Source organism: Streptomyces sp. NPDC048270, assembly GCF_040652335.1.
Classification (GTDB): Bacteria; Actinomycetota; Actinomycetes; order Streptomycetales; family Streptomycetaceae; genus Streptomyces.
In genome coordinates, this window is the sequence record NZ_JBEZLV010000020.1 from 1 (window position 1) to 55,567 (window position 55,567).

The 55,567-nt window shown below is 72.8% G+C and carries 58 protein-coding genes (1 of these 58 cut by a window edge); 20 read left to right on the top strand and 38 right to left on the bottom strand.

What is annotated here, in order from left to right; genetic code table 11:
- Positions 1–466: 466 nt before the first annotated feature.
- Complete coding sequence (locus AB0D66_RS19125; RefSeq protein WP_362304393.1) at positions 467–2,062, top strand: alpha/beta hydrolase; 1,596 nt, start codon at positions 467–469, stop codon at positions 2,060–2,062.
- Between the two features lie 68 nt (positions 2,063–2,130).
- Here AB0D66_RS19125 and moeZ read toward each other — a convergent pair whose 3' ends face one another.
- The 7 genes from moeZ to AB0D66_RS19160 form a co-directional block, all read right to left on the bottom strand.
- Complete coding sequence (gene moeZ, locus AB0D66_RS19130; RefSeq protein WP_069921834.1) at positions 2,131–3,309, bottom strand: adenylyltransferase/sulfurtransferase MoeZ; 1,179 nt, start codon at positions 3,307–3,309, stop codon at positions 2,131–2,133.
- A 64-nt stretch (positions 3,310–3,373) separates the two neighbouring features.
- The gene (locus AB0D66_RS19135) at positions 3,374–4,135 is read right to left on the bottom strand and encodes a spherulation-specific family 4 protein (RefSeq protein WP_362304396.1); all 762 of its coding nucleotides are present in this window, start codon (positions 4,133–4,135) and stop codon (positions 3,374–3,376) included.
- Positions 4,123–5,133, bottom strand: coding sequence for an NAD-dependent epimerase/dehydratase (locus tag AB0D66_RS19140; protein ID WP_362304399.1), 1,011 nt, complete (start codon positions 5,131–5,133; stop codon positions 4,123–4,125). The genes AB0D66_RS19135 and AB0D66_RS19140 overlap by 13 nt, the downstream gene beginning before the upstream one ends.
- A complete protein-coding gene (locus AB0D66_RS19145) occupies positions 5,130–5,975 on the bottom strand; it encodes a hypothetical protein (protein ID WP_362304401.1) in 846 nt (281 codons plus the stop codon). Before AB0D66_RS19145 ends, AB0D66_RS19140 begins: the two co-directional genes overlap by 4 nt.
- 266 nt (positions 5,976–6,241) lie before the next feature.
- Positions 6,242–7,834, bottom strand: a complete 1,593-nt coding sequence (gene pelF / locus AB0D66_RS19150; protein WP_362304404.1) for a GT4 family glycosyltransferase PelF — start codon at positions 7,832–7,834, stop codon at positions 6,242–6,244.
- Positions 7,835–8,028: 194 nt separating this feature from the next.
- On the bottom strand, positions 8,029–9,465 hold the full coding sequence (locus tag AB0D66_RS19155) for a DUF3152 domain-containing protein (RefSeq protein ID WP_362304407.1): 1,437 nt from the start codon (positions 9,463–9,465) through the stop codon (positions 8,029–8,031).
- 5 nt (positions 9,466–9,470) lie between these two features.
- The gene (locus AB0D66_RS19160; RefSeq protein ID WP_362304410.1) at positions 9,471–10,439 is read right to left on the bottom strand and encodes an alpha/beta hydrolase; all 969 of its coding nucleotides are present in this window, start codon (positions 10,437–10,439) and stop codon (positions 9,471–9,473) included.
- Positions 10,440–10,569: 130 nt separating this feature from the next.
- Here AB0D66_RS19160 and AB0D66_RS19165 point away from each other — a divergent pair, with 130 nt between their 5' ends.
- From AB0D66_RS19165 to AB0D66_RS19180, 4 genes are all read left to right on the top strand, one after another.
- Positions 10,570–10,788, top strand: coding sequence for a hypothetical protein (locus tag AB0D66_RS19165; RefSeq protein WP_362304413.1), 219 nt, complete (start codon positions 10,570–10,572; stop codon positions 10,786–10,788).
- A 126-nt stretch (positions 10,789–10,914) separates the two neighbouring features.
- Positions 10,915–11,577, top strand: a complete 663-nt coding sequence (locus AB0D66_RS19170; protein ID WP_362304416.1) for a TetR/AcrR family transcriptional regulator — start codon at positions 10,915–10,917, stop codon at positions 11,575–11,577.
- Between the two features lie 149 nt (positions 11,578–11,726).
- Positions 11,727–11,954, top strand: a complete 228-nt coding sequence (locus tag AB0D66_RS19175; RefSeq protein ID WP_069921827.1) for a DUF3107 domain-containing protein — start codon at positions 11,727–11,729, stop codon at positions 11,952–11,954.
- Between the two features lie 135 nt (positions 11,955–12,089).
- A complete protein-coding gene (locus AB0D66_RS19180; RefSeq protein ID WP_215149760.1) occupies positions 12,090–12,389 on the top strand; it encodes a hypothetical protein in 300 nt (99 codons plus the stop codon).
- Positions 12,390–12,458: 69 nt separating this feature from the next.
- Here the strand turns inward: AB0D66_RS19180 and AB0D66_RS19185 are convergent, their stop codons facing one another.
- Positions 12,459–13,217 carry a ferritin-like fold-containing protein gene (locus AB0D66_RS19185; protein ID WP_069921826.1) on the bottom strand — a complete coding sequence of 253 codons (759 nt, stop codon included), beginning with the start codon at positions 13,215–13,217 and terminating at the stop codon, positions 12,459–12,461.
- A gap of 451 nt (positions 13,218–13,668) precedes the next feature.
- On the opposite strand from AB0D66_RS19185, the gene AB0D66_RS19190 reads away from it, so the two are divergent.
- From AB0D66_RS19190 to AB0D66_RS19200, 3 genes are all read left to right on the top strand, one after another.
- On the top strand, positions 13,669–15,636 hold the full coding sequence (locus tag AB0D66_RS19190) for a DEAD/DEAH box helicase (protein ID WP_362304420.1): 1,968 nt from the start codon (positions 13,669–13,671) through the stop codon (positions 15,634–15,636).
- Positions 15,637–15,748: 112 nt separating this feature from the next.
- Positions 15,749–16,606: an alpha/beta hydrolase gene (locus AB0D66_RS19195; protein WP_362304423.1), complete on the top strand. Its 858-nt coding sequence runs from the start codon at positions 15,749–15,751 to the stop codon at positions 16,604–16,606.
- Between the two features lie 97 nt (positions 16,607–16,703).
- Positions 16,704–16,856: a hypothetical protein gene (locus AB0D66_RS19200; protein WP_362304426.1), complete on the top strand. Its 153-nt coding sequence runs from the start codon at positions 16,704–16,706 to the stop codon at positions 16,854–16,856.
- Positions 16,857–16,937: 81 nt separating this feature from the next.
- On the opposite strand, the gene AB0D66_RS19205 is transcribed toward AB0D66_RS19200, so the two are convergent.
- The 4 genes from AB0D66_RS19205 to AB0D66_RS19220 form a co-directional block, all read right to left on the bottom strand.
- A complete protein-coding gene (locus AB0D66_RS19205; RefSeq protein WP_069921824.1) occupies positions 16,938–17,543 on the bottom strand; it encodes a MarC family protein in 606 nt (201 codons plus the stop codon).
- Positions 17,544–17,628: 85 nt separating this feature from the next.
- On the bottom strand, positions 17,629–18,492 hold the full coding sequence (locus tag AB0D66_RS19210; protein WP_362304430.1) for a PHP domain-containing protein: 864 nt from the start codon (positions 18,490–18,492) through the stop codon (positions 17,629–17,631).
- A gap of 86 nt (positions 18,493–18,578) precedes the next feature.
- On the bottom strand, positions 18,579–19,223 hold the full coding sequence (locus AB0D66_RS19215) for a DUF6758 family protein (RefSeq protein ID WP_362304433.1): 645 nt from the start codon (positions 19,221–19,223) through the stop codon (positions 18,579–18,581).
- Between the two features lie 58 nt (positions 19,224–19,281).
- Positions 19,282–19,866 (bottom strand): suppressor of fused domain protein, encoded by a 585-nt coding sequence (locus AB0D66_RS19220; protein WP_362304435.1) that lies wholly within the window; start codon positions 19,864–19,866, stop codon positions 19,282–19,284.
- A gap of 379 nt (positions 19,867–20,245) precedes the next feature.
- On the opposite strand from AB0D66_RS19220, the gene AB0D66_RS19225 reads away from it, so the two are divergent.
- On the top strand, positions 20,246–21,361 hold the full coding sequence (locus AB0D66_RS19225; RefSeq protein WP_362304438.1) for a magnesium and cobalt transport protein CorA: 1,116 nt from the start codon (positions 20,246–20,248) through the stop codon (positions 21,359–21,361).
- A gap of 32 nt (positions 21,362–21,393) precedes the next feature.
- On the top strand, positions 21,394–21,909 hold the full coding sequence (locus AB0D66_RS19230; RefSeq protein WP_362304441.1) for a hypothetical protein: 516 nt from the start codon (positions 21,394–21,396) through the stop codon (positions 21,907–21,909).
- Between the two features lie 18 nt (positions 21,910–21,927).
- On the opposite strand, the gene AB0D66_RS19235 is transcribed toward AB0D66_RS19230, so the two are convergent.
- Positions 21,928–22,698 carry a hypothetical protein gene (locus AB0D66_RS19235; protein ID WP_362304443.1) on the bottom strand — a complete coding sequence of 257 codons (771 nt, stop codon included), beginning with the start codon at positions 22,696–22,698 and terminating at the stop codon, positions 21,928–21,930.
- A gap of 235 nt (positions 22,699–22,933) precedes the next feature.
- Between AB0D66_RS19235 and AB0D66_RS19240 the strand changes: the two genes are divergently transcribed.
- The 3 genes from AB0D66_RS19240 to AB0D66_RS19250 all read left to right on the top strand — a co-directional run bounded on the left by AB0D66_RS19240 (position 22,934) and on the right by AB0D66_RS19250 (position 26,102).
- Positions 22,934–24,205 carry a CBS domain-containing protein gene (locus AB0D66_RS19240; RefSeq protein WP_362304446.1) on the top strand — a complete coding sequence of 424 codons (1,272 nt, stop codon included), beginning with the start codon at positions 22,934–22,936 and terminating at the stop codon, positions 24,203–24,205.
- A gap of 112 nt (positions 24,206–24,317) precedes the next feature.
- A complete protein-coding gene (locus AB0D66_RS19245) occupies positions 24,318–24,899 on the top strand; it encodes a DUF1003 domain-containing protein (protein WP_362304727.1) in 582 nt (193 codons plus the stop codon).
- A gap of 69 nt (positions 24,900–24,968) precedes the next feature.
- Entirely contained in the window at positions 24,969–26,102 is a 1,134-nt protein-coding gene (locus AB0D66_RS19250) for an Mrp/NBP35 family ATP-binding protein (protein ID WP_362304730.1), read from the top strand.
- Between the two features lie 134 nt (positions 26,103–26,236).
- Here AB0D66_RS19250 and AB0D66_RS19255 read toward each other — a convergent pair whose 3' ends face one another.
- The 5 genes from AB0D66_RS19255 to sigE form a co-directional block, all read right to left on the bottom strand.
- Positions 26,237–26,938 (bottom strand): hypothetical protein, encoded by a 702-nt coding sequence (locus AB0D66_RS19255; protein WP_362304449.1) that lies wholly within the window; start codon positions 26,936–26,938, stop codon positions 26,237–26,239.
- Positions 26,939–27,053: 115 nt separating this feature from the next.
- A complete protein-coding gene (locus AB0D66_RS19260; RefSeq protein WP_362304452.1) occupies positions 27,054–27,500 on the bottom strand; it encodes a sec-independent translocase in 447 nt (148 codons plus the stop codon).
- Positions 27,501–27,618: 118 nt separating this feature from the next.
- The gene (locus AB0D66_RS19265; RefSeq protein WP_362304455.1) at positions 27,619–28,917 is read right to left on the bottom strand and encodes a trypsin-like peptidase domain-containing protein; all 1,299 of its coding nucleotides are present in this window, start codon (positions 28,915–28,917) and stop codon (positions 27,619–27,621) included.
- Positions 28,918–28,971: 54 nt separating this feature from the next.
- The gene (locus tag AB0D66_RS19270) at positions 28,972–29,634 is read right to left on the bottom strand and encodes a zf-HC2 domain-containing protein (protein ID WP_362304458.1); all 663 of its coding nucleotides are present in this window, start codon (positions 29,632–29,634) and stop codon (positions 28,972–28,974) included.
- The gene (gene sigE, locus AB0D66_RS19275) at positions 29,631–30,410 is read right to left on the bottom strand and encodes an RNA polymerase sigma factor SigE (protein WP_362304461.1); all 780 of its coding nucleotides are present in this window, start codon (positions 30,408–30,410) and stop codon (positions 29,631–29,633) included. Before sigE ends, AB0D66_RS19270 begins: the two co-directional genes overlap by 4 nt.
- A 177-nt stretch (positions 30,411–30,587) precedes the next feature.
- Here sigE and AB0D66_RS19280 point away from each other — a divergent pair, with 177 nt between their 5' ends.
- Positions 30,588–31,250, top strand: a complete 663-nt coding sequence (locus AB0D66_RS19280) for a class I SAM-dependent methyltransferase (protein WP_069921811.1) — start codon at positions 30,588–30,590, stop codon at positions 31,248–31,250.
- Between the two features lie 26 nt (positions 31,251–31,276).
- Here the strand turns inward: AB0D66_RS19280 and AB0D66_RS19285 are convergent, their stop codons facing one another.
- Positions 31,277–31,894: a hypothetical protein gene (locus AB0D66_RS19285; RefSeq protein ID WP_362304465.1), complete on the bottom strand. Its 618-nt coding sequence runs from the start codon at positions 31,892–31,894 to the stop codon at positions 31,277–31,279.
- 108 nt (positions 31,895–32,002) lie between these two features.
- Positions 32,003–32,170, bottom strand: coding sequence for a DUF3117 domain-containing protein (locus AB0D66_RS19290; protein ID WP_003966491.1), 168 nt, complete (start codon positions 32,168–32,170; stop codon positions 32,003–32,005).
- A 332-nt stretch (positions 32,171–32,502) separates the two neighbouring features.
- On the opposite strand from AB0D66_RS19290, the gene AB0D66_RS19295 reads away from it, so the two are divergent.
- The gene (locus AB0D66_RS19295) at positions 32,503–33,306 is read left to right on the top strand and encodes an enoyl-CoA hydratase-related protein (protein WP_362304468.1); all 804 of its coding nucleotides are present in this window, start codon (positions 32,503–32,505) and stop codon (positions 33,304–33,306) included.
- A gap of 14 nt (positions 33,307–33,320) precedes the next feature.
- On the opposite strand, the gene AB0D66_RS19300 is transcribed toward AB0D66_RS19295, so the two are convergent.
- Positions 33,321–33,902: a DNA-3-methyladenine glycosylase I gene (locus tag AB0D66_RS19300; protein ID WP_362304471.1), complete on the bottom strand. Its 582-nt coding sequence runs from the start codon at positions 33,900–33,902 to the stop codon at positions 33,321–33,323.
- Entirely contained in the window at positions 33,899–34,264 is a 366-nt protein-coding gene (locus AB0D66_RS19305; protein WP_362304474.1) for a DivIVA domain-containing protein, read from the bottom strand. The genes AB0D66_RS19300 and AB0D66_RS19305 overlap by 4 nt, the downstream gene beginning before the upstream one ends.
- Positions 34,265–34,340: 76 nt before the next feature.
- On the opposite strand from AB0D66_RS19305, the gene folP reads away from it, so the two are divergent.
- A complete protein-coding gene (gene folP / locus AB0D66_RS19310; protein WP_362304477.1) occupies positions 34,341–35,201 on the top strand; it encodes a dihydropteroate synthase in 861 nt (286 codons plus the stop codon).
- A 35-nt stretch (positions 35,202–35,236) separates the two neighbouring features.
- Here folP and AB0D66_RS19315 read toward each other — a convergent pair whose 3' ends face one another.
- Together AB0D66_RS19315 and dapE are read right to left on the bottom strand one after the other, a co-directional pair.
- On the bottom strand, positions 35,237–35,995 hold the full coding sequence (locus AB0D66_RS19315; RefSeq protein WP_362304480.1) for a TIGR00730 family Rossman fold protein: 759 nt from the start codon (positions 35,993–35,995) through the stop codon (positions 35,237–35,239).
- Positions 35,996–36,059: 64 nt separating this feature from the next.
- A complete protein-coding gene (gene dapE, locus AB0D66_RS19320; protein WP_362304483.1) occupies positions 36,060–37,139 on the bottom strand; it encodes a succinyl-diaminopimelate desuccinylase in 1,080 nt (359 codons plus the stop codon).
- A gap of 133 nt (positions 37,140–37,272) precedes the next feature.
- Here dapE and AB0D66_RS19325 point away from each other — a divergent pair, with 133 nt between their 5' ends.
- Together AB0D66_RS19325 and AB0D66_RS19330 are read left to right on the top strand one after the other, a co-directional pair.
- Positions 37,273–38,184, top strand: a complete 912-nt coding sequence (locus tag AB0D66_RS19325; RefSeq protein WP_362304486.1) for a hypothetical protein — start codon at positions 37,273–37,275, stop codon at positions 38,182–38,184.
- Between the two features lie 305 nt (positions 38,185–38,489).
- Positions 38,490–38,825 (top strand): hypothetical protein, encoded by a 336-nt coding sequence (locus tag AB0D66_RS19330; RefSeq protein ID WP_362304489.1) that lies wholly within the window; start codon positions 38,490–38,492, stop codon positions 38,823–38,825.
- Positions 38,826–38,894: 69 nt separating this feature from the next.
- Here AB0D66_RS19330 and dapC read toward each other — a convergent pair whose 3' ends face one another.
- Together dapC and fdxA are read right to left on the bottom strand one after the other, a co-directional pair.
- On the bottom strand, positions 38,895–39,989 hold the full coding sequence (dapC, locus tag AB0D66_RS19335; protein ID WP_362304492.1) for a succinyldiaminopimelate transaminase: 1,095 nt from the start codon (positions 39,987–39,989) through the stop codon (positions 38,895–38,897).
- 107 nt (positions 39,990–40,096) lie between these two features.
- Positions 40,097–40,426 carry a ferredoxin gene (gene fdxA, locus AB0D66_RS19340; RefSeq protein WP_030868357.1) on the bottom strand — a complete coding sequence of 110 codons (330 nt, stop codon included), beginning with the start codon at positions 40,424–40,426 and terminating at the stop codon, positions 40,097–40,099.
- 117 nt (positions 40,427–40,543) lie between these two features.
- Between fdxA and AB0D66_RS19345 the strand changes: the two genes are divergently transcribed.
- Complete coding sequence (locus tag AB0D66_RS19345; protein WP_362304497.1) at positions 40,544–41,530, top strand: GNAT family N-acetyltransferase; 987 nt, start codon at positions 40,544–40,546, stop codon at positions 41,528–41,530.
- Positions 41,527–42,321, top strand: a complete 795-nt coding sequence (locus AB0D66_RS19350; RefSeq protein ID WP_362304500.1) for a transglutaminase-like domain-containing protein — start codon at positions 41,527–41,529, stop codon at positions 42,319–42,321. The genes AB0D66_RS19345 and AB0D66_RS19350 overlap by 4 nt, the downstream gene beginning before the upstream one ends.
- Positions 42,322–42,863: 542 nt before the next feature.
- On the opposite strand, the gene AB0D66_RS19355 is transcribed toward AB0D66_RS19350, so the two are convergent.
- The 12 genes from AB0D66_RS19355 to AB0D66_RS19410 all read right to left on the bottom strand — a co-directional run.
- Positions 42,864–44,858 carry a peptidoglycan binding domain-containing protein gene (locus tag AB0D66_RS19355; protein WP_362304503.1) on the bottom strand — a complete coding sequence of 665 codons (1,995 nt, stop codon included), beginning with the start codon at positions 44,856–44,858 and terminating at the stop codon, positions 42,864–42,866.
- A gap of 355 nt (positions 44,859–45,213) precedes the next feature.
- A complete protein-coding gene (locus AB0D66_RS19360; RefSeq protein ID WP_362304506.1) occupies positions 45,214–45,597 on the bottom strand; it encodes a DUF6113 family protein in 384 nt (127 codons plus the stop codon).
- Positions 45,594–46,493, bottom strand: a complete 900-nt coding sequence (gene mshB, locus AB0D66_RS19365) for an N-acetyl-1-D-myo-inositol-2-amino-2-deoxy-alpha-D-glucopyranoside deacetylase (RefSeq protein ID WP_362304510.1) — start codon at positions 46,491–46,493, stop codon at positions 45,594–45,596. The genes AB0D66_RS19360 and mshB overlap by 4 nt, the downstream gene beginning before the upstream one ends.
- A 23-nt stretch (positions 46,494–46,516) precedes the next feature.
- Positions 46,517–46,711, bottom strand: a complete 195-nt coding sequence (locus AB0D66_RS19370) for a hypothetical protein (protein ID WP_053677094.1) — start codon at positions 46,709–46,711, stop codon at positions 46,517–46,519.
- A 492-nt stretch (positions 46,712–47,203) separates the two neighbouring features.
- A complete protein-coding gene (locus AB0D66_RS19375; protein WP_362304514.1) occupies positions 47,204–48,247 on the bottom strand; it encodes a dipeptide ABC transporter ATP-binding protein in 1,044 nt (347 codons plus the stop codon).
- Positions 48,240–49,214: an ABC transporter ATP-binding protein gene (locus AB0D66_RS19380; RefSeq protein WP_362304519.1), complete on the bottom strand. Its 975-nt coding sequence runs from the start codon at positions 49,212–49,214 to the stop codon at positions 48,240–48,242. The genes AB0D66_RS19375 and AB0D66_RS19380 overlap by 8 nt, the downstream gene beginning before the upstream one ends.
- Positions 49,215–49,226: 12 nt before the next feature.
- Positions 49,227–50,237 (bottom strand): ABC transporter permease, encoded by a 1,011-nt coding sequence (locus tag AB0D66_RS19385; RefSeq protein ID WP_362304522.1) that lies wholly within the window; start codon positions 50,235–50,237, stop codon positions 49,227–49,229.
- Entirely contained in the window at positions 50,230–51,153 is a 924-nt protein-coding gene (locus AB0D66_RS19390) for an ABC transporter permease (protein WP_362304525.1), read from the bottom strand. Before AB0D66_RS19390 ends, AB0D66_RS19385 begins: the two co-directional genes overlap by 8 nt.
- A 30-nt stretch (positions 51,154–51,183) precedes the next feature.
- Complete coding sequence (locus AB0D66_RS19395; protein ID WP_362304528.1) at positions 51,184–52,818, bottom strand: ABC transporter substrate-binding protein; 1,635 nt, start codon at positions 52,816–52,818, stop codon at positions 51,184–51,186.
- 107 nt (positions 52,819–52,925) lie between these two features.
- Positions 52,926–53,864, bottom strand: a complete 939-nt coding sequence (locus AB0D66_RS19400; RefSeq protein WP_362304531.1) for a GNAT family N-acetyltransferase — start codon at positions 53,862–53,864, stop codon at positions 52,926–52,928.
- Positions 53,865–54,158: 294 nt separating this feature from the next.
- Entirely contained in the window at positions 54,159–55,211 is a 1,053-nt protein-coding gene (locus AB0D66_RS19405) for a dipeptide ABC transporter ATP-binding protein (protein ID WP_362304534.1), read from the bottom strand.
- Positions 55,204–55,567, bottom strand: partial view of an ABC transporter ATP-binding protein gene (locus AB0D66_RS19410; RefSeq protein WP_362304537.1) — the 3' portion only. 692 nt of this gene lie beyond the right edge of the window; only the last 364 of its 1,056 coding nucleotides appear in the window; its start codon lies off the right edge, out of view; the stop codon is at positions 55,204–55,206. Before AB0D66_RS19410 ends, AB0D66_RS19405 begins: the two co-directional genes overlap by 8 nt.

Consider the following 55,567-nt stretch of genomic DNA (forward strand, 5'->3'; position numbering starts at 1 on the left):
GCGGGGGCGCGGGCGGCGCGCGCGGCGCCCCCGCGTTCCCGGCGGAGCCGGGTTTCCTGGGGCTCCGCCCCAGACCCCGCTCCTCAAACGCCGGAGGGGCTGGGTTGGTCCTGGCGCAGCCGGAGGGGGCGGGCGAGGCCAGGTTTGCTCACGGCGCAGCCAGAGGAGACAGCGAAGCCCGGTTGGTCGCCGCGCAGCCAGAGGAGACAGCGAAGCCCGGTTGGTCGCCGCGCAGCCAGACGAGACAGCGAAGCCCGGTTTGGTCGCCGCGCAGCCAGACGAGACAGCGAAGCCCGGTTTGGTCGCCGCGCAGCCAGACGAGACGGCGAAGCCGAGTTCAGCCGCCCGGCTCAGCCGGAGGGGGTGGAGGGACTGGCTTCGGCGCAGCCGGGTGGGCAGGCGGCGGCCGAGCCACGTTTGGGTCAGCGCGGGGGCGGCGCAGCCGACCGGCACCGAGGATGGGGACATGCCGAGAAACGTCTGGCGGGTCACCGCCGCCACCGCATTGGCCGCCGCACTGCTCGCCTCCGCCGGCTGCTCCGACGACGGCGAAGGAAAGAAGGGGCAGGCCGACGGCGCCAAGGAGGCCAAGCCCCTCAAGTGGGGCGAGTGCCCGGCCCCCAGCCCCCTGGAGGGCGGCGGCCAGGCCCCGCCCAAGGACTGGCAGTGCGCCACCCTCGACGTGCCCCTCGACTACGCGAAGCCCGAGGGCGAGACCCTCCCGATCGCCCTGATCCGCGCCAAGGCCCGCGACCAGAAGAACCGCCTCGGCTCCCTCGTCTTCAACTTCGGCGGCCCCGGCGGCTCCGGCATCACCACCCTGCCCGGCGCCGCGAAGGAGTACGAGGCCCTGCGCGCCCGGTACGACCTGGTCAGCTTCGACCCCCGCGGGGTCGGCCGCAGCGCCCCCGTCCGCTGCGAGGACGACAAGCAGCTGGACACGTACTACGCCCAGGACTCCACGCCCGACACCCCGCAGGAGGAGCAGGGCTTCGTCGACAACATCCGGACCTACCGGGAGGCCTGCGAGCAGAACTCCGACAAGCTCCTCCCCCACGTCGGCACCTCCAACGCCGCCCGCGACCTGGACCGCATCCGCCAGGCCCTCGGCGACGAGAAGCTGAACTACTTCGGCATCTCCTACGGCACCGAGCTCGGCGGGGTCTACGCCCACCTCTTCCCGAAGAACGTGGGACGGGCCGTGTTCGACGCCGTCGTGGACCCGACCAAGACCTCCGAGGAGGGCGCGCTCGGCCAGGCGAAGGGCTTCCAGCTCGCCCTCGGCAACTTCGCCCAGGACTGCGTGGACCGCGGCGACGAGTGCAAGCTCCAGGGCAGCACCGCCAAGGAGATCGAGGCCAACATCATCAAGCTCCAGAAAGACCTGGCCGCCAAGCCCATCGCGGGCATCGGCGACCGGCAGCTCACCGAGGGCCAGGCGACCAACGGCATCGCCCAGGCCCTGTACTCCAAGGAGCTGTGGCCGCTGCTGGAGCAGGGCCTCGACGAGGCCGACGGCGGCCAGGGCCAGCTGCTGCTCGCCCTGTCCGACGCCCTCAACGGCCGCGACCAGGAAGGCCGCTACAGCAACATCGGCGCCGCGAACACCGCCATCAACTGCGCCGACGCGAAGGACCGGTACACCCTGGCGCAGACCAAGGCCAAGCTGCCGGCCTTCCGTGCGGCCTCGCCGGTCTTCGGCGACTTCCTCGGCTGGGCGATGATGGGCTGCACCGACTGGCCGGTCGCGGGCGCCTGGGAGACCCCGGACGTCTCCGCCCCCGGATCCGCCCCGATCCTGGTGATCGGCAACACCGGCGACCCGGCCACCCCGTACGAGGGCGCCCGCCGCATGGTCGAGCGGCTCGGCCCCGGCGTCGGTGTGGAGCTCACCTACAAGGGCGAGGGGCACGGCGCGTACAACAGCGGCGACACCTGCGTGCAGGACGCCGTGAACGCCTATCTGATCGAGGGGAAGAAGCCCGCCGCCGGAACCGTCTGCACCGCGAAGGCGGACCCGACCGGGAGCCCGACGGCGCCCCCGACCGGGTCCCCCGTCTGACCCGCGCGCCGGGCACGGCACGACGAAGGGGCCGTACTCCCCGCGGAGTACGGCCCCTTCGGCTACTGCTAGTAGATCGGCTTGTCCGGCTCGATCTGGTGGACCCAGCCGATGACGCCGCCGCCGACGTGGACCGCGTCCGCGAAGCCCGCGGCCTTCAGGACCGCCAGGACTTCCGCACTGCGGACACCCGTCTTGCAGTGCAAGACGATGCGCTTGTCCTGCGGGAGGTCCTGGAGGGCGGTGCCCATCAGGAACTCGCCCTTGGGGATCAGCTTCGCGCCGGGGATCGAGACGATCTCGTACTCGTTGATCTCGCGGACGTCGATGATCTCGATGTTCTCGCCGTCGTCGATCCACTCTTTGAGCTGCTTGGGAGTGATCGTCGAGCCGGCGGCCGCCTCCTGGGCCTCCTCCGACACGACGCCGCAGAAGGCCTCGTAGTCGATCAGCTCGGTGACGGTCGGGTTCTCGCCGCAGACCGCGCAGTCGGGGTCCTTGCGGACCTTGACCTGGCGGTACTGCATCTCCAGGGCGTCGTAGATCATCAGACGGCCGACCAGCGGCTCGCCGATGCCCGCGAGGAGCTTGATCGCCTCGTTGACCTGGATGGACCCGATGGACGCGCAGAGCACGCCCAGCACGCCGCCCTCGGCGCAGCTCGGGACCATGCCCGGCGGCGGGGGCTCCGGGTAGAGGCAGCGGTAGCACGGGCCGTGCTCGGACCAGAAGACCGAGGCCTGGCCGTCGAAGCGGTAGATCGAGCCCCATACGTACGGCTTGTTCAGCAGCACGCAGGCGTCGTTGACCAGGTAGCGCGTGGCGAAGTTGTCCGTGCCGTCGACGATGAGGTCGTACTGGCTGAAGATCTCCATCACGTTCTCGGCTTCGAGCCGCTCTTCGTGCAGGACCACGTTCACGTACGGGTTGATGCCCAGCACGCTGTCGCGGGCCGACGCGGCCTTGGAACGGCCGATGTCCGCCTGGCTGTGGATGATCTGGCGCTGCAGGTTCGACTCGTCGACCTCGTCGAACTCCACGATGCCCAGCGTGCCGACGCCGGCCGCGGCCAGGTACATGAGGGCGGGCGAGCCGAGGCCGCCCGCGCCCACGGCCAGCACCTTGGCGTTCTTCAGGCGCTTCTGGCCGTCCATCCCCACATCCGGGATGATCAGGTGGCGGGAGTACCGACGAACCTCGTCAACGGTGAGCTCAGCAGCTGGCTCGACCAGGGGTGGCAGCGACACGGGGACTCCGTAGATGGTGACGTTCTCAACGGTGGTTCTTCCCGTAACACTGCCACGCCCGTCTTCATTCCAAGACACCCGTCCCGATCCGCGAGACGATTTCGTCCCAGTACCCGGGCATGGACGCCCAGGGGTCGCGGTCGGCCGCGCCGCGCCGGTCGGTGAACCAGATGGTGCCCGCGCCCTGCCAGCGCGCGATCCGCATGGCCTCCTCCAGGTGGGTGCGCGGTACCCCGTGGACGAGGTGGCAGAAGCGCTCCGGCGGATGGTCGGCGGTCCACTCGGCCACCTGCGACCAGCGGTAGTCGGCCCACGCCCCGGAGAAGGTGACCAGCTGGTCGGCGGCCTCCAGGTAGCCCTCGTACGGGTGCGTGCCGTGCCCGAGCACGATCCGCACGTCGTCCCCGAGGCCGCGCAGGGTGTCCGCGACCCGGCGCACCGGGGCGAGTTCGGCCTTGCCGGCGGGGGCCCCGGCGAGGTAGAAGCCGCCCACCCCGTACCAGTCGCGGAAGCGGTGGGCGTCGGAGACCAGCTCCCCGAAGGAGCGCTCCCCCTCGCGCATCGCGAGATGGCCGAGGAGGCGGGGACCGGTGCCGGCCGCGCCGCGGAGCCTCGCGGCCGCCTCGGTGCAGTGCGGGTCGGGCCGCCCGCCCGGGCCGTCCGTGACGTTGAGCACCGCCCAGTGCAGCGGGGTTCCGGGGCGGGTCAGCTCGGCCCATTCCACGGGGGCGAGCAGCGGGTGCGCGTAACCGGGGATGCCCAGACCGAGGCGGCCGGCCCCGGTGGTGGCCTCGGCCGCCCCCGGCGGCGTGGTCAGATGCGGCACGCCGCCTCCATCCAGATGTCCGCGAGGGACTCCTCCAGGTTGATCCGCGGCCGCCAGCCGAGCCGGTCGCGGGCGGTGCGGACATCGGCCTGCTGCCAGGCCCCGCAGCCGTCGGGGTACGGGTACGGCTGGGGGGCGGCGGCCGCGGCGAGCTGCTCGGCGGTCGCCTCGGAGCGGGGGGCCCCGATGGCGGCGAGGCCGGCCGGCCGGCCGGGGTGGGCGTGCTGCTGGGGCCCGCCGTGCGGGAGGTCCAGCTCGTGCAGGGCGCCGCCGTACCCGGCGACCCGGGCCAGGACGGCGGCCGCGTCGCGCAGCCGCACCGCACGGCCGGTGCCGATGTTCACCACGCCCTGGGCCGCCGAGAGCGAGGCGGCGTGCACGGCCCGGGCCACGTCCCGTACGTCGACGAAGTCGCGCTGCACGCCGAGCCCGCTGAGCTTGAGCTCCCCGTCCCCGGACTGCATGGCGCGCCGCATCGCCTCGGCGAGCCGGCCGAGGGGGGAGCCGGCGGGGGTGCCGGGGCCGACGGGCGAGAACACCCGGAGCACGACGGCGTCCAGGCCGGAGCCGAGGACCAGCTCGGTGGCGGCCAGTTTGCTGACCCCGTACGGCCCGCCGGGTCTCGGCACGGCGTCCTCGGCCGTGGAGGAGCCGGGCTGGCTGGGCCCGTACTCGGCGGCGCAGCCGAGCTGGACGAGGCGGGCCCCGCAGCCGCTGCGGCGCAGCGATTCGCAGATGGTGGCGACGGCCACCGTGTTGTGCCGGGTGAGCTCGCGGGCTCCGCCGCGGGTGGCGCCGGCGCAGTTGATCACGACGCCGGGGTGGACGGCGTCGAGGAAGCGGGTCAGCGCGCCGGGGCTGCCGGTGGCGAGGTCGAACCGGACGTCGGCGTCGTCGCCGCGGCCGAGCGCGGTGAGCTGGACGGCGGGGTCGGCGAGCAGGCGGTCGGCGACGTAGCGGCCGAGGTATCCGTTGGCTCCGATCAGCAGCACCCTCATCGCGTGGCCCCTTGGTTGGTTGGCTGGCCGGTCATCTTCTGTTTCTCCTTGCGGGTGGGTGGACGGGGCCGCGCATGGGCGGATGCGCGGGACAGTGCGAGGACCGCGTGTACGAGGAGTCCCGCGGCCGCGGCGGAGGCCGCGGCCGGGACGGGTACGAGGGCGAGCGCCAGGGCCGCGGCGACGGGCCCGCGGTGGGCTCCGTGCCGGAGCAGCAGCCTGGTCAGGAACAGCAGCAGGGCGAGCGGTACCGCCGCGGTGAGCGGGGCTCCGGCGAGCGCGGCGGCTCCGGCGGCGGCCGCGGCGAACACCGCGACGGCGGCGAGGAGCAGCGGCCGGACCCGGTCCGCGAACTCCTCCAGGGCGCGGCTCCCGGCGAGCCGGGCCCTGGCCCGGGCCGCGAAGGCCGCGGCGAGCAGGTGTCCGGGGGCGGCGGCCAGGGCGAGGCCGAGCGCGAGGGCGGTGCCGTACCGGTGCGCGGCCCAGCCGGCGACGGCCGCGGCGAGCAGGTGCGCCGCCCAGGGCCACCGCCCGCCGGCGGCCCGGCCGGGCCACACCAGCGCGGCGACGGTCACGGCCACGGCGACGGGCCCGGCCCACGCCGGCACGGCGGCGGCCGCCCCGAACGCGAGGGCCCCGGGGAGCAGTGCGCAGCCGAGCCCCAGGAGCGCGGAGGGCCCGGCCGGCACCCGGGTGCGTGCGGCGGCGGGCGCCTCCCCGTGCGGGGTGCGGGCGTACAGCTCCTCGGCGAGCGCGAAGACGTCCCGGTGCCGGAAGCGCCGGGCGGTGCGGTCGGTGATCCCGTGGGCCTCCAGCCCGGCGGCGATCTCCAGCGCATCCACGGCCCGCTCGCACAACTCCCGATGCCGGTGCAACAGCGCCTTGACGGGATCCCCTTTACCCCGCCGCGCCGAAGTCCCCCCACCGGCACTCGAGGCACGGGGCCCGGCAAGTTCAGCCCCGCCGGCGTTTGAGGCGCGGGGTCCGGGGCGGAGCCCCGGCAACGGCGCCGCATCCGCATCCGACCCTTCAGGCCCAGCCGATGCAGCCCCGCCGCAGGCGGCCACGCGGACGGCCGGCAGCCGGCCGGCGGGCGGGTCCATGGTGGTCATGCCGTCGCCTCCGGTGCGGGTTCGGCCCAGGTGGGGCTGGTCCAGTGGCCCGGCACCCGCGCCTCGGCGGGCCGGGCGAAGGGGACCTCCCCGTCCGGCCGCGCCGACCCGGCGGCGAGCAGCCTCAGGTAGATCTCCCGGAACGCGGCCACGTTCTGCTCGACGGTGAACAGCTCCAGGGCCCTGGCCCGCGCGGCCGCGCCGAGCCGGTGCGCCCGCTCGGGATCCCGCAGCAGCGCCAGGCACGCATCGGCCAGCGCCCGCGGATTGCGCGGCGGGACGACGAGCCCGGTGCCCCCGATGACCTCGCAGACCGCGCCGACGTCGGTGGAGACCGTGGCGCGGCCGCTCAGCATCGCCTCGGCCAGGGTGACCGGGAAGCCCTCGATCACGGAGGACAGCACGACCACCCGCCCGGCGCCGTACGCCTCGGCCGGGGTCGGCGCGTCGGGGCCGCCGATCTCCTCGAAGGTGACGGGATTCTCCCCCACGGTGACGGCGTCGGCCGCCTCGTCGGGGAAGAGCTGGGCGGCCAGGGACCGGCAGTCGGCGAGGTAGCCGGGGGCCGCGGCCGTGGCGAAGATGCGCAGGCGCGCCTCGGGAGCGGCCTTGCGGACCTCCGCGAAGGCGTGCAGCAGGGCGATGAGGTCCTTGGCGGGCTCTATCCGCCCGACCCAGACGAGGGTGTCGGGGTCGCCGCGGTCCGCGGACTCCCCGACGGTGGCGAATCGGTCCGCCTCCATCCCCGGGTAGACGGTCCGCAGCTTGTCCCGGGCGGCCCCGCACCGCTCCTGCCAGCGTCTGGCGTGCGCGTTGCCGGGGGTCAGGAGGTCGGCCCGGGCGTAGATCTCGCCGGCCAGCCGGATGTGGAAGGCCGCGAGCAGGGCCCGTAGGGCCGGGCGGGCCTCGGGGCTCCGCTCGAGGTAGTGGGCCCGCAGCTGGACCCCGTACTCGGTGACCAGCAGCGGGACCCCGAAGAAGCGTTTGGCCAGCAGTCCGGGCAGCGCCGCGACCCCGCCCGCCGCCGCGTGGCAGACGTCGACCGCGCCGAGGCTCCCGAGCCGGGCGTTCTCCTCGTACCAGTCGAGGGACAACGGCCGCAGCATCCGCTCCAGTTCGTCCACGAACTCCAGCAGGTCCGGGACCTGCGCCGCCTGCACGGCCCGCCCGGCGCCGGGCGCCCGGCAGGCGGACTCGAGGACCCGTACCGCGGACTCGGAGCGCAGCGCCGCGTACAGGCCGCCCTGTTCGCGGGCGAGTCCGGCGAGCCCGTAGAGCCCGGCGGCGAAGGCGGGCGCCTCGCCGGCGCAGATCCCGTGGACCAGTTCCCGGAAGCAGTCGGCGAACCGCCGGCGCTCGCGCCGGGAGTACGTCCGCCCGTCGTCGGCCGGGGCCCACAGGGGGGCGGTCCGGACCCGGGTGACGTGTTCGGGCAGCAGGACCCTCGCGCGCTCCTGCTCGGCGCTGCGGCTCAGTGCGTAGAGCTCGAACTCGTGCTGCGGGAGCCCGCGCACGAGCCGGTCGCACCACAGCCTCGCCTCTCCCGTGGCATACGGATAACCACCTTCCGTGAGCAGTCCGATCCGCACGAGTGGCACCCCCGATCTCCCGTTCAGGCGGTCGCCGTAGGCCCGGCGACCCGCCGCGGAAGAACTCAAGCGGATATGCCGAAGGCGCGACGGACGGTTGTCCGTCGCGCCACCGGAAGGGGTGAAGAGTCGTAACTTTCCCGTACGGTTCGCGTTCGAGCGCGCTACGCGGCGGATTCCGCCGCGAAGGGCGGTCAACTACCGGGGAAAACCCACGGGTTGGGCTTGCACTGGATGCCGTCGATATCGAGCGACTTCGTCTGCTGCTGCATGATCGGGGCGAGTGCGCCGGGCGTGCGGCAGTTCACGTGGCCGTGTCCGAGGCGGTGTCCGACCTCGTGGTTGATCAGCATCTGGCGGTAGGCGAGCATCTGGTCCGGCCCGAACGTGGCGGCGCCCTGGGCCCAGCGGAACGCGTTGATCATCACGCGCTCGGTGGCGGCGGAGTCGCAGGAGACGTTGTCGACGGTGGTGTCCAGGTTGGACTTGGCGCACCACTTCCCGGTGGTCCCGGGGCTGGCCAGGGTGATGACGAAGTCGCTCTCGCCGCCCGGCACCCGCTCGAAGGCCTTGGTGCCGCCGTGGCCCCAGCTGCGGTCGTCGTTGAGGGTGCGGTGGACGGCCTCGGCGAACAGCTGCGGGTCCAGGCCCAGGCCCTGTTCGATGTCGACCCGGTAGCGCACGAGCTTGCCCTTGCCGGGGGCCTTGGCCACGCCCGGCACGGTGTCGAAGACGCCGGAGCCGGTCAGCTTCTCGTCGATCGGCAGCTGCTGGGCCATCTTCTGCTCGTACGTGAGCTCCGGCGCGGGCGCGGGTGCCTGCGCGGGCGCCTGCGCGACCGCGTCCGGCGTCGGGCGGCCGTCGGAACGGGACGCCGCCCCGTCGGCCCGGCTGTCGTCGGTGGCGGTGAGCGTGCCGGGCTGGACGCTGTCGCCGTCCGCGGCGACCTGGCCCGCGACGACGACGGCGAGGACGGTGGTGACGGCCGCGGCGGCCATGCCGGTGTAGGTGCGGACCTTCGCACCGCGGCTGGAGCCGGGCTGCTCCGGCACCGGCGCCGGCACCGGCACCGGCAGGGCGTCGGCGGGCCCGCGCTGCGCGGGCACGCGGCGGTGCGACCCGGTGGAGGTGAGGGGGTCGCGGGCCGGATCGGCGGCGGGGCCGCGGCCGGGAGCGGTGCCCCGCGAGGGGGCGGAGACGCGCGAGGGAGCAGGCACGCGCGAGGGGGCGGGCACCCGGACGGGGGCGGGCCCCTCGGCCGGCGGAGCCAGGGTGACCTGCGGGAAGCCGACCGCGGGGGTGCCGAAGGCCGGGGTGTCGGTGTCCAGCAGGGCCGTCGCGGCCCGGGGCCGCGGGACCCCGTGCCAGTCCCCGTAGACGGAGTCGGCCCGGGCCCCCCAGGCGCCACCGCGCTCGTGCTGCTGGGGGTGGCCGCCGGGGACGGGCCGCTCCTCGGGCACGTATCCCTGGTGGGTGACGGTGGTCTCGGGCCAGGGCCGGCCGCGTTCCTCGTACACCGGCGGCCGCCCGTGCGACTGCTCGTAGGGCTGCTCGTACGGCCGGCCGGCCGGCGCCGGGGCGGGTGCGGGCACCGGGGCGGGTGCGGGCGCCTTGCGACTATGTCGTCCCACGGTCCTCAGCCTCTGCCGTCTTCGGTGTCCTTGAGCAGCTCCCGGAAGGCGGCTGCCACCACCTCGGGGTACTCCATCATCGCCACGTGCCCGGCCTCCGGCAGACACAGCAGCCGCGAGCCCCGGTAGGCAGCGGCCGCCTTGTGCGCCATACGGTACGAGACCAGCTGGTCCCTGCCACCGTAGACCAGCAGGGCCGGTGCGAGTACCCGCTGGGCCTGCCGCCACAGTCCGTGCTGGCCGCCGAGGGTGTAGGCGTCGACGATGCCGCGGGACGAGCGGGTCAGGGACTCCCAGAAGTACGGCAGGGCCATCCGCCGCTCCATCTCCTCGACGGCGTTGCGGAAGCCCTCCGGCGTCACCCGAGCGGGGTCCCCGTAGCAGAGCTCCGTCACCCCCCGGGTGCGCTGTTCGGCGGTCAGGCCCTGGGCGATCCGGCCCAGCAGCGCGGCCATGCCCGGGACGGCGAGCAGCGCGGTCGGCACGGCCGACCTCTGCACGCGCAGTTCGGGCAGGGCGGGCGAGACCAGCGTGAGGGAGCGCACCAGGTCGGGCCGGACGGCCGCGATGCGGGTGGAGACGGCGCCGCCGAGGGAGTTGCCGAAGAGGTGGACCGGCCCGCGGCCGGCGGCGTCGAGGTACCGGATGACCGCGCGGGCGAAGGCCGTCACGGAGTAGTCGCGGTCGCCGGGCGGCGGGGACCAGCCGAAGCCGGGCAGGTCGACGGCCTCGCCGTCGACCGTGTCCGCCAGCTGCTCCATGAGGGCGGACCAGTTCTGGGAGGAGCCGCCGAGTCCGTGGACGAAGAGGGCGGGCGGCAGGTCGGTGCGGACGGGCGGCCGCATCCGGACCGCCAGCTCCAGCCCGGGCAGTGCGACGGTGCGCAGCTGCTCCCCGTCGGCCAGCCGGACCGCTCCCGCCGGGGCGGAGGGCTCGGCGGTGGACCGTACACCCGGCAGCTCGGTCGAAGACATGCGGCAATGTTACGAGACGATCACGCCGGACTCCTTGTGTTCGCGGTCACAGAGGCATGGCGATCCGTATAGCGGGCTGTCCGCAAGCCTCCTAGGCTCGTAGTGAGCAGAAGGAAGCGAGGGGAGCGGTATGACTGTCGACCCTGCGGAGCCGGACACCTTCCGGGAGCCGTTTCCGGAAGTCGTCGACCCCGAAGCGCCCGAGGCGGACCTCGCGGAGCAGCTGACCGAGGTGGAGCCGTCGCAGGACGACGACCGGGTCACCGGGGTGGATCGCGGTGAGGCCAATGACGGCGATGCCGTGGAGCAGGCCAGGGTGGTGCCGCTGGACGACGACGACTACCGCTGACCAGCGTCTCCGACCGGTCCGTACCGCGAGAAAACTCGGCTTGAACCCACCAGATTCGGTTACCGAAAAGTACGATGGCGGCGCGGCGCAGAGCGCACTGTGTTCTTAGAGAAAGTGGGAGGCGGCGTGACAGCCATCGAGCAGACCGAGGCAGCGCGTCCGCGGGGCACGCGACTGCCGCGCCGGGCCCGGCGCAACCAGCTGCTGGGCGCGGCTCAGGAGGTCTTCGTCGCGCAGGGTTACCACGCCGCGGCCATGGACGACATCGCGGAGCGGGCCGGCGTGAGCAAGCCGGTGCTGTACCAGCACTTCCCCGGCAAGCTCGACCTCTATCTGGCGCTGCTGGACCAGCACTGCGAGGCCCTGCTGCTCGCGGTGCGCACGGCGCTCGCGTCGACGACCGACAACAAGCTGCGCGTGGCGGCGACGATGGACGCCTACTTCGCGTACGTGGAGGACGAGGGCGGCGCCTTCCGGCTGGTCTTCGAGTCCGACCTGACGAACGAGCCGGCGGTGCGCGAGCGCGTCGACCGGGTCTCGCTCCAGTGCGCCGAGGCCATCTCCGACGTGATCGCCGAGGACACCGGCCTGTCCAAGGACGAGTCGATGCTGCTGGCCGTGGGCCTGGGCGGGGTCTCGCAGGTGGTGGCCCGCTACTGGCTGTCCAGCGAGAGCCCGGTCGCCCGGGACACCGCGGTGGGCCTGCTGACCTCGCTCGCCTGGCGCGGTATCGCGGGATTCCCGCTGCACGGCAGCGAGCAGGCGGGCGACCAGGGCGCCGAGGCCTGAGCCGCGGGGCGGCCGCGCACACCGTCGCCTCCGGCGCTGTTCGCTGCGAGCGTGTCCGCTGCGCGCGGTTCCCGTCCCCTCTCCGGGCTAATGTGGACCGCGTACGGCGCGGCTGATCGCGCGAACCGGACCGTCGGAGGGACAAAGCCGTGGAGGTCAAGATCGGCGTGCAGCACGCACCCCGGGAGATCGTGCTGGAGAGCGACCTGAGCGCCGAGGAGCTGGAGAGCATCGTCGCCGCCGCGCTGTCCGGCACCGCGCCGCTGCTCAGCCTGACCGACACCAAGGGCCGCAAGGTCCTGGTGCCGTCCGACCGCCTGTCGTACGTCGACCTGGGCGAGCCGAGCACGCGCAAGGTCGGCTTCGGAGCGCTCTGACGCGATGGCACCTGACGTGCCGAGAACTGTCTGAAACGGCCCGGTGGTTGATCCCACCGGGCCGTTTCCGTGTCTTCCGCTTCGGGTAGGACCGCAGTGACGTCGATTGCCCTGATGTGTGGGAGGGACTTCATGCTGCTGATGGAAGTGCTCGGCTCCGCCCTGCTGGGCCTCGCCCTGTCCGCGACAGCCGCGCGAGTGCTCGCCCGCCGACTGCCCGCGCTGAGAGTGGTGCTGGTCAGCGGGGTGCTCGGGGCGCTCTTCGGGGCCTATCTGACGCACTTCGCGCTCGGCCCGGGGCACAACACCCTGACCGCGACCTTCGTCGGGGCCGTGCTGGTGTCGGCGGTGGTGCTGTCCTTGCTGCTCCGTCCGGCCTCCGGGCCCCGCAGGCCCTCGCACCGGACTCCGTTTTCGGTGCCGACCCGGGGCTGACCCCTGACATGCGTCGGCCCCGGCACGGACGAGTCCGTGCCGGGGCCGACGTACGCGCGGCGGCGGAGCCTAGGCCGCGAGGCCGAGGGCGGCCATCCGCTTGGTGTGCGCCTTGGTGATCCGGGTGAACATCTCGCCGACGGCGGCGAGGTCGAAGCCGGCGGCCATCCCGTCGACGCCGCCGACGAGCATGGTCGAGAGCGCGTCGCGCTCGGCGACCACGCGCTGGGCCTGCGAGAGGGCCTCGCCCATCAGCCGGCGGGCCCACAGGGCGAGGCGGCCGCCGCAGCGCGGGTCGGCCTCGATGGCGGCGCGGACCTTCTCGACGGCGAAGTTGCCGTGGCCGGTGTCGTCGAGCACGCCGAGCACGAGGGCCCGGGTGTCGGAGTCGAGGTGGGTGGCGACCTCGCGGTAGAAGTCGCTGGCGATCGAGTCGCCGACGTAGGCCTTGACCAGGCCCTCCAGCCAGTCCGAGGGCGCGGTCTGGCGGTGGAAGTCGTCCACGCCCTTGGCGAAGGGCTCCATGGCGGCGGTGGGCTCGGCGTCGATCGCCGCGAGCCGGTCGCGCAGCCGCTCGAAGTGGTGGAACTCGGCGGACGCCATGGCGGCGAGCTCGGCCTTGTCGTCGAGGGTGGGCGCGAGCTTCGCGTCCTCCGCGAGGCGTTCGAAGGCCGCGAGCTCTCCGTACGCGAGCGCGCCGAGCAGGTCCACGACGGCGGCCCGGTACTGCGGCGAGGCGGAGGCGGCCGCCCAGTCCTGGGCGGCGATGCCCACGGCTTCGGCGGGGGTGCCGTCGTCGGCGGGCGTGGCGTTTTCTACGGTCGACATGCTCCGCACAATAGCCCGCCGAAAGGCGCCCCAAGTCACCATCCCTGGTCACTGCCGGTCTGCCTAAACGTGCCGCGGTGATGAATTCGCCCGACACAGCTGCGCGATTCCGGGGTACAGTGGTAATGCGCCTGCCGGATAGTCGGCGGGCCATCTGAATGAGGATGCCCGGTCGGTGGCCCGATCGGCTCCAAACCGACCGCCCTCAGTGGCGTGGTGTGTGCGCAGACGCGTACCTCCCCGCACGAGGGGCCCCCTCAGCGGCAAGAGCGCTTGAGCGACGGCAGTGGTCCCGCGCAGCTTCGTACGTAGCAGTACGGCATAGCCAGGCACGGTACGACCCCCTTCGCCGCCTCGGGCCGCGTCTCACAGAAGAGGCAGCACCCTGACTACGTTCCGAGACCTCGGGATTCTCCCCGAGACCGCCGAAGCCCTTGAGGCCGTCGGCATCGTGTCCCCCTTCCCGATCCAGGAGATGACCCTCCCCGTCGCCCTTTCCGGCACGGACGTCATCGGCCAGGCCAAGACCGGCACCGGCAAGACGCTCGGCTTCGGCCTGCCGCTGCTGGAGCGGGTCACCGTCCCCGCGGACGTCGAGGCGGGCCGGGCCCGGCCCGACCAGCTCACGGACGCCCCGCAGGCCCTCGTGGTGGTTCCGACCCGCGAGCTGTGCACCCAGGTCACCAACGACCTCCTGACCGCGGGCAAGGTCCGCAACGTCCGCGTCCTCGCCATATACGGCGGCCGCGCGTACGAGCCCCAGGTCGAGGCGCTCAAGAAGGGCGTCGACATCATCGTCGGCACCCCGGGCCGCCTGCTCGACCTGGCCGGTCAGAAGAAGCTCGACCTGTCGCACATCCGCGCGCTGGTCCTCGACGAGGCCGACGAGATGCTCGACCTGGGCTTCCTGCCCGACGTCGAGAAGATCATGAACTACCTGCCGCCGAAGCGTCAGACCATGCTGTTCTCGGCGACCATGCCGGGCGCGGTCATCGGCCTGGCCCGCCGGTACATGTCCCAGCCGACGCACATCCGCGCCGTGTCCGAGGACGGCGAGGGCGCGACCGTCGCCAACATCGCGCAGCACGTCTTCCGCGCGCACAACATGGACAAGCCGGAGCTGGTCTCCCGCATCCTGCAGGCGGAGGGCCGCGGCCTGGCCATGATCTTCTGCCGTACCAAGCGCACGGCGGCCGACATCGCCGAGCAGCTGGAGAAGCGCGGCTTCGCCTCGGGCGCCGTCCACGGCGACCTGGGCCAGGGTGCGCGCGAGCAGGCGCTGCGCGCGTTCCGCAACGGCAAGGTCGACGTGCTGGTGTGCACGGACGTCGCCGCGCGCGGTATCGATGTCGAGGGTGTGACCCACGTCATCAACTACCAGACGCCGGAGGACGAGAAGACCTTCCTGCACCGCGTGGGCCGCACCGGCCGCGCGGGCAACAAGGGCATCGCCGTCACCCTGGTCGACTGGGACGACATCCCGCGCTGGCAGCTGATCAACAAGGCGCTGGAGCTGGACTTCCACGACCCGGTCGAGACGTACTCCACGTCCCCGCACCTGTTCGAGCAGCTGAACATCCCGGCCGGCACCAAGGGCGTCCTGCCGCGCGCCGAGCGCACGCGGGCCGGCCTGAAGGCCGAGGACCTCGAGGACCTGGGCGAGACCGGCGGCCGCGGTGGCCGTGGCGGCCGCGGTCCGGCCGCCGCCGCCGTGGTCACGGAGGAGCGCCCCGCGCGCACCCGTACGCCGCGTCAGCGCCGCCGTACCCGCGGTGGTGCGGAGCTGGGCTCCGAGGACGCCGCCGCTTCCGCGGCCGTCGCTCCCGCCGCCGAGGCCCCGCAGGCCCCGGCCGCCGACGAGCCGCGCAGGCCGCGCCGCCGCCGCACCCGTGTGGCCGCGGTGCCGGCCCAGGCCGTCGAGGCCGTCGCGGTCGCGGAGGCTGCTCCGGTCGTCACGGCGCAGGCCGTCGAGGCTCCGGTCGTCGAGGCCGCCGCGGTCGCGGTGGCCGAGGAGGCCCCGGCCAAGCCGAAGCGGACCCGCACCCGCAAGGCCGTCGCCGCGGTCTCCGAGGCGGCCGTGGTCGAGGCCCCGGCCGAGGAGGCCCCGGTCAAGCCGAAGCGGACCCGCGCCCGCAAGGTGGTCGAGGCCGCTCCGGAGCCGGACTTCCAGATGGCCCCGCCGGTCGAGCCCGTCAAGGCCCGTCCCGCCCGCGCCCGCGTCCGCAAGGTCGTGGACGCGGCTCCGGAGCCGGACTTCCAGATGGCCCCGCCCGTCGAGCCCGTCAAGGCCCGCCGGACCCGGGCCCGCAAGGTCGCCGAGGCCGCTCCGCAGGCTCCGGCCGCCGCGGTGGCCGAGGAGGCCCCGGCCAAGCCGAAGCGCACCCGCGCCCGCAAGGCCGTGGCCGCGCCGGAGGCGTAGGCAGCACCGCTTCGATGGCCCGGCTCCCCGTCCAGGGGGGCCGGGCCATCGGCGTACCGGTATCGGCCGTCCCGCGGGAGCGCGGAGCCGACCGGCCAGTAACGTGAGCCGTATGAGCAAGCCGCCGCGCCTGACCCTGCCCCCGCGCGCCCGCGCGTACCTCCTCGACACCGCCCGTGGCGCCTTCGCCGTCCACGAGGCCGGTGCGCCCCTGCGCGGGACCGCCCTGCTGGTCCCCGGGTTCACGGGCAGCAAGGAGGACTTCATCGCCCTCCTGGAGCCGCTGGCCGACGCCGGGTACCGCGTCGTCGCCGTGGACGGCCGCGGCCAGTACCAGAGCCCGGGGCCGCGCGAGGAGTCGGCGTACGTCCTGGAGGAGCTGGGGAAGGACGTCCTCGCCCAGGCCGCCGCGCTGGACGGGGGCCCGGTCCACCTGGTCGGGCACTCCCTGGGCGGTCTGGTCTCGCGGGCCGCCGTACTGCGCGACGCCGCGCCCTTCGCCTCGCTCACGCTGATGAGCAGCGGGCCCGCCGCGATCTCCGAGGAGCAGCAGGCGCGGACGAAGCTGCTGGTGGCGGCGCTGGAGGCGTTGCGCGAGGACATGCCGGCGGTGTGGGCGGCGATGCGCGCCCAGGACCCCGAGGACACGGTCCCGGACGCGCCCGAGCTGACGGAGTTCCTGCGCGAGCGGTGGCTGGCCACCGTCCCCGAGCAGCTGATCGGCACGGGCCGGGTGCTGATCTCCGAACCGGACCGGGTCGCGGAGCTGGCGGCCGTGCCGCTCCCCAAGCTGGTGCTGTCCGGAACGGTGGACTATGCCTGGCCGGTGCCGTTGATGGACGCGATGGCGGAGCGCCTGGGCGCTTCGCGCGTGATCGTCGAGGGCGCCGAGCACTCTCCGAACGCGGAGAACCCGCAGGTCACGGCGGGTGCACTGGCCGCCTTCTGGGTGGCCGCCACCCCGGAGTAGTTAGCCAGTGAAAAAATTTCCTTAGCGTAGGGAATGTTTGCCGTCTACACTTCGTTATACCTACGCAAAGAGAAACACTGACGAAGGGAGAAGCCCCATGCGCTTCGAGATTCTGCGCCTGGACGACGTCGACGGATCCGCCGTGGACAGCACCGTCGTGGACGCGGCCTCCGTCAACCGGATCGTGCAGCAGGCCGCGGCCGTAGGCCAGCGCATCCTGATCCGACCGGCTGAGACGGCGTCCCTCTGACGCCCACAACCACCGTACGGACGTCGACGCCCCCACACCGGAACCGGTGCGGGGGCGTTCGCATGTCCGGCGCCGGACGCGTCAGGCGCCGCGTACGACCTGGAGCACGCCGTTGATGATCTGCTGGACGGCGATCGCGGAGAGCATCATGCCGGCGAGCCGCGTCACCAGGACCACACCCCCGTCCCTGATGACCCGGATGATCACCAGCGAGTAGCGCATGGTCAGCCACAGCACCACGTGCATGGCGATGATCGCGCACCACACCGACAGCTGGCCGCCCCAGCCGTCGGCCTTCTGCACCGCCAGGATCACGGACACGATCGCACCGGGCCCGGCCAGCAGCGGCATGCCCAGCGGGACGAGGGCGACGTTGACGTCCTTCGTCTGCTTCGGCTCGTCGGTCTTGCCGGTGAGCAGGTCGAGCGCGATGAGCAGGAGCAGCAGACCGCCGGCGATCATCAGCGCCGGGACGGACACGTGCAGGTAGTCCAGGATCTGCTGGCCGCAGATCCCGAAGACCGCGATGACGCCGAAGGCCACGCAGACGGCCTGCCAGGCCATCTTGCGCTGCACCTTGGCGGGGCGGCCGGAGGTCAGGGCGAGGAAGATCGGCGTGATGCCCGGGGGGTCCATAATCACAAAAAGCGTGAGAAAAAGGGATCCGAAGACGGCGAAGTCGAACACAGAGATGCCTTGCAGGAGAGAGGGGTGTCGCGAAGGGAACGCGCAGAAAAAGGGGGTGGGACGGGTGGAGCGGAGCCCTGGCTCGTCAGCCCTCGCGTCCGCCGGCGCCGGGCACCGGGAAGGCCCCCGTCGCACGGCGCGTGATCTCGCCGTAGATCTCGGGGTCGGTGGTGTACTCCCCGAGCCGGCAGGTCTTGCGGCTGCCGTGGTAGTCGCTGGAGCCGGTGGTCAGCAGTCCGAGGTCCGCCGCCAGGCCGCGCAGCCGCGCACGGGTGCCGGTGTCGTGGTCCATGTGGTCCACCTCGATGCCGTCCAGGCCCGCGGCCGCCAGCGCCGCTATCGCGGCCTCGGGCACGCACTCCCCGCGCTTGACGGCGGCGGGATGGGCGAAGACGGTGACGCCGCCGGCGGCCTTGACCAGGCGGATGGCGTCGAAGGGGTCGAGCTCGTGCTTCTCGGCGTACGCGCGGCCGCCGTCGGCGAGCCAGTCGGGCGTGAAGGCGTCCGACACGGTCGGCACGACGCCCAGCTCGACCAGCGCGGTCGCGATGTGCGGCCGCCCCACGGAGCCGTCGCCGGCGATCCGGGCCACCTGCTCCCAGGTGACGTCCACGCCGAGCGCCCGGAGCTTGCCGACCATGGCCTGGGCGCGGGGGGTGCGGTCGTCCCGTACGAGCTCCCGCTCACGGGAGAGCTCGGGCTCGTCGGGGTCGAAGAGGTACGCGAGCATGTGCAGCCCGACGCCGTCGAGGCGGCACGACAGCTCGGCCCCGGTCACCAGCGTCAGCCCCGCGGGCAGCGCGGCGACGGCCTCGGCGTATCCGCCCACGGTGTCGTGGTCGGTCAGCGCGACCACGTCCAGCCCCGCCGCGGCGGCGGCCCGCACCAGCTCGGCGGGGGTGTCCGTACCGTCGGAAGCCGTGGAGTGGGTGTGCAGGTCGATGCGCACAGCCGGGCTCCAGGGTGGTGGTACGGAAGGGGACGCTCCAGGATAACCGGGCCGCAGGACCTCCCGGGCAAAGGGGACCCCGCGCTCTAGCCCGGCCCGAGGATGCGCGGGCTCAGCGCCCCGCACGGCAGGAGCTCGAGCTCGGCTCCCGCGTCGCGCAGGTCCGTGAGGACCAGTTCGTCGTACATCAGGAGGCCCGACTGCTCCGGCCAGACGATCGCCCACAGCCACAGCCCGCGCGCCTCACCGGCGAAGACGGCCCGGTCGTCGGGGGCTCCGCCCAGGTGCCACAGCGGGGTCGGGCGGCCGGCCGCGACCACCTTGGCGTGCGGCGGCGCCGAGACGTCGATGTGCGAGCCGGGGTCCGGGCCGTCGATGCCCGCGAAGCGCGCACCGAGCCCCACGCCCAGCTCCTCGGCGACCAGCAGCAGCTCGCCCATGCCGCCCAGCGGGCCGGGGCCGGAGCAGGCCACGGCCGTCGCCCGGCCCCCGCTGCGGTCGTCACCCGCGGAGGCCACCCCGGTGAACAGCCACCCCACCGGCAGCGGCCACGGCATCCACACCGGCACCCGCGTCCGGTGCACGACCACGCTCAGGCCCTCGACACTGGGCGGGATCACGGGTTGCAGAGGGTGGACAGCGCCGTGCACCCCGCACTGCCAGGAGTCGGAGAAGAGACCGGGCGCTCTGACCCGGCCACCGCACTTCGGGCAACTTGGTTCGCCCCTCATAAGAAGCCACGCTCCTCCCCGCCCGGCGCGCCGTCAAGACACGATCACCCGTCCGGGCTCAGTCCAGTGCGACTGCGGTACGCAGAGGATCCCGCAGATCGGTGCCGCGCGCGAGCCAGCGTTCCTGCAGAGCGGCTGCCCCGTGCACGCGCTTCCACGCGGCCTCGTTCGCCGTCATCGGCAGGAGGGGCAGGAACCGCACCGGGTCCAGGGGCTCGTCCAGCTCCAGGTCCTCCACCAGACCGCCCGGCTCCGCCACCAGGACGGAGCTGAACGGCGCACCCTCCCACAGGGGTTCGCCCACCTCCAGCGAGGCCCCGGGAGCCACGACCAGCCCCTCCACCTGCGGGGAGGCGGCCAGCACCGCGAGCGGCCTGAGCAGTTTGTCGGTGGGAGCCAGCCCGGCCCGCACCGTCAGCACCAGCTCGGCGCGCGGCCCGCGTACGGGGTCGGCGACCACGGCGGTCGGATCGGTCATCGGGTGCGCGGACATCCCGAGGGTCGCGTACCGCACGAGGTCGCCCTCGGCGAAGCGGAGTACCTCGATGCGGTCGGTGCCCAGGAAGGTGACTGCGGCGCGTGCGTCGGGTACGCCGAACGCGGTGCGCAGCCGAGCCTCCACGAGGGCCAGAATTTCTGCCATGGAGCGAGCATAGAACTCGTATCAGCCGGGTAAAGGACGCGTCTTGACCATCCGTCGGCTGATACTGTTGACAGCTGGTCGGGGCCGCGCTCGAGAAGCGCTGGTGGCACGCTCCGGCGACAGGACGTCCCTCACGGGGGACCGGCCGGAGGAGGTGGGGCTGCGATGGATCGAAGTCGATCGTGCAGTACCAATCGCTCTTCCGCTTCTGTGACGGGCGCCTCCCGCCCCCTTTGATCTCCGGATCAGTAGAAGAGCGACGGCAGAACTTTGTCCTCCCGTCCTGTTCCCTCCCCCTGCGCGGGCCTGCCCGCCCCTCCGCAGCGGCGAGGGTCTCCCACCCGCACGGTCCGCAGCCGTGCGCGCGAAGGAGCCTGCCATGTCGATGCTGCCCTACCTGCGTGCGGCCGTGCGTCCGTCGCTGCGCAAGTCCAACCCGGCCCAGCCCGGATACGACGCCACCCGCGACCCCTCGGCGAGCACCGCGGTGGTCGACTGCGCCGTGTACCGCGACGGCCGGCGCGTGCCGGGGCCCGTCTGCCTGACGCCCCGTGAGGCGATCCGCAGGGTCCGCGAGGACGGCGGCTTCGTCTGGATCGGCCTGCACGAGCCGACCGGGCAGGAGTTCGCGGGGATCGCGGCCACCTTCGGCCTGCACCCGCTGGCGGTCGAGGACGCCGTACACGCGCACCAGCGGCCGAAGCTGGAGCGCTACGACGACACCCTCTTCACCGTGTTCAAGACGATCCACTACGTCGAGCACGCCGAACTGACCGCCACCAGCGAGGTGGTGGAGACCGGCGAGGTGATGTGCTTCACCGGCCCGGACTTCGTCATCACCGTCCGGCACGGCGGGCAGGGCTCCCTCAAGGGGCTGCGCCACCGCCTCCAGGACGATCCCGATCTGCTCTCCAAGGGCCCCTCCTCCGTCCTGCACTCCATCGCGGACCACGTCGTCGACGGGTACATCGCGGTGGCGGCGGCCGTGCAGGACGACATCGACGAGGTGGAGAGCGAGGTCTTCGCCGCCCCCGCGAAGGGCGCCGTGCGCGGGGGCGACGCCGGCCGCATCTACCAGCTCAAGCGCGAGGTGATGGAGTTCAAGCGGGCGGTCTCGCCGCTGCTGCGCCCGATGGAACTGCTCAGCGAGCGGCCGATGCGGCTGGTGGACCCGGACATCCAGAAGTACTTCCGCGACGTCGCCGACCACCTGGCGCGGGTGCACGAGCAGGTGGTGGGCTTCGACGAGCTGCTGAACTCCATCCTCCAGGCCAACCTCGCGCAGGCGACGGTCGCCCAGAACGAGGACATGCGCAAGATCACCTCGTGGGCGGCCATCATCGCCGTTCCGACGATGATCTGCGGGGTGTACGGGATGAACTTCGACCACATGCCCGAGCTCCAGTGGAAGTACGGCTATCCGATGGTGATGGCCTCGATCGTCGGCATCTGCTTCACCATCCACCGCACGCTGCGCCGCCACGGCTGGCTCTGAGGCCCGCGGGGGCCTCCCCTACTCTGGTGCGCATGACTCTCAGCGCGCTCGACCTGGCCCTCGTCGAGGAGGCCACCAAGAAGTCCGGCCTGATCTGGGTCCGCGGGGACGGGGCCGACCGCGCCCTGTGGCACGCCTGGGTGGAGGGCGCGGCCCACGTGCTGGGCGACGGACCCGGCGAACAGCCGTTCCCCGGGCTCGCCGACGGTGCGACGGCCGAGGTGACCGTGCGCAGCAAGGACAAGGGCGGCCGGCTGGTGGCCTGGACCGCGACGGTGCGGGAGCTCCCGCCGCGCGGCGAGGAGTGGGCGGCCGCGGTCGCCGAGCTCAAGGGCAAGCGGCTGAACGCGCCCGACTCCGAGGAGATGACGGAGCGGTGGGCGCGGGAGTGCCGCCTGCTGCGGCTGGAGCCGGAGTCGGTCCGCACGGAGCTGCCGGCCGGCTCGCTGGCCGCGGCCCCGCTGGGCTCGCCCGCGATCACCCGCCGGCCGATCCCGGCACCTCTGCCGAAGCTGCTGCTGAAGCGGAAGAAGTCCGCCTCCCAGTAGAGGCGGCGGCGCCCCGGGCTACGGCTTGGCGGGGTTGGAGCCCTGGCCGGAGCCCTTGGTCTCGCCTTCCTTCGTCGTCGGCAGCTGGGACCCGTAGTCCACGGTCTGGTCCTGGGCGGGCGGGTCGAGCGGGAAGGCCTTCCCCCACTCGGCGAGTTCCACCCGGCCGGCGCCGCCCGCGCGCTCCATGAGCAGCGGGTACGGGGTCCCCTCCAGGGAGACCGAGAGCTTGCCGCCCTTGCCCTCGTCCGCCGTGACCTGGACCGCGCGGGTGGGGCCGACCTTGGTGTACGAGCCCTTGGCGAGCTTGCCCTCGAGGCCCAGCAGCCCGTCCAGCAGGACGTCCATGTCGGTGAAGCCGCGGAACTGCTTGTAGGAGGGGTCGCCCTCGGGCACCTTCACGTACTTGTCGCCGAGCTTCCCGGCCGAGTCGGACTCGCCCCAGAAGGCCGCGCTCGCCTTCAGGTACAGCTGCTCCCCCACCCGCAGCAGCTGGAAGGTGTCGTCCTGCGACTTCACCTCGCCGGAGCCGCCGTCGGCCTTCAGCCGCATGTTCAGCGTGAAGGACTTGCCGCCGCTCACCAGGGTGCCCGACAGGTGGACCGATTCGGCCTCGGTGGCCGCCGCCTTCGCCTTCGCCTCGATCTTGTCGGCGGAGAGCTTGCCGATCCCGTTCGTGCCCTCGTCGGGATCCTCCCCGCAGCCCGTACCGGTGACGGCGAGGCCCGCGCACAACGCACCGATGAGGGCGGCCCGGCGCAGCCGCGCGGCAGGGAAGTAGGCGGTCACGTACGCGTGCCTCTCGTCGGTCGTCGGCCGGGGGCGCTCCCCCAGCCTCCGGCCGGGGGCACCCCCACCCAGCGGTGGCTGGGGGAGCAGCAGGCAGCGTACCCGTCCGGGGACCGCCCGCCGCCAACCCCCCGGGGGGACCCCGTGCGGACCGCCCCACCAGGACGGTTGCGCGGGGCACGGGCTAGCCTGAGGGGCGGCAGGACTGTTGGTTCACGCTCTAGGAGGCGCTCGGATGGCTGCAGGCGCCCCGCGGATCTTCGTCTCGCATCTGTCGGGTGTGCCCGTCTTCGACCCCAACGGCGACCAGGTCGGCCGGGTCCGCGACCTCGTCGCGATGCTGCGCGTCGGCGGTCGGCCGCCGCGGCTGCTCGGCCTGGTGGTCGAGGTGGTCAGCCGGCGCCGGATCTTCCTGCCGATGACCCGTGTGACGGGCGTGGAGTCCGGGCAGGTCATCACCACCGGCGTGGTCAACATGCGGCGCTTCGAGCAGCGGCCCACCGAGCGGCTGGTCCTCGGCGAGCTGCTGGACCGGCGGGTGCGGCTGAACGCGACCGGCGAGGAGGTCACCGTCCTGGACGTGGCCATCCAGCAGCTGCCGGCCCGGCGGGACTGGGAGATCGACAAGATCTTCGTCCGCAAGGGCAAGGGCGGTGCGCTGCGCCGCCGCGGCGAGACCCTGACGGTGGAGTGGTCGGCGGTGACCGGCTTCTCGCTGGAGGAGGAGGGGCAGGGCGCCGAGAACCTGGTCGCCACCTTCGAGCAGATGCGCCCGGCCGACGTGGCGAACGTCCTGCACCACCTGTCGCCGAAGCGGCGCGCCGAGGTGGCGAGCGCCCTCGATGACGACCGGCTCGCGGACGTCATGGAGGAGCTGCCCGAGGACGAGCAGGTGGAGATCCTCGGCAAGCTGAAGGAGGAGCGGGCCGCCGACGTCCTGGAGGCGATGGACCCGGACGACGCGGCCGACCTGCTCTCCGAGCTGCCGGAGGACGACAAGGAGCGGCTGCTGACGCTGATGCGGCCGGACGACGCGGCCGACGTGCGGCGCCTGATGTCGTACGAGGAGCGGACGGCGGGCGGTCTGATGACCACCGAGCCGATCGTGCTGCGGCCCGACGCGACGGTCGCGGACGCGCTGGCCCGCGTACGGCAGGCGGACCTGTCGCCGGCGCTGGCGGCCCAGGTGTACGTGTGCCGGCCGCCGGACGAGACGCCGACGGGCAAGTACCTGGGCACGGTGCACTTCCAGCGGCTGCTGCGGGACCCCCCGTTCACCCTGGTCAGCTCGATCGTGGACACCGGCCTGCCGCCGCTGCGGCCGGACGCCTCGCTGCCGGTGGTGACCAGCTACCTGGCCGCGTACAACATGGTGGCCGTGCCGGTCGTCGACGAGAGCGGTTCGCTGCTGGGCGCGGTGACGGTGGACGACGTGCTGGACCACCTGCTGCCGGACGACTGGCGCGAGACGGACTTCCACTCGGAGGAGGCCATCAGTGGCCAGTGAGCGGGGGCGCGGCGACCAGTCGCGCGAGCGGCGGCGCGAGCAGATCCGGGAGCGCCGCGAATCGGCGAAGCAGTCGGCGCGCGAGCACGGGCTGGCGGAGGCCGCCGAGCGGGTGGAACGTTCTTCCTTCGAGCGCGGCGAGCGGGCGAAGGCGGGCCAGTTCGGGCCGTCGACGGGTTCGAGCGCGCTCACGCGTTCGCGGGTCCGGCTGGACCTGCCGCGCCCGGCGCGCCGGCGCCTGCTGCCCGAGTACGACCCGGAGGCCTTCGGGCGGCTTTCGGAGCGGGTGGCGCGGTTCCTCGGGACGGGCCGGTTCATCGTCTGGATGACGGTCGTCATCATCGTCTGGGTGCTGTGGAACATCTTCGCGCCGGACGACCTGCGGTTCGACCAGTACCCCTTCATCTTCCTGACGCTGATGCTGTCGCTCCAGGCCTCCTACGCCGCCCCGCTGATCCTGCTGGCGCAGAACCGGCAGGACGACCGCGACCGGGTCAACCTGGAGCAGGACCGCAAGCAGAACGAGCGGTCCATCGCCGACACGGAGTACCTGACGCGGGAGATCGCGGCGCTGCGGATGGGCCTGGGCGAGGTGGCGACGCGCGACTGGATCAGGTCGGAGTTCCAGGACCTGATCAAGGAGATGGACGAGCGGCGGCTGTTCCCGCCGGAACGTGACGAAGGCGACCGCTGACGGGCTTACCTGAGCCGTGCTACCGAGCCGTACCATCGGGGCATGGCTACCGACACAAGCTCCGCCGCCGTGCCTGAGCAGGACGCGATCCTGGACGCTCTGGCGACGGTGAACGACCCCGAGATCCACCGGCCGATCACCGAGCTCGGCATGGTGAAATCGGTGGAGATCGGCGACGGCGGCGCGGTCGCCGTCACGGTCTACCTGACCGTGTCGGGCTGTCCCATGCGCGAGACCATCACCAAGAACGTCACCGAGGCCGTCGAGCGGGTCGCGGGCGTCACCTCGGTCGCCGTCACCCTCGACGTGATGAGCGACGAGCAGCGCAAGGAGCTGGCGACCACGCTGCGCGGCGGCACCGCCGAGCGCGAGGTGCCCTTCGCCAAGCCGGGCTCGCTGACCCGTGTGTACGCGGTCGCGTCCGGCAAGGGCGGCGTCGGCAAGTCCTCGGTCACCGTCAACCTGGCCGCGGCGATGGCCGCGGACGGCCTGAAGGTCGGCGTGGTCGACGCGGACATCTACGGCCACAGCGTGCCGCGGATGCTCGGCGTGGAGGGCCGCCCCACCCAGGTCGAGAACATGATCATGCCGCCGTCGGCGAACGGCGTGAAGGTGATCTCCATCGGCATGTTCACCCCGGGCAACGCGCCGGTGGTGTGGCGCGGCCCGATGCTGCACCGGGCGCTCCAGCAGTTCCTGGCGGACGTGTTCTGGGGCGACCTGGACGTGCTGCTGCTCGACCTGCCGCCGGGCACCGGCGACATCGCGATCTCGGTGGCCCAGCTGGTGCCGAACGCGGAGATCCTGGTCGTCACCACCCCGCAGCAGGCCGCCGCCGAGGTGGCGGAGCGGGCCGGCTCGATCGCCGTGCAGACCCACCAGAAGATCGTCGGCGTCGTCGAGAACATGTCGGGCCTGCCGTGCCCGCACTGCGACGAGATGGTGGACGTCTTCGGCTCGGGCGGCGGCCAGAAGGTCGCCGACGGCCTCACCAAGACGGTCGGCGCGACCGTCCCGGTGCTCGGCTCCATCCCGATCGACGTCCGCCTGCGCGAGGGCGGCGACGAGGGCAAGCCGGTCGTGCTGTCCGACCCCGACTCCCCGGCCGGCGCGGCCCTGCGCGCGATCGCGGGCAAGCTGGGCGGCCGCGCCCGCGGCCTGTCGGGCATGTCCCTGGGCATCACCCCCAGGAACAAGTTCTGAGCTGACCGGGGAGCCGCCCGGCCGCGGGGCCGGGGCTCCCCGCACTGCGCGACGGCGGGCGGCGGCGCAGGCCGCCCCCGGCCGCACGACGCGCAAGGGCACCGCCGGCCGGCGGTGCCCTTGCGCGTATCCGCCTACTCGTACGTGCCGAGGTCCGCGATCGCCGAGAAGCCGAGCCCGTACGCGCTCATCCCGCGCCCGTAGGCGCCCAGGTGGACCCCGCTGCCGGTGGACCCGGCCAGCACCCACCCGAACTCGGACTCGCGGTAGTGGAACTGCGTCGGCTCCCCGTCCACCGGCAGCGACAGCGTCGACCAGTCCTCGCCTCCGAGGTCGTCCGCGAGCTCCCAGGCCGCCTCGGTCTGCTGGTCGAGCCAGTCGCTGCGCAGGGAGTGGTCCATCTGCCCCGGCCAGCTGTAGGCCAGCAGCCCGGAGCCGGCCAGCCAGGCCGCGGAGGACACCGAGGTGGCCTCCAGGGTGCCGGTGCCGTCACCGCTGCGGCGCACCGGGTTGCTGGCGACGGTGACGACCACCGCGAAGCGCTCCTTCTCGCCGGTGGCGATCTCGCCGCGCGCGGACGGCTCGTCGCCGTGTCCGGTGGATCCGTGCTCGACGGTGCCGTCGGCGGCCGTGCCCACCTGCATGAGCCAGCGCGGGCCGGTGAAGGCCTCGTCCAGCCCGTACCAGGGGAAGTCCGCCGCCAGGAAGCCCTCGGCGGTCCGGCGGGCCGCCGGCACGGGTGCGGCGGCCTCCGGCGGCTGTGCGGTGGTCTGCGGTTCCTGAGCGGGTTCGGCCGCGGTCTGCGTCCCTACCCTGCTGCTGCTCGTCGTCTCCATCTGACCGGCCTCTCGTTCCGTGGGGCCCGGAACGGCCAGCCCCCCTCGGGCGTCCTGGGTCCGGACAACAGATGGAGGATAGCCATCCGACCCCGGATCGCCGGGCAGGCTGAGCTCAGGTGGCGTCGGCGTCGAAGCGTGTGCGCTGGTCGGCGGCCGGTGCGGCGGGCTTCTTCAGCAGGTCGGGACCGGCGGCGGCGGGCGTGGCGGACGGACCGGTGACGGCCGCCGGGGCATCCGACTCCTTGCTGTTCACGGCGTCGGTGACGTCGTTCAGCTCCTTGCGGAGGTCGAAGCTGGTGCGGATCTCCTTGAGGTCCTCGTTCTCGCTCAGCTGCTTGCGGATGAAGGTCTTCGGGTTCAGGTCCTCGAACTCGAAGTCCTTGAACTCCGGGCCGAGTTCGGACCGGATGTCCTGCTTGGCGCTGTCGGAGAACGCGCGGATCTTCCGGATGACACCGGTGACGTCCTGGATGACCTTGGGCAGCTTGTCCGGGCCGAAGACGAGGATGGCGAGCACCACGATCGTGACGAGTTCGAGTGCGCCTATGTCGTTGAACACCTTGCCGCTCCTCGGCTCTCTCTCACTGCGGGCCCCGACACACGGTACCCGGCGTTCTCGCCGGGCCCATACCTGCATACCGGCTCAATACCGGTTTCTCCCGTACGTCATCTGCCGCTCATGAGCCGTTCGCGGAACCGAGGACCAGGTCCAGCGTGCGCTCCCGGCCCTCGCGCAGCACGGTGAGGGTCAGCGGATCGCCGGGCCGGTGCGCCCTGATCTTGATGATCAGCTCGTCGCCGCCGCGCACGCGCTGGCCGTTCACCTTCGTGATCACGTCGCCGGCCTTGATCCCGGCGCGGGCGGCCGGCCCGTCGGCGACCACGGCCGGCTTGCCGTCCTCGCCCTTGTCCCCGACCCGGGCCCCGTCGCCCGCGTACTCCATGTCGAGGGTGACGCCGATGACGGGGTGGGTGGCGCGGCCGGTGCGGATGAGCTCCTCGGCGACGCGCTTGCCCTGGTTGATCGGGATGGCGAAGCCGAGTCCGATGGAGCCGCCCTGGCGGGCGGGATCGTCCTTGTCGGCGCCGCGGATCGCGCTGTTGATGCCGACCACGTGGGCCTTGGCGTCCAGGAGGGGGCCGCCGGAGTTCCCGGGGTTGATCGGGGCGTCGGTCTGGAGGGCGTCGACGTAGCTGATGTCGCTGCCGTCGCCCTTGTCCCCGCCGGCGGTGACGGGCCGGCCGGTGGCGCTGATGATGCCCGCGGTGACGGTGTTGGACAGGTCGAAGGGCGCGCCGATGGCCACGACCGGGTCGCCCACCCGCACGTTCTCGGAGTTCCCCAGGCTCAGCGGCTGCAGGCCCCGTACGCCGCTGACCTTGACCACGGCCAGGTCGTAGCCGGAGTCGCGGCCGACCAGCTCGGCGGTGACGCTCTCGCCGGTGCTGAAGGTGACCGCCATCTCCTTGGCGTCGGCGACCACGTGGTTGTTGGTCAGGATGTGGCCCTGCTGGTCGAGGACGAAGCCGGTGCCGGTGCCGCTGCCGGAGGCGCCCCGCACGTGCAGGGTGACCACGCCGGGCAGGGCGGTGGCGGCGATGCCCGCGACGCTGTCCGGGGCGCGGCCCTGGTCGGCGGCGCCGGCCTGGGGCAGCTCCAGGCGGGTGCTGCTCTGGCGCTCCGCGAGGACGCCGAGGTATCCGCCGATGCCGCCGGCGAGCAGGGCCGTTCCGGCGGCGAGGACCGCCACCTGCCACAGCCGGAAGCCGCGGCCCTGCCGGCCCCGGTCCACGACCTGCAGCGGCTGTTCGCCCCAGGGGTCGTAGCGCACCTCGCGGACCGGCGTCGGGGCCTGCGCCTCACCGCCGACCTCGGGCCGCGGCGCCGGAACCCCCTCGCGGCCGGCGTCCGCCGCCGTGCCGTCGGGCCGGCTCCACCACTGTGGAGCCGGGTCGGTCTGCCGGCTGTCGGCCATGGGCGCTCCCCGCGTACTCGTGCGCATGTGCCGCAGATTCAACCAGGTCCCGGGTCAGCGCAGCAGGGAGACGGGGCGGGCCGAGCCCGGCGGGGAGGGGTGGAGCGGCGGGAGCGGGGTCGCGGCGGTCGACAGGAGGGTCGGCACGGCGGCCGGGGTGGGCATCCTGTCGCGGACGAAGGCGTCGGCCACCGTGGCGTCGTTCACCGACACGGCGGGGCCGGACCGGGAGGCGGGTGCGGGGGACTCGCCCCGCAGGGTGGGGTCCACCGTCTCCAGCGGCATCGCGCCGCCCAGGGCGAGCGCGGCGAGGGAGACCGCTCCGGCGGCGGCGAACGCGAACCGGCGGCGCGGACGGCCCACCTCGTGGATCCGGAAGCCCTCCTGCTGCGGCCGGGAGGCCGGGGGCAGGGCGTAGGCGAAAGTGGCGAGCGGATCGCCGGCGGGCGGACCCCCGGGGCCCGGCGGTCCGTCGAAGCCGCCGCCCGGCAGCCCCTGCAGGCGCGCCAGCAGCCCGGCGGACAGCGGCGGCGGGGCGCTCTCGACGAACATGGTCTTCAGGCGGCGCTGGGCATCGGCCTCGGCTTTGCACTTGGCGCAGGTGGCCAGGTGGGCCAGGACCCGCTCGCGCGCGTCGTGGTTCAGCTCGCCGTCCACCAGGGCGGCGAGCCGGTCGCCCAGGTGCTGTTCGGCGGGGGACGGACTGACTCCGCTCACTCGGCTCCGCCCTCTCCCCCGGTGCCCGGGGCGCCGACGGCCACCCCGGCCAGCGCACGCTGCTCGGCGCGGGCCTCGGGGGACCGGTGCTTGAGCGCCTTGCGCAGGTGCGAGCGGCCCCGGTGGATGCGGCTGCGCACGGTGCCGAGCTTCACGCCGAGCGTGGCGGCGATCTCCTCGTACGACAGGCCCTCGATGTCGCACAGCACCACGGCCGCGCGGAACTCGGGCGCCAGGGTGTCCAGCGCCTGCTGGACGTCGGCGTCGAAGTGGGTGTCGTGCAGGACCTGCTGGGGGGACGGCTCCCGGCTGGGCAGCCGCTCGGCGGCGTCGTCGGCGAGCGCGTCGAAGCGGATGCGCTGCTTGCGGCGGACCATGTCCAGGAACAGGTTGGTGGTGATGCGGTGCAGCCAGCCCTCGAAGGTGCCCGGCGTGTACGTGGACAGCGAGCGGAAGACGCGGACGAAGACCTCTTGGGTCAGGTCCTCGGCATCGTGCTGGTTGCCCGTCAGACGGTAGGCAAGACGGTAGACCCGCGCACTGTGCGTGCTGACGATCTCCTCCCATGAAGGAGGGGTCCACGCCTGGGAGCCCGCATCGGCGGCGAAGGTCGCGGTGGTTGCGGTGGCTGCGGTGTGGAAACGGTCAGCGGTGTCGGTCACGGATTTCGGCTCGCCCACCGACCAGAAGAGGCGTCTCAGCACGCCTCCACGATCCACAGGCGCAGCCGCACCTCCCCTGTCGGCTCTGGTGGTGTCCAGCGGAGTCCCTACCATAGCCACCCCCTCCGTCAGCTCCGGATAAGCGTTTTTGCATTAACTTTGCACGGCTCGTGGGCTCCGGAGCGGCCCGGACTGGCGATCTGCCCGGCCCCGTCCCTTCTGATCCCGCCCACACCCACTCAACGCCCGGTCCCATCTGCGGGTTCCCGACGTCAGCGGATACAGTCACCGTTGCGCCAACTATGGGGACAGGAGAGGGTCATTACCGGCAACCGGCAGACGAGCTGGGCGTTCGCCGACGCGTTTGTCGCCGAGGACGACGCTCTGCGATGGGCCCGCGACCGGTCCAGGGAAGCGGGCCTGCGCTCGGTCTCCCCCGGTACCGGGGCCGCGCTGCGCCTGCTCGCCGCCACCGCGGACGCCAAGGCGGTCGCCGAGATCGGGACCGGAACCGGCGTCTCCGGCATCCACCTGCTCCACGGGATGCGCCCGGACGGCGTGCTGACCACGGTGGATCCCGAAGCCGACCGGCAGGCCTTCGCCCGCCAGGCCTTCCGCGCCGCCGGCTTCGCGGGCAACCGCGCGCGCTTCATCCCCGGCCGGGCACTGGACGTGCTCCCCCGCCTCGCCGACGGCGGGTACGACCTCGTCTTCTGCGACGGCGACCCGGCCGAGTCCCTCGACTACCTCGCTGAATCGTTGCGCCTGCTGCGTCCCGGCGGACTGGTGTGCTTCGAGGGGGTCTTCTCCGACGGCCGTACGGTCGACTCCTCGGCCCAGCCGGTGGAAGTGCTCCGGGTCCGCGAACTGCTGCGCAGCGTCCGGGAGAGCCCCGCCCTGGAGGCCGCGCTGCTCCCGGTGGGCGACGGACTGCTGTGCGCCGTACGGCGCTAGCGCGCGCCCTTCCCGACCGGACCGGATCAGCGCAGCAGGGCGAAGGCGAGGGCCGCCGTCCCGCCCAGGGCGGTCCCGGCGAGCAGCTGGGCGGCCGTGTGCGCCCGCAGCGCGAGCCGCGACCAGCCGATGGCGGCGGCGATCAGTGCCGCCGGGAGGACCGGCGGGCCGAAGACGAGCAGCAGGATCATCACCGTGCCGCCGGCCACCGACATGTGCAGGGATATCTGCCAGCCCACGGTGACCAGAAGGGACGAGACGAGCCCGGCGAGCATCGCCACCACCAGCGCGAAGACGTCGGCCGGGGCGCCCAGGAGGTGCAGCAGGCCGAGCCCCGCGACGACGGAGAGCAGGCTCAGGGCCATCGGGACGACGCGCTGGCTCCGCACCCGGATGTGCTGGTCGGTCAGCGCCCCCCGGCGCACGCCGAGCGCGATGATCCCGATGGGGACCACCCCGCAGAACAGGGCGGCGAGCAGACCCCAGCCGAGGCCCGGCCACGACCCGGTGCCGTGCCAGCCGACCAGCAGGAGCAGGGCGACCACCAGGTTCGCCGGCGCGAGGACGTCGGAGAGGATCCGGGCCGCCTTCAGGCGGGGGGTGCAGTCCGCGAAGGCGGGCGGGGCGGGCGGGGAGAACGTCACGTCACGGCTCCGACGATCAAGGTCACGGTCCTGGACACAACGCTGCCCCGACCGCTGGTCGCGGTCGGGGCAGCGCGGAGAACGCAGAATGCAGAGGGTGCCGAAAGGTCAGCCGACGACCTTCTTCAGGGCGTCACCCAGGGCGTCCGCCTCGTCCGGGGTCAGCTCGACGACGAGCCGACCGCCGCCCTCGAGCGGTACGCGCATGACGATGCCCCGCCCCTCCTTGGTGACCTCGAGCGGGCCGTCGCCCGTCCGCGGCTTCATGGCCGCCATGCTCGTTCCCCTTCCTGAAACCAGCTCATCGTCCGCCGACGGCCCCATTCAGGCGCCTAGTACCCGGCATCGAACACATTGCTTCCCAGCCATTATCCCGCATGTCAGGACCCGATGACCAACATCGGCCGGGAACGCTTGGGCAACGCGCTCGGCCAAAACCACTCATTTCGGGGACCCGCCTGCGATACTTCGCCCCCGCTCCCGGTGAACGGCGTCGGCTTTCTTTGACGCACATCACATGTGCGCGTGCCGTCCGGTCCGCCATGCTGGCCCTTGCACCGGCCGGTACCGGCCGGTAGCCATCCCGCGACGAAGGGGGACCCCCCGCCATGGCCGACAGCGTGCTCTACGAAGTGACCGACGGACTCGCGACCATCACGATCAACCGCCCGGACGCGATGAACGCCATGAACACGGAGGCCAAGGTCGCGCTGCGCGACGCGGCCCTCGCGGCGGCCGCGGACACCGGGGTGCGGGCCGTGCTGCTGACCGCGGCCGGCACCCGTGCCTTCTGCGTGGGCCAGGACCTCAAGGAGCACATCGGGAACCTGGCGGCGGACCGCGAGGGCGGCTCCTCCCTCACGATGAGCACGGTCGCCGAGCACTACAACCCGATCGTCCGCGCGCTGACGCAGATGCCGAAGCCGGTGGTGGCCGGGGTGAACGGCGTGGCGGCCGGGGCGGGCTTCGGTTTCGCGCTCGCGGCGGACTTCCGGGTCGTCGCCGACACCGCGTCCTTCAACACCTCGTTCGCCGGGGTGGCGCTGACCGCCGACTCCGGGGTCTCGTGGACCCTGCCCCGCCTGATCGGCGCCTCCCGCGCATCCGACCTGCTGCTCTTCCCGCGCTCGGTCAAGGCCCAGGAGGCCTACGAGCTCGGCATCGCCAACCGCCTGGTCCCCGCGGACTCCCTGCACGCCGAGGCCGAGGCCGTGGCCCGCGCCCTGGCGTCCGGCCCCACCGTCGCCTACGCGGCCCTGAAGGAGTCCCTGGCGTACGGGGCCTCCCACACCCTGGACGAGGCCCTCGAGCGCGAGGACGCCCTGCAGACCCGCGCCGGAGCCTCCGAGGACCACTCCATCGCCGTCCAGGCCTTCCTCGCGAAGCAGCCGCCGCAGTACCTCGGCCGCTGACCCCTCCGCGACGCCTACGCCTCGCGGGAGACGCAGCCCGCGAGGTGGTCGTTGACCAGGCCGCACGCCTGCATCAGGGCGTAGGCCGTGGTGGGTCCGACGAAGCGGATGCCCGCCTTCTTCAGGGCTTTGGCCAGGGCCGTGGACTCCGGGGTCACCGCCGGCACGTCGGCGGTGCTCCGCGGGGCCCGGCCCGGCCGCTTCGGGGCGTGGGACCAGATCAGCCCGTCCAGCTCCCCGGGCTGCCACCCGGCCAGCACCTTCGCGTTGGCGAGGGTGGCCTCGATCTTCGCCCGGTTGCGGATGATCCCCTCGTCCGCCAGCAGCCGCTCCGCGTCGGCCGGACCGAACTCCGCCACCGCCGCGATCTCGAACTGGGCGAAGGCCTTACGGAAGCCCTCGCGCCGCCGCAGGATGGTGATCCAGGACAGCCCCGACTGGAAGGCCTCCAGGCACAGCCGCTCGTACAGGGCGTCGTCCCCGTGGACCGGCTTGCCCCATTCGGTGTCGTGGTAGGCCACGTAGTCCTCGGTGGACAGGCCCCAGGGGCAGCGCAGGCCGCCGTCCGCGCCGGCCAGCAGTCCCGTACCGCTCACCGCTCGTCCTTGGTGAGGTCGACCCGATCCTCCGGGGCCGGGGCGCCCGCGGCGGCCGTCGAAGCGGCCGGGAAGGACGCCGCCGTCAGCTGCGCGATGCGCGCGTCCCGCTCGGCCAGCTCCGCCGCCAGCCGCTCCAGTACGTCGTCCACCTCGGCCATCCGGTAGCCGCGCGGCGCCACCGGCAGCCGCAGGGCGTCGATGTCCGCCCGTACGACGGGCCGGGCCTCCGGCAGCCCGTCCGCCACCCGGTCCGGCTCCGCTTCCGGCAGGACGGCCTCCGAGCCGCCGCCGATCACCGCAAGGGTGACCGCTGCCACGACCACGACCAGCGCGATCATCAAGAAGAAGAACACGATCAACTCCCCTGAGAGACTCCGGCCACCAGGTTAAGGTCGCAGGCGAGGCGCATGGGCCGCCGAAGGAGGAAAGAGCAGGATGCTGCGACTGGGCAGGCGCGAGTTCGACACCCACGAGCCGGTGATCATGGCCATCGTGAACCGGACTCCGGACTCCTTCTACGACCAGGGCGCGACGTTCCGCGACGAGCCGGCGCTCGACCGGGTCGAGCAGGCGGTAGCCGAGGGCGCCGCGATCATCGACATCGGCGGGGTCAAGGCCGGACCGGGCGAGCACGTGGACGCGGCCGAGGAGGCGCGGCGCACGGTGGGCTTCGTGGCCGAGGTCCGGCGCCGCCACCCGGACGTGGTCATCAGCGTGGACACCTGGCGGCACGAGGTCGGCGAGGCCGTGTGCGAGGCCGGGGCCGATCTGCTGAACGACGCCTGGGGCGGGGTGGACCCCAAGCTGGCCGAGGTCGCGGCGCGCCACGGCGCCGGGCTGGTCTGCACGCACGCGGGCGGGGTCGAGCCGCGCACCCGGCCGCACCGGACCTCGTACGAGGACGTCATGGACGACATCCTGCGCGTCACGGTCGGCCTGGCCGAACGGGCGCGGGCCCTCGGCGTCCGCCGGGACGCGATCATGATCGACCCGGGCCACGACTTCGGGAAGAACACCCGGCATTCCCTGGAGGCCACGCGCCGGCTGGACGAGATGACGGCGACGGGCTGGCCGGTCCTGGTCTCCCTGTCCAACAAGGACTTCGTCGGCGAGACCCTGGACAAGCCGGTCAAGGAACGCCTGCTGGGCACCCTGGCCACCACGGCCGTCTCGGCCTGGCTGGGTGCGCAGGTCTACCGGGTCCACGAGGTCGCGGAAACCCGGCAGATCCTGGACATGGTCCGCTCCATCCAGGGGCACCGGCCCCCGGCGGTGGCCCGCCGCGGCCTGGCCTGAGCCGCGGGCCGGCCTCGGCCGGCCCGCGGAGGGTCCTACTTCCCGACTTCCTTCGTCACCAGCGCGATCGCCTCGTCCACGTCGTCCGTGACGTGGAACAGGTAGAGGTCCTTCTCCGAGGCCTTGCCCTGGGCGATCACCGTGTTCTTCAGCCAGTCGATCAGGCCGCTCCAGTACTCCGTGCCGAACAGCACGATCGGGAAGCGGGTGATCTTCTGGGTCTGGACCAGGGTCAGCGCCTCGAACATCTCGTCCAGCGTGCCGAGACCGCCCGGCAGCACCACGAAGCCCTGGCTGTACTTCACGAACATCGTCTTGCGGACGAAGAAGTACCGGAAGTTCAGCCCGAGGTCGACGTGCTGGTTGAGCCCCTGCTCGAAGGGGAGCTCGATGCCGAGGCCCACCGAGACGCCGCCCGCCTCGCGGGCGCCCTTGTTGGCCGCCTCCATGGCGCCCGGACCGCCACCGGTGATCACCGCGAACCCGGCGTCGACCAGCGCCCGCCCGATCCGCTCGCCCGCCTCGTACTCCGGCGTGTCCACCGGGGTGCGGGCCGAGCCGAACACGCTGATCGCGGGCGGCAGCTCGGCCAGCGTGCCGAAGCCCTCGATGAACTCCGACTGGATGCGCAGGACCCGCCAGGGATCGGTGTGCACCCACTCGGAAGGCCCGGCAGAGTCCAGCAGCCGCTGGTCCGTCGTACTGCCCGCCTTGATCTGGCTCCGCCTCCTCAGCACCGGCCCGAGCTGCTGCTCCTCGGGCCGACGACGAGCGGACCCTTCAGGGTTGCCCATGATGTGCTCCCTCCTGCTGATCGTTGGATCAGGTTAGGCGCACAAAGGTGACGGCAAGCGGAATTCAGGAGGTCAGCCAGGCGCGGAGTCGTTCCTCGCAGTGGAGGATCGCCTTCGTCTCGACGCGTTCGTCGACCTTGTGGGCCAGCAGCGCGTCGCCCGGGCCGTAGTTGACCGCCGGAACGCCGAGGGCGCTGAAGCGCGATACGTCCGTCCAGCCGAACTTCGGCATGGCGCGGCCGCCGACCGCCTCCATGAAGGCCGCCGCCGCCGGGTGCGAGAGCCCGGGCAGGGCGCCGCCCGAGGAGTCGTCGACCACGAACTCGGCGATGTCGCAGTCCGCGAAGACCTCCCGCACGTGGGCGATCGCCTCGGCCTCGCCGCGGTCGGGGGCATAGCGGAAGTTGACCGTCACCGTGCAGGCGTCGGGGATGACGTTGTTGGCGACGCCGCCCTCGATGCGGACCGCGCTGAGGCCCTCGTGGTACTCCAGGCCGTCGATCACGGGCCTGCGCGGCTCGTACGCGGCCAGCCGGGCCAGGATCGGCGCCGCCGAGTGGATCGCGTTGGAGCCCATCCAGCTGCGCGCGGAGTGGGCGCGCTCGCCGGAGGTGCGCAGCAGCACCCGCAGGGTGCCCTGGCAGCCGCCCTCGACCTCGGCGTTCGAGGGCTCGAGCAGCACCGCGAAGTCGCCGGTCAGCCAGTCGGGGTGGGCCTCGGCGACCTTGCCCAGGCCGTTGAGGTCGGCGGCGACCTCCTCCTGGTCGTAGAAGACGAAGGTGAGGTCCCGGTTCGGCTCGGGGACGGTCGCCGCGATGCGCAGCTGCACGGCGACACCGGACTTCATGTCGGTCGTGCCGCAGCCCCACAGGACGTCGTTCTCGTCGAGGCGGGAGGGGACGTTGTCGGCGATCGGCACGGTGTCGAGGTGGCCGGCGAGCACGACGCGCTCGCCGCGGCCCAGGTTCGTGCGGGCGACGACGTTGTTGCCGAAGCGGTCCACGGTGAGGTGCGCCAGCTCCCGCAGCGCGCTTTCCACGAGGTCGGCGAGTACCTTCTCGTCGCCGCTCACGGAGGGGATGTCGACGAGCCGGGCGGTCAGCTCGGCGGCGTCCAGGGTGAGGTCCAGCTCGGATTCGGGCATGAAACGACCCTAACGCCCCCACCCGGGGGGCCACCTCGTCGTCCGGCCGGTGGACACGTCATATGCCTCAAGTACGGTGGGCCGCGTGTCCGAATCCCGTGATCCACGCCCTCGTCGCCGCAGGCCGCTCCGTGTGGCCGTAGGTCTGCTCGTCCTGTTCGCGGTGATCGGCTATTTCGCCGTCCAGCGGTACTCCAACGGCGGCGCCGGCGCCCCGTACTGCACGGCCACCGCGACCGCGGGCGGCGGGCAGAAGTACGAGATGACGCCCGAGCAGGCGGCGAACGCGGCGACGATAGCCGCCGTCGGCATCTCCAAGGGGCTGCCGGACCGGGCGGTGACCATCGCGCTGGCGACCGCCATGCAGGAGTCGGCCCTGCGCAACCTGGACCACGGGGACCGGGACTCGCTGGGCCTGTTCCAGCAGCGGCCCTCGATGGGCTGGGGCACCCCGGAGCAGATCACCGACCCCGTGTACTCGGCCGCCATCTTCTACGACCACCTCGTCGACGTCCCGGGGTACTCGCGGCTGCCGCTGACGGTGGCGGCGCAGAAGGTGCAGCGCAGCGGCTACCCGCAGGCGTACGCGAAGCACGAGACGGACGCGACGGTCCTGACGGCGGCCTTCGGGGAGAACGGGGTGCTGTCCTGCTCCGGCCCGGCCCCGCTGAGGGGCGATCCGGAGAAGGTGAAGGCCGAGCTGGTACGGGCCTTCGGCAAGGAGGCGCTGGCCGGCGGCGGGGACGCCGCGGGCGGCGCCGGGGCCGCTCGGACGGATGCGGGCGGGGTCGCCGAGCCCGAGATCACGCTGCGGCTCAAGCAGGGCGGCGGCGCGGCCGAGGACCGCCGCGGCCGGGCGATGGCCCACTGGGCGGTGGCCCGGTCCCACGAGCTCGGCATCGCCCGGGTCTCGTACCGGGGCAGCGGCTGGATCGGCGGCAAGGCCCGGGGCGTGTGGCAGGACAAGGGCGGCCCCGGCAAGTCGGGGGACGGCGATCCGCACAACACCCTCGGCGACGAGGTCCGGATCTTCATCGCCCGCTGAGCCGATTCCGCCGATTTCGCCGGGTCCGCCGGGTCCGCCGATTCCGCCGGGCTGGCCCGGGGGCGGGATCCCGCTCCGACGGGACCCGGCCGTGCGTACGGGCCGTCACTCGTGCGGGGGTGGCCGGGACGGCCGGCGCGGGGCCGCGGAGCGACAGAAGGCCTGGTGGGCGCGCATCCAATGCGCTTGTCGCGGAAGCCGATTAAACGATGCGTTACCGATCTTTTACCCTTCCGCCCCGCAACTCCACCCGCCCCACGAGCGGTTGTACACGGCGTACTCAGCCGCTACCGCTTAGGAGCATCATGTCCCTCCCCCTGACCCGTCGGATCGCCCGCGCCGCGCTGCTCCTCGCAGCCGGGGCAGCACCCGTGGTCGGTGCGGCCGGCGCGGCCAGCGCCGCGGACGCCCCCGACGCCGCGGCCGCGACGACGGCGGCGGCCACGGACACGGCGAGCACCGCCGTCGAGGCCGTTCCGGCCGCCGCCCCCGCCGCCGGTGTGACCGACGCCGCGGGCAGCCTGCTCGGCGGCCTGCCCGCCGCGCAGCAGCTGCCGGCGGCCGGCGAGCTGCCGGGCGGTCTCCCCGGCGGCCTGCCGGGCGGTCTCACGGGCGGCCTGCCCCAGCTGCCCCTGGGCTGACCCGCGGCAGGAACACCGAAGGGGCCGGGAGCACGAACTCCCGGCCCCTTCGGGCTGTCCGTCGGCGGATCAGCCCAGGCGCTTGACCGCGGCCTCGACGCGCTCGTCGGTGGCGGTGAAGGCCACGCGCACGAACCGCGCGCCCGCCTCCCCGTAGAAATCGCCCGGCGCCACCAGGATGCCCAGATCGGCCAGGTGGGCCACGGTGTCCCAGCAGGGCTCGTCCCGGGTCACCCACAGGTAGAGGCTCGCCTCGCTGTGCTCGACCCGGAAGCCGTGCCCCTCCAGCGCCGCGCGCAGCGCCGTGCGGCGGGCCGCGTAGCGGGCGCGCTGCTCCTCGACGTGGCGGTCGTCGCCGAGCGCCGCGACCGTGGCCGCCTGCACCGGGGCGGGGGTCATCATGCCGCCGTGCTTGCGGATCTCCAGCAGCTCGCCGAGCACGTCCGCGTCACCGGCGACGAAGGCGGCCCGGTAGCCGGCCAGGTTGGAGCGCTTGGAGAGCGAGTGGACGGCGACGAGCCCCTCGTACGAACCGCCGCACACCTCGTCGTGGAGCACGGAGACGGGCTCGGCCTCCCAGCCCAGCTCCAGGTAGCACTCGTCGCTGAAGACCAGGATCCCGTGCTCGCGCGCCCAGGCCACGATCCGGATCAGGTCTTCCTTCGGGATGACCTTCCCGGTGGGGTTGGACGGGGAGTTGAGCCACAGCAGCCTCACGCCGGCCGGGTCGAGCTCGGTCGGGTCGTCGTAGACCACGGCCTCCGCCCCGCACAGCCGCGCGCCGACCTCGTACGTCGGGTAGGCGAGCCGGGGGTAGGCGACCTTGTCGCCCGCGCCGAGGCCCAGCTGGGTCGGCAGCCAGGCCACCAGCTCCTTGGAGCCGACGACCGGCAGGACGTTGCGGTGCTCGGCGGCGCTCGCCCCGAGGCGGCCGCGCAGCCAGCCGGTGATCGCGTCGCGCAGGGCGGGGGTGCCCCACACCGTGGGGTAGCCCGGGGAGTCCGCGGCGCCGATCAGCGCGCTCTGGATCAGCTCGGGCACCGCATCCACGGGCGTGCCGACCGACAGGTCGACGATGCCGTCCGCGTGGGCCGCCGCCGTCTTCTTGTACGGCTCCAGCTTGTCCCAGGGGAAGGCGGGAAGACGGTCGGATACTGCGGCCACGGTGCTCTCTGCTCTCTCTCGGTGCTGGACGCGAAGGTCGGGAAACACCTCGGTCCCGTGCGGCGGGCAGGCCGTACGGGACCGAGTGGCGCTTGTGCCGTGAACCCTCAGTGAGAAGGGTTGATGTCGGCGGGAAGCGCCGCGATGAAGGGGTGGTCGCGCTCGATCAGGCCCAGCTTCGAGGCACCACCGGGCGAACCGAGCTCGTCGAAGAACTCGACGTTCGCCTTGTAGTAGTCCTTCCACTCCTCCGGAGTGTCGTCCTCGTAGAAGATGGCCTCGACCGGGCAGACCGGCTCACACGCACCACAGTCGACGCACTCGTCCGGGTGGATGTACAAGGACCGCTGGCCCTCGTAGATGCAGTCGACGGGGCACTCTTCGATGCATGCCTTGTCCTTGACGTCGACACAAGGCTCCGCGATGACGTAGGTCACGCTCTCGTTCCTCCTCGGTAGGGCTTTCCATATCGCGCGGGAGCGCGGCGTCGTCGATGCCCGCACCTAGTATCTCCGTTCCCGGGCACGATCCGAACAGGAGGGGCGGACAGAGCTGTGGAAATCACTGCCGGTGGGCTGCTGGAGGTCCGTATCACCCCGGCTGACGTGGGTAAACGAGTCTCTGTACGACGGGTGGAGTACGGGTCGAGCGGGGCCCCCGCGTATGCGGACGCCGTAGGGGTTCTCACATCCTGGAACGAGGGTGTGCTGACGATCACACAAAAGAATGGAAAGTCCGTCCGCATCGCGGAATCCTCGCTGGTGGCGGGCAAGGTCGTGCCGCCGGCGCCGGCCCGCCGGAGGGGTCCCGCGGCCTCTTTCGAGGAGCTTTCGAGGGTCGCCGCACGGTCCTGGCAGCCGCTGGAGAGCGAGCCCCTCGGCGAGTGGACGCTGCGGGCGGCCGCCGGCTTCACCCGCCGGGCCAACTCGGTGCTGCCGCTCGGCGATCCCGGGATACCGCTGGACGATGCACTCGCGCGAGTGACCTCCTGGTACGCGCAACGAGGACTTCCCGCGTACGTGCAGGCCGCGACCGGGGCCGCCGGCACCCAGGAGCTGCTGATCGCGGAGCTGGAGCGGCGCGGCTGGGCGGCCGAGGTGTCGGCGCAGGTGCGGATCGGCGCGCTGGCGCCGGTCGGGGACGCGGACGCGCCCGCCGCCGGGGCCGTACGGCTGACCCGTACCCCGGACGAGGCATGGCTCGGGCGCTACGGCAGGGTCGGCGACCCGGAGGTGGCGAGGCGGCTGCTGGTCGAGGGCCCGTCGGTGTGGTTCGCGGCGCTGCCGGACGGCCGCGCGATCGGGCGGTGCGTGGTGGACGGGCGGTGGGCCGGTTTCGCGGCGGTGACGGTCGATCCCGCGCACCGGCGGCAGGGCCTGGCGACCGCGGTGATGGCGGCGCTGGCGCGGCGGGCGCTGGAGGAGGGCGCCTCGGCGGCCTGGCTCCAGGTGGAGACGGACAATCCGGGGGCACTGGCCCTGTACGACGGGATGGGCTTCGCCACGCACCACACGTACCACCACTACCGGGCGGCGCGGTGACTCCGGCGGACCGGCGCGAGCAGTTCGCCGCGGAGGCCCGCTCGGAGCGGCCGGACCTGGCGCTGCTGTGCCTGCTGCTGGCGGCGGAGGCGGACCCGGAGCTGGACGAGCGGGCCGTGGACTGGGCGCAGATCGAGCTGGACCGGCTGGCCGGGATGCTGCCGTACGGGCTGCGGGGCGGGCGGGCCTGGGCCTCGGCGGTGACGGAACTGCTGGGCGGGCGGCTCGGCTTCCACGGCACCCCGGCGGACTACGAACGGCTGTCGTCCTCGCTGCTGCACGAGGTGCTGCGGCGCCGGCGGGGGCTGCCGATCCTGCTGTCCGTGGTCTGGCTGGAGGTCGCCCGGCGGGCGGGCGCGCCGGTGTACGGGCTGGGGCTGCCGGGGCACTTCGTGGTGGGCTTCGGGGACCCGGAGGAGGGCGTGGTGGTCGACCCGTTCGCGGGCGGCGCGTCCTTGGGGGCGGGGCCGGCGGAACTGGCCGAGGGGCCCCGGTCCCCGGCGCGCACGCTGGACATCGTGCTGCGGATCCTGAACAACATCCGGGCCTGGGCCGCCACCCGGCCGGAGCAGTCGGGGGTGGCGCTGTGGGCGCTGGACCTGTCGCTGCTGCTGCCGTCGCATCCCGCGTCGCTGCGGTACGAGCGGGCGCGGCTGTTGGTGGAACGGGGGGCCTTCCGGGACGGGGCGGTCGAGCTGGAGGCCTATGCCGAGGTCGTGGCCGCGGTGGACGCCGATGCGGCGGCCCGGGTCCGCGCGGAGGCGGCCGCCGCCCGTGCCCTCCTGAACTAGCCCGCCTGCGCCCCTCACCAGCCGGGGCGGCCCCACCCCCGGGGCTCCGCCCCAGACCCTCCCCCAGACTCCGTCCGGGGGGACCCCCACGCCTCAAACGCCGGCGAGGCTGGATTGTGCCCCCGCAACCCGCTCACAGGCGCGACCCGAGCGCGGAACCGCCCCTCACCCGCCGGGCGCGGCCCAGGGACCGGGGGCCCCTCCCCTCGCCCGCCGACGGGCCTGGGTTGTGCCTCGTGCGGCTGGATTTGGCCGCACGGGATGTCAACGCCGGCCACATCCAGCCCCGCCGGCGTTTGAGGCGCGGGGGTCCGGGGGCTGGCCCCCGGCAACGGCGGCGCGGGTGGGCGCGGACAGTCCCGCCAAATCCAGCCCCGCCGGCGATAGAGGCGCCGGGGGTCCAGGGGCTGGCCCCCGGCAGCGGTGGCGCGGGTGAGCGCGGACAGCCCGGCCCGACCCAGCCCCGCCGGCGATTGAGGCGCGGGGGCCGGGGGCGGCCCCCGGCAGCGGCCGGCCGGCCGGGTACGGGCCCCGCCCGGGGGTCAGCCGGCGTTGGTGTCGACCACGACGGTTCGTTCGGCCGTGGTCTTGCCGCGCAGGGCCTTGCCGAGGGCTCCGGCGACGTCCTGCGGGGTCACGGCCGTCTTGGCGCCGGTGCCGCGGGCGATCGTGATGCCGTCGAAGGTGTTCCCGTAGGTCTCCTTGAGCGCCTCCAGGTCGAACTTCTCGACGAGGTGGCCGTCCACGGGCTGCATGCTGAGGATCTTCGGCAGGGACTTGGCGCCGAAGGCGATGGACTTGGAACCGATCTTGACCGTGGCGTTGGCGGACATCGCCGGTTCGGCGAACTCCTTCATCGCGCGGTTCAGTTCGGCCTCGTCGATCACGGGTGCCTTGGTGGTCACGGGCAGTTCGGCCACGGCCGCGTTGCCGGTGGCGACCATGTCGCGGAAGGCCTTGGTGACCTGGTCGACGGAGGCGTCCACGTCGAGGGTGGAGCCGGGGCTGCCGGGGACGGCCACCGCCTTGCCGGTGTCGAACTTGATGGTGCCCTCGGTGGCCGTGCCGGCGGTGCCCGCGAGCTCCTGGAGCGCGACCTGGAGCTTCTCCTCGTCGACCGGCATCACGGCGTCGGCCTTGCGCTCGTTGCCGAGGAGGGAGCCGATGACGGTGATCGGGTTGTAGTCGCTGCCGGCGGCGTTGCGGACGGTGGTCTGGCTGTCCAGGGTCAGGCCGGCCTTCTCGGGCTTCAGCTCGACCTGCTTGCCGCCGACGCTCAGCTGGAGCGGGGCGGCGGCGCGGGTGCCGAAGGCCGTCTGGAGCTTGTTCACGGCCTCGTCACGGCTGCCGCTGATGTCGACGCCGAGGACGGTGGTGCCCTTGGGGACGTCGGAGTGGTTGAGCAGCAGCCCGGCTCCGTAGGCCACGCCGAGCAGGGCCACGATGCCGCCGCCGAGCAGGACCACCTTGGAGCGGCCCTTCTTGGCGGGCTTCGCGGCCTTGGCGGGTGCCGTCTGCTGCGGGGCCGGACGCGGAGCCGCGGGCGCGGGGGCCGGGACGGGGGTCGGGACGGGGGTCGGCGCCGGCGCCGGGTCCATCTCGGGTCCGGGCCAGCGCGGGGCACCGTCGGCCGCGGGGCCGCCGACGGGGCCGCTGCCGAAGCCGGGGCCGGCAGTGGGGCCGGCGGGGAACTCGTCGCCCCGGCTGCCGTAGGCGGGGAACGCCTCGGTGACCGGGCCGGTGTCGTCCTGGCCCCCGTACGCCGGGAAACCCTGGGTCGAGTCGACGCCGGGGCCGCCCGGGAGCGGGCCGTAGTCCCCGACCGGCGGGGGCGGGGTGCGCGGCGGTGCGAAGCCCGCGTCGGGTGCGGGCGCGGCCTGGGTGCGCACGGGCGGCGGGTAGCCGGCGCCCGGCCCGGCCGGGGGCGGCGGGGTAAGGCCCGCCGCGGGACCGGGCCCGGGTGCCGGGGCGGGACGCGGCGCCGGAGCCGGGTGCGGTCCGGGCGCCGGGTGCGGTCCGGGCGCCGGGGCCGGTCCGGGAGCGGGGCGCGGTCCCGGAGCCGGGTGCGGTGCCTGGTGCGGAGCAGGGGCCTGGGCCGGGGTCGGTGCGCGGCCCGCGATGGGGCCGGCCGGCGCGATGGGCGCCGGTCCGGGCGCCGGAGCGGGGCCGGGCGCGGGCGCCGGGTTGGCCGACTTGCGCGGCGCGAACCAGTTGCTGGCGGGCTCCTCGGCCGGTGCGCCCGGGCCCTGCTGGGGGGCGCGTGCGGGCTCCCGCTCGGCCTCGATCCGGGTCGGCACGGGCTGCGGCCGCTGCGGGAGCGGCGGCTCGGCCGCCCGTCCGGGTCCGGGCGCCGGGGGCTCGGATGCCCGGGCCCCCGCCGGCGCGGCGTCGGCCGCTTCCGCGGCGGGGCCCATGGCCTTGCGGACGACCACCGGCGGGATCGGCCGCGAACCCGGGATGTTGATCCGGATCCGGGTCGTCAGGGTGGTCTCGGTCTTGGGCCCGTCCGAGTCGGGCGTGGACGGCTTCGAGGTCACAGGGTTCTCCTCCGGGGCAGTCGCCGCGCCAGGCCCAGGCACAGCCGTGGACGGGTACTGGCCGGTTCCATACGGCGGTGTACCCGAGGGGTAGGCGGCTCCACCGCGCCCTGTGGGCCCGGAGGACGAACTGTCGGTTTCACGACTCAAGGCAGGTTCTCCCGGTTGGCTCCGCCGCCCGTCATACCGTGCGCGGGCAGCTCGGCGGCCCGTCCACCATACTGGCCGCCGCCCTCGCGCAACTGACCCGCAGGAATCAGGGGTTCCTCATAGCGCCCGCCAAACCCCCTTGAAGCCGCCCGCGAGCCCCCGCGCCCGGCCCGGAGCAGCGACCCCTAAAGAGTCCGACACCACGTCACTTGGCAGGCCGCGCGGCCGAAACCGGTCCGTCCAGCGGAAGGCGCATCGTGGCACACATCACAGCGGAGACCGTTCCACCCAAAAGGTAGACGTACATGCCGATTCCGGACGAACTGAGCAGGAAGTCCCCCTCGGGGCGCGGGACACCGAGCATCACGTACGCCAGGAACCAGCCGACCGCGGCCCCGCCGACCCCGAGTCCGGTGCCGAGCGCGATCCGGCCACCGAGGAAGAGCCCGAAGGCGGCCAGCAGCGCGAGCAACAGGCCGCCGGGGAACCACAGGTCCACCACCAGCCAGCCGGCGAGGCCGGTCAGGGCGCCGAGCACCAGCAGGCCCAGGCAGCCGGCGATCCGCGCCGGGGTCAGCGTCCCGGTCATGCCGCCACCCCGGCGAACAGGTCGCGCTCGCGCTCGCCCGCCGGTGCGCCCGGCCGGCCCGCGACGAGTTCGTAGTACTCGCGGGCGAACAGCGGCTGCGCCAGGTCGTTGGAGAGGGCGAAGAAGGGGCCGTCCACGGCGATCTGGGTGGCGTGGGCCCGCATGGCCGCCGCCTTCGCCGCCACGAGCTCCTCGGGGGCCTCGATCTCGGCGGTGATCCGCTCGTCGGGCACGACCCCGGGCACGTCCTCGGGCGAGGCCATCCCGGGGAAGGGGGCCTCGATCCCGACGGCCGCCCGCAGTTTGTCGAAGCCCTCCTCGACCACCGAGCGGGGCACGCGGTTCCAGTAGATCTTCCCGATGCCGTGCGGCTCGCCCAGGTCCCGCCGATAGGCGGTCTCGGCGGCCAGTTCGGCCGCGCGCATGGCGACGCGGTGGGCCTGGATGTGGTCGGGGTGCCCGTAGCCGCCGCGCGGGTCGTAGGTCACCAGCACCTGCGGCCGCACCTCCCGGATCACCTCCACGAGGAACGCGGCGGCCTCGTCCACGTCGGCGGACCAGAAGGCCTCCGGGCGGCGGTTCTGCGGGGCACCCATCATCCCGGAGTCCCGGAAGCGGCCGGGGCCGCCGAGGAACCGGTGGTCGGTGACGCCCAGTTCCGCCATGGCGGCGGCGAGCTCGCCGACCCGGTGGGTGCCGAGGCTGTCGTCCCGGTCGGCCGCCAGGTGGGCGAGGCCGGGCGGGATGACCTCCCCCTCCTCGCCGAGGGTGCAGGTCACCAGGGTGACGTGGGCCCCCTCGGCCGCGTACTTGGCCATGGTGACGCCGTTGTTGATCGACTCGTCGTCCGGGTGCGCGTGCACGAGGAGCAGACGACGGGCGGGAAGACCGTTCATGGGCCTAGCCTACGAGGCACGGCTCAGAACTTGAGGCCACTGATCATGCTGGCCACGTTCGAAGTGAGCTGGCTGAGGGTCGGGGCGATGGTGGAGCTCGCCAGGTAGAAGCCGAGCAGTACACAGACCACCGCGTGTCCCGCCTTCAGGCCCGACCGTCGGACCAGCAGGAATACGACGATCGCCAGCAGCACCACGGCCGAGATCGAGAGTGCCACGGCGTTTCACCTCCACGTCGAGCGGACATCGGTACGCGTATCAGTGCTCGGCGGAGTCATACCCACCGTGCGCTACGGATCATAACTATCCGTACCAGCGCATCGATCGAATTCCGGCAGCACGAGGGGCGCATGGCGCGCACGGGCCGGGGCACACGGGAGGCCGGCCGGAGGGGCCGTACGCCCCTCCGGCCGGCTGTCGGCACCCGCACGGCCGCACGCGGTCCAGGCTGCATGCCCCAGATCTCGGGGCAGAAACGGTCAAGTTGCCTGCGTGTAAACGGTGTTGGCTGATCAGCGCCCTTCCTGACCGGCCGGTCGGGGGTGGCTGGAAATGATCGCACCGCGCGGACACCGTCGAGAGGGGCGAGGTCGGCCGGAAGGGACTCGGCCGCGCGCCCCGAACAGCCGCCCTGCGCCGGGCGATGCGCCCCCTGCGAGGACCCGGACCACCGACCCGGGGCGAGCGGAGAAGAGGCGGAGCGCGGCGCCCTACCCGCCCGCGCCGTCCGGCGGCGGCGCGGGAACCACGTGCTTCTCCGCCGCGAAGTGACAGGCCGACGGATGCGCCGCGGGGCCCGACGGGAAGACCTCGGGAACGGCGAGCAGCGGCACCTCCACGGCGCACTTCTCCCGCGCCTTCCAGCAGCGGGTGCGGAAGCGGCAGCCCGACGGCGGGTTGGCCGGGGACGGCACGTCGCCGGTGAGGATGACGCGCTCGCGGCGGGCGCGGGCCTCCGGGTCCGGGACCGGGACCGCCGACAGCAGGGCCTGGGTGTACGGGTGGGTGGGGTGGTCGTAGATCTCGGTGTCGGTGCCGATCTCCACGATGCGGCCCAGGTACATCACGCCGACCCGGTCGGAGATGTGCCGGACGATCGACAGGTCGTGCGCGATGAACACGTACGACAGGTCGAACTCGTCCTGCAGGCGCGCCAGCAGGTTGATCACCTGCGCCTGCACCGACACGTCGAGCGCGGAGACCGGCTCGTCCGCGACGATGATCTCGGGCCGCAGGGCGAGGCCGCGGGCGATGCCGATGCGCTGGCGCTGGCCGCCGGAGAACTGGTGCGGGTAGCGGTTGATGTACTCGGGGTTGAGGCCCACGACGTCCAGGAGCTCCTGGACCTTGCGGCGCCGGTCGCCCTTCGGAGCCACCTCGGGGTGGATCTCGTACGGCTCCCCGATGATGTCGCCGACCGTCATGCGCGGGTTCAGCGAGGTGTACGGGTCCTGGAACACCATCTGGATGTTGCGGCGCACGGCCTTGAGGGCCTTGCCCGACAGCTTGGTGATGTCCTCGCCCTTGTAGGAGATGGCGCCGGCCGTCGGCCGCTCCAGGTTGACCAGCATCTTGGCCACGGTGGACTTCCCGCAGCCGGACTCGCCCACGATGCCGAGCGTCTCGCCCGCGCGCAGCCCGAACGAGACCCCGTCCACGGCCTTGACCGCGCCGACCTGCTTGCGGAAGACGATGCCCTGGGTCAGCGGGTAGTGCTTGACCAGGTCCTTCACTTCCAGAAGGGACTCAGGCATGGAGGCACTCCTTCCAGAAGAAGCAGGCGCTGGTCCGGTCCTCGGCGACCTGCGCCAGCGGAGGGACCTCGGCCCGGCAGACGGCCTGCGCCATCGGGCAGCGCGGGTTGAAGGCGCAACCCGGCGGGATGGCCAGCAGGTTCGGGGGCAGGCCCTTGATCGCGTACAGCTCCTGGCCCTTCTGGTCCAGGCGCGGGATCGAGTCCAGCAGGCCCCTCGTATAGGGGTGGGCCGGCGCCCGGTAGATCTCGTGGACCGGAGCGGCCTCGACGATCCGGCCCGCGTACATGACGGCGATCTTGTCGGCGACGTCGGCGACCACGCCCAGGTCGTGGGTGATCAGGATGAGGCCCATGTTGAGCTCGCGCTGGAGCTCGGCCAGCAGGTCCATCACCTGGGCCTGGACGGTGACGTCCAGGGCGGTGGTCGGCTCGTCGGCGATGATCAGCGAGGGTTCCAGGGCCAGCGCCATCGCGATCATGATCCGCTGGCGCATACCGCCGGAGAACTGGTGCGGGTAGTCCCCCACGCGCTGCTTGGCCGCCGGGATCTTCACCCGGTCCATCAGCTCGACGGCCTTGCCCTTGGCGTCCTTGCGGGACATCCCGCGGTGCACCTCGTACATCTCACCGAGCTGCGCGCCGACGCTGAGGACGGGGTTCAGGGAGGACAGGGCGTCCTGGAAGATCATCGCCATCTCGGCGCCGCGGATCCTCCGGCGGTCCTCCTCCTTCATCTTCAGCAGGTCCCGGCCCTTGAAGAGGATCTCCCCGCCCGCGATCCGGCCCGGCGGCACGTCCAGGATCCCCATGACGGCCTGCGCGGTCACCGACTTGCCGGAGCCCGACTCGCCGAGCACGGCGAGCGTCTCGCCCTCGTCCACCGAGTAGTCGACGCCGTTGACCGCCTTCGCGACTCCGTCGCGCGTCTTGAATTCCACGTGCAGGTCGCGGACTTCGAGCAGCATGTGCGGGGCTCCTCAGCGCAGCTTGGGGTCGAGGGCGTCGCGCACCGCGTCGCCGAGCATGATGAAGGCGAGCACGGTCAGGCTGAGCGCGCCCGCCGGCCAGAGCAGCATGTGCGGGGCGTTGCGGATCTGCGAGGCCGCGTTGGAGATGTCGATGCCCCAGGAGACGGTGGGTGGGCGCAGGCCGACGCCGAGGAAGGACAGGGTGGCTTCCAGGGCGATGTAGGTGCCGAGCGCGATGGTGGCGACGACGATGACGGGCGCGACGGCGTTGGGCGCCACGTGCCGCAGCAGCATCCGGCCGTTGCCGGCGCCGAGCGCGCGGGCGGCTTGGACGTAGTCGTTCTGTTTGGCGGTGATCACCGAGCCTCGGGCGATGCGGGCGAGCTGCGGCCAGCCGAGCAGCACGATGAAGCCGACCACGGGCCAGACGGTGGTGCTGGTGACGACGGACAGGAAGACCAGGCCGCCGAGGATCACCGGGATGCCGAAGAAGATGTCCGCGACCCGGGAGAGCAGCGCGTCCCACCAGCCGCCGAAGAACCCGGCGAGCCCGCCGAGCGCGGAGCCGAGCAGGGCGGCGCCGAGGGTGGCGCAGACGCCGACGGTGATGGAGGCGCGGGCGCCGTAGACGGTCCGGGTGTACACGTCGCAGCCCTGGGTGTCGTAGCCGAAGGGGTGGCCCGGGGAGGAGCCCTCCTGGGACTTGGACAGGTCGCACTGGAGCGGGTCGCCGCTCGCGATGAGCTGCGGCCAGATCGCGATGAGGACGAGGAAGAGGATCAGCAGGGCGGAGACGATGAAGACGGGGTTGCGGCGCAGCTGGTGCCAGGCGTCGGACCACAGCGAGCGGGCCTTCTCCGAGGGGCCGGCTCCGCCGGGAGCGGGGGCGAGGGTCTTCTCGAGGCTCTCTCCTTCCTCCAGGGCGAGGTCCATGGCTCCGCCCTGGCCGGTGGGGGACATCGCTTCGCGCGGGAGGGGGCCCACGGGGTCGTAGGCGTCGGGGCGCTCGGGCTCAGGCATAACGGATCCTCGGGTCCAGGACCGCGTAGAGCAGGTCGACGAGCAGGTTCGCCAGCAGGAAGACGATGACGAGGATGGTCACGAAGCCGACGACGGTGGGCGCGTTGTTGCGCAGGATGCCCTGGTAGAGCTGGTAGCCGACGCCGTGGATGTTGAAGATCCGCTCGGTGACGATGGCGCCGCCCATGAGCGCGCCGATGTCGGTGCCGATGAAGGTGACCACCGGAATCAGGGAGTTGCGCAGCAGGTGTCGGGTGATGACGCGGCGGCGCGGCAGCCCCTTGGCGACGGCGGTGCGGACGTAGTCGGCCTTGACGTTCTCGGCGATGGAGGTGCGCGAGAGCCGGGTCACGTAGGCGAGCGAGACGAGCGCCAGCACGATGCCGGGCAGGATCAGCTCGTCGAAGGGGGCGTCCGGGGAGACGGTGGGCCGCACCCAGCCCCATTTGACGCCGAAGAGGTACTGGAGCAGGTAGCCCGTCACGAAGGTGGGCACCGAGATGACGACCAGGGTCATCACGAGTACGGAGGTGTCGACGGCCTTGCCCCGGCGCAGTCCGCTGACCACGCCGAGGGTGATGCCGATGACGATCTCGATGAGGATCGCGACGATGGTCAGGCGCAGGGTGACGGGGAAGGCCGTCGCCATGAGCTCGGTGACCTTCTGGCCGTTGAAGGCCGTGCCGAAGTCGCCCTGGAAGATCTGGCCCATGTAGTGGAGGTACTGCTCCCACAGGGGGCGGTCGAGGTAGAGGTCCTTGCGGATGCGCGCGGCGGTGGCGGGGTCGGGCGCCTTGTCGCCGAAGAGGGCCGCGACCGGGTCACCGAGCGCGTACACCATGAAGAAGATCAGGAACGTGCTGCCGATGAACACGGGGATCATCTGGAGCAGCCGCCGGATCACGTAACGTCCCATGGACTGCTCCAGGATCGATCCGTCGGTCGGTCAGCTGACCTTGATTTGGTCGTAGACCGGCACGCTGAACTGGTTGAGCGCCACGTCGGTGATCCGCTCGGAGTGCCCGGCGCTGCCGTTCTGGTACCAGAGCGGGATGGACGGCATCTGCTCGGCGAGGATCTTCTCGGCGTCCTGGAAGGTGGTGGTCGCCTTGGCGGTGTCGCTCTCCTGGTTGGCCAGGTCCACGAGCTTGTCGAACTCGGGGTTGCTGAACTTTCCGTAGTTGGAGGAGGCGCCGGTGTAGTACAGGGGCTCCAGGAAGTTCTGGATCAGCGGGTAGTCGGCCTGCCAACCGGAGCGGAAGGGGCCGGTCAGCTTGAAGCTGCTCTGCTGGTTGCGGAAGTCGGCGAAGGTGCCGATGGGGTTGACCGTGCAGACGGGTCCCTCGCCCAGCGCGTTGTTGATGCTGTTGCAGACGGCGTCCATCCAGTCGCGGTGCGAGCCGGTGTCCACGTTGGAGGTCAGCGTGACCTTGCCGCCGGGCAGACCGCCGCCCTCCTGGATGAGCTTCTTGGCCTCGGCGGGGTCGAAGGTGCAGGCGTCACCGCAGGCGGTGGCCTTGAAGCCGCCCTTGTCGCCGAGGGCCGGGGAGGTCCAGTCCTTGGCGGGGGTGCGGGTGTCCCGGAAGATCTGCTTGGTGATCTCGTCGCGGTTGATCGCCATGGAGATGCCGCGGCGGACCTTCTCCATGCCCTCCTTGCTCCACTGGGGGTCGTACAGCGGGAAGGTGAGGGTCTGGATGATCAGGGCGGGCTGGTTGATGTAGCGGTCGCCGAGGTCGTTCGCGACGTTCTTCAGCTGCTGCGCCGGGACGTCGTCGACCAGGTCGAGGTTGCCGGAGATCAGGTCGGTGTAGGCGGTGTTGTTGTCCGTGTAGACCTTGAGGTCGACGCCGCCGTTCTGCGCCTTGTCCTCGCCGGGGTAGCCCTCCCACTTGCGCAGCTTCATGCCGGTGCCCTTGGTGTACGAGTCCACCGTGTAGGGGCCGTTGCCGACCGGCTTGGCGAGCCAGCCGGCGTGGTCGGTGAAGAAGGCCTTGGGCAGCGGGGAGAAGGCCTGGTAGCCGAGGGTCTCGGGCCAGGTGGAGAACTTCTCCTTCAGGGCCACGGTGAAGGTCTTGGGGTCCTTGACGACGAGGCCCTTCATCGTCTTGGCCTTGGGCTCGCCGGAGGCCGGGTGCAGGTCCTCGTAGCCGACGATGTCCGAGAAGAACGGCGAGTTGTTCTGCTTGTTGCGCACGTCCGCCGCGTAGTTCCAGGCGTCCACGAAGGACTGGGCGGTGACGGGCTCGTCGTTGCTGAACTTCCAGCCGTCCTTCAGCGTGATCGTGAAGTTCTGGCTGTCGGTGGTCTCGATCTTCTCGGCGAGGAAGTCCAAGGCCTCACCGGTCTTCGGGTCGTAGCGCTTCAGACCCCGGAACAGCATGTCCAGCACCTTGCCGCCCTGCACCTCGTTGGTGTTGGCGGGCTCCAGCGGGTTCTGCGGGTCACCCCACGAGGAGCTGACGATTCCCGCGCCCTCGCCACCGCCTCCGCCGCCGTCGCTTCCGCCGCCGCAGGCCGTCGCCGCGAGGGCGACGGCCACCGCACATGCGGCCCACTTGGCGTGGGTGGCTCCGCGCATGGAGTGCCTCCTAGGGATCCCAAGACTCGCTTAGGGCCCTATGTCACCCTATGAGGGGTCCCCCACACTCCCGGTTGGCCCGATTGCACCCGCGCGTCCGCCGCCTGTCACCCCTGCGAGTGCAAAGGCAGCTCCCAGGTGTCGACCGCGTAGTGCAGGCCCATCCCGTGCGCCTCGTAGAGCGCGAGTGCGCCGGTTTCGTTGTGGACGTCCACACCGAGGCCCACGGTGTCCCGGCCGCGCGCCGCGTAGGCCGCGAAGCCGTGCCGGAGCAGGTGGCCGCCGATGCCGCGGCCGCGCAGGGTCTCGCGTACGCCGATGTGGCTCAGCCAGCCCATGCTCGTACGGTCGTCCCGGGTCAGCAGGACGGCCACGTCGCCCTCGCCGGGCAGGGAGGCGATCCACACCAGGGACCAGTCGAGCCCGCGTGCGTCCAGGTGGTCCAGCCAGGGCTCGTACGCGCGCTCCACATGGCCGAAGTGGGCCGCGAAGGTCTCCTCGACCAGGGCGTGGGCGCGGCGGCGGTCGGCCTCGTCGGCGGCGCAGTCGCGCAGGGCCAGCCCGGCGGGCGGGGCGGGGGGAAGGTCGGCGGCCGGGTGCACGGCGCGGGTCATGACCTGGTGGCGGCGTACGGTGCGGTAGCCGCGGTGGGTGAGCAGGGAGAGGTCGAGGGTGGGCTTGATGTTGAGCTGCATCCTCAGCCGGCCCTCTGCGGCCCCGGCGGCCAGGGTGCGGGCCCGGGCCTCCATGAGCTCGAGCAGCCGCAGGGCGGCCTCGGGGTGGGCGGGCAGGACGTAGTGGTCCCCGTCGACGCGGCCCGGCCCGGAGTCCGCCCAGACGAGGGCGTAGGCGACGAGCCGGCCGTCCTGGAAGGCGAGCCAGGAGTCGCGGGCCAGGTCGACGCCGGGGTGGTTCAGGTCGGCCTCGACGGTGCCGAGGTCGGTCTCCGGGCGGCCGATCTCGATCATGTCGACGGCGTTGAGCAGGGCGCAGATGTCGGACGCGTCCCCGGGGCCGGCGGGCCGGACGGTCAGCATGGCGGTCATCGCCCCACTGTCGGCCCGCCCGGGCGGCGGCCGCAACCGCCTTTCCCGGCGCGGGGCTTTGGAGGGCGGGCCGGTGCCTGTGCCGCTGCCGGTTCTGGTGCCTGTGCCGCTGCGGGTTCCGGTGCCTGTGCCGCTGCCGCTGCCGCTGCCGGTGCCGGTGCCGGATCCTGCCGCGCGGGATGCGCCCCGCACCGCCCCACAGCCGGCCCGCACCCGCCCGGCAGCCGAAACGGCCGGCCCCCGGCGCCGTTGAGTGGCGCCGGGGGCCGGCCGTCGGGTCGTACGCGGTGCGGGTCAGACGGCCAGAACGGCCTTCTCCTCCGCGAAGTGGCACGCCGACTCGTGCGCGGCGAAGCCGGTGTGGCCCTTGAAGCGCTCCGGGATCGCCAGCAGCGGCTCCTCGGTGGCGCACTTGTCCTGCGCCTTCCAGCAGCGGGTGCGGAAGCGGCAGCCCGACGGCGGGTTGGCCGGGGACGGCACGTCGCCGGTGAGGATGATGCGCTCGCGGTTCTCGCGGACCTCGGGGTCCGGCACGGGGACCGCCGACAGCAGCGCCTGGGTGTAGGGGTGCGTCGGGTGGTCGTAGATCTGCGTGTCCGTGCCGATCTCGGCCATCTTGCCGAGGTACATGACGCCCACGCGGTCCGAGATGTGCCGGACGATCGAGAGGTCGTGCGCGATGAAGAGGTAGGACAGGTTGAACTCGTCCTGGAGCTTCTCCATCAGGTTGATGACCTGCGCCTGCACCGACACGTCGAGCGCGGAGACCGGCTCGTCGCAGATGATGATCTCCGGGTTGAGCGCGAGGCCGCGGGCGATGCCGATGCGCTGGCGCTGGCCGCCGGAGAACTGGTGCGGGTAGCGGTTGATGTACTCGGGGTTGAGGCCCACGACGTCCAGGAGCTCCTGGACCTTGCGGCGCCGGTCGCCCTTCGGAGCCACCTCGGGGTGGATCTCGTACGGCTCCCCGATGATGTCGCCGACCGTCATGCGCGGGTTCAGCGAGGTGTACGGGTCCTGGAACACCATCTGGATGTTGCGGCGCACGGCCTTGAGGGCCTTGCCCGACAGCTTGGTGATGTCCTGGCCCTTGTAGAAGACCTCGCCGGAGGTGGCGGTGTCCAGGCTCATCAGGAGCTTGGCGACGGTGGACTTGCCGCAGCCGGACTCGCCCACGATGCCGAGGGTCTCGCCCTGGTACAGGTCGAAGGAGATCCCGTCGACCGCCTTGACCGCGCCGACCTGCTTCTTGAACAGGATGCCCTGGGTCAGCGGGAAGTGCTTGACCAGGTTGCGGACCTGGAGGATCGGCTCGCGCTCGGTGGCGTTCTTGGTGAGCTCAGCCATGGATCTGCTCCTTCCAGAAGTGGCACGCGCTGGTGCGGCCGGACAGCGCGGTGCCGTCCTGCGCGGTCACCTGGTGCAGGACCGGCACGTCGGTGCGGCAGATGTCCTGCGCCTTGGGGCAGCGCGGGTTGAAGGCGCAGCCCGAGGGGATGTTGAGCAGGTTGGGCGGCAGGCCCTTGATCGCGTAGAGCTCCTGGCCCTTCTGGTCCAGGCGCGGGATCGAGTCCAGCAGGCCGCGGGTGTACGGGTGCGCCGGGTTCTTGTAGATCTCGTGCACCGGGGCGTTCTCGACGATCCGGCCGCCGTACATCACGGCGATCTTGTCCGCGACGTCGGCGACGACGCCGAGGTCGTGG

Coding starts and splice junctions, on each gene's coding strand:
- AB0D66_RS19125 (WP_362304393.1), top strand. CDS start 467: ATGCCGAGAAACGTCTGGCGGGTCACCGCCGCCACCGCATTGGCCGCC.
- AB0D66_RS19140 (WP_362304399.1), bottom strand. CDS start 5,133: ATGAGGGTGCTGCTGATCGGAGCCAACGGATACCTCGGCCGCTACGTC.
- AB0D66_RS19160 (WP_362304410.1), bottom strand. CDS start 10,439: ATGTCTTCGACCGAGCTGCCGGGTGTACGGTCCACCGCCGAGCCCTCC.
- AB0D66_RS19165 (WP_362304413.1), top strand. CDS start 10,570: ATGACTGTCGACCCTGCGGAGCCGGACACCTTCCGGGAGCCGTTTCCG.
- AB0D66_RS19185 (WP_069921826.1), bottom strand. CDS start 13,217: ATGTCGACCGTAGAAAACGCCACGCCCGCCGACGACGGCACCCCCGCC.
- AB0D66_RS19195 (WP_362304423.1), top strand. CDS start 15,749: ATGAGCAAGCCGCCGCGCCTGACCCTGCCCCCGCGCGCCCGCGCGTAC.
- AB0D66_RS19200 (WP_362304426.1), top strand. CDS start 16,704: ATGCGCTTCGAGATTCTGCGCCTGGACGACGTCGACGGATCCGCCGTG.
- AB0D66_RS19215 (WP_362304433.1), bottom strand. CDS start 19,223: ATGAGGGGCGAACCAAGTTGCCCGAAGTGCGGTGGCCGGGTCAGAGCG.
- AB0D66_RS19220 (WP_362304435.1), bottom strand. CDS start 19,866: ATGGCAGAAATTCTGGCCCTCGTGGAGGCTCGGCTGCGCACCGCGTTC.
- AB0D66_RS19225 (WP_362304438.1), top strand. CDS start 20,246: ATGTCGATGCTGCCCTACCTGCGTGCGGCCGTGCGTCCGTCGCTGCGC.
- AB0D66_RS19230 (WP_362304441.1), top strand. CDS start 21,394: ATGACTCTCAGCGCGCTCGACCTGGCCCTCGTCGAGGAGGCCACCAAG.
- AB0D66_RS19240 (WP_362304446.1), top strand. CDS start 22,934: ATGGCTGCAGGCGCCCCGCGGATCTTCGTCTCGCATCTGTCGGGTGTG.
- AB0D66_RS19255 (WP_362304449.1), bottom strand. CDS start 26,938: ATGGAGACGACGAGCAGCAGCAGGGTAGGGACGCAGACCGCGGCCGAA.
- AB0D66_RS19265 (WP_362304455.1), bottom strand. CDS start 28,917: ATGGCCGACAGCCGGCAGACCGACCCGGCTCCACAGTGGTGGAGCCGG.
- sigE (WP_362304461.1), bottom strand. CDS start 30,410: ATGGTAGGGACTCCGCTGGACACCACCAGAGCCGACAGGGGAGGTGCG.
- AB0D66_RS19290 (WP_003966491.1), bottom strand. CDS start 32,170: ATGGCGGCCATGAAGCCGCGGACGGGCGACGGCCCGCTCGAGGTCACC.
- AB0D66_RS19295 (WP_362304468.1), top strand. CDS start 32,503: ATGGCCGACAGCGTGCTCTACGAAGTGACCGACGGACTCGCGACCATC.
- folP (WP_362304477.1), top strand. CDS start 34,341: ATGCTGCGACTGGGCAGGCGCGAGTTCGACACCCACGAGCCGGTGATC.
- AB0D66_RS19315 (WP_362304480.1), bottom strand. CDS start 35,995: ATGGGCAACCCTGAAGGGTCCGCTCGTCGTCGGCCCGAGGAGCAGCAG.
- dapE (WP_362304483.1), bottom strand. CDS start 37,139: ATGCCCGAATCCGAGCTGGACCTCACCCTGGACGCCGCCGAGCTGACC.
- AB0D66_RS19330 (WP_362304489.1), top strand. CDS start 38,490: ATGTCCCTCCCCCTGACCCGTCGGATCGCCCGCGCCGCGCTGCTCCTC.
- AB0D66_RS19360 (WP_362304506.1), bottom strand. CDS start 45,597: ATGACCGGGACGCTGACCCCGGCGCGGATCGCCGGCTGCCTGGGCCTG.
- mshB (WP_362304510.1), bottom strand. CDS start 46,493: ATGAACGGTCTTCCCGCCCGTCGTCTGCTCCTCGTGCACGCGCACCCG.
- AB0D66_RS19375 (WP_362304514.1), bottom strand. CDS start 48,247: ATGCCTGAGTCCCTTCTGGAAGTGAAGGACCTGGTCAAGCACTACCCG.
- AB0D66_RS19380 (WP_362304519.1), bottom strand. CDS start 49,214: ATGCTGCTCGAAGTCCGCGACCTGCACGTGGAATTCAAGACGCGCGAC.
- AB0D66_RS19385 (WP_362304522.1), bottom strand. CDS start 50,237: ATGCCTGAGCCCGAGCGCCCCGACGCCTACGACCCCGTGGGCCCCCTC.
- AB0D66_RS19390 (WP_362304525.1), bottom strand. CDS start 51,153: ATGGGACGTTACGTGATCCGGCGGCTGCTCCAGATGATCCCCGTGTTC.
- AB0D66_RS19395 (WP_362304528.1), bottom strand. CDS start 52,818: ATGCGCGGAGCCACCCACGCCAAGTGGGCCGCATGTGCGGTGGCCGTC.
- AB0D66_RS19400 (WP_362304531.1), bottom strand. CDS start 53,864: ATGACCGCCATGCTGACCGTCCGGCCCGCCGGCCCCGGGGACGCGTCC.
- AB0D66_RS19405 (WP_362304534.1), bottom strand. CDS start 55,211: ATGGCTGAGCTCACCAAGAACGCCACCGAGCGCGAGCCGATCCTCCAG.